The 57,671-nt window shown below is 59.2% G+C and carries 48 protein-coding genes and 1 tRNA gene (2 of these 49 cut by a window edge); 26 read left to right on the top strand and 23 right to left on the bottom strand.

Annotation, left to right across the window (positions count from 1 at the left end; translation table 11 throughout):
• Positions 1-950 carry the 3' portion of an MATE family efflux transporter gene (locus BTN45_RS09605; protein WP_207587473.1) on the top strand. Its footprint begins 448 nt before the window's first position, so only the last 950 of its 1,398 coding nucleotides appear in the window; its start codon lies off the left edge, out of view; it ends in the stop codon at positions 948-950.
• Between the two features lie 37 nt (positions 951-987).
• Here the strand turns inward: BTN45_RS09605 and carA are convergent, their stop codons facing one another.
• Complete coding sequence (gene carA / locus BTN45_RS09600; RefSeq protein WP_004442887.1) at positions 988-2,193, bottom strand: glutamine-hydrolyzing carbamoyl-phosphate synthase small subunit; 1,206 nt, start codon at positions 2,191-2,193, stop codon at positions 988-990.
• Positions 2,194-2,529: 336 nt separating this feature from the next.
• On the opposite strand from carA, the gene BTN45_RS09595 reads away from it, so the two are divergent.
• The 4 genes from BTN45_RS09595 (at position 2,530) to BTN45_RS09580 (ending at position 8,924) form a co-directional block, all read left to right on the top strand.
• Positions 2,530-2,982: a GatB/YqeY domain-containing protein gene (locus BTN45_RS09595; protein WP_207587471.1), complete on the top strand. Its 453-nt coding sequence runs from the start codon at positions 2,530-2,532 to the stop codon at positions 2,980-2,982.
• A gap of 393 nt (positions 2,983-3,375) precedes the next feature.
• Positions 3,376-5,361: a DNA primase gene (dnaG, locus tag BTN45_RS09590; RefSeq protein ID WP_006699649.1), complete on the top strand. Its 1,986-nt coding sequence runs from the start codon at positions 3,376-3,378 to the stop codon at positions 5,359-5,361.
• Positions 5,362-5,754: 393 nt separating this feature from the next.
• On the top strand, positions 5,755-7,809 hold the full coding sequence (gene rpoD, locus BTN45_RS09585) for an RNA polymerase sigma factor RpoD (RefSeq protein WP_004442883.1): 2,055 nt from the start codon (positions 5,755-5,757) through the stop codon (positions 7,807-7,809).
• Between the two features lie 194 nt (positions 7,810-8,003).
• Positions 8,004-8,924: a DUF930 domain-containing protein gene (locus BTN45_RS09580; protein ID WP_207587469.1), complete on the top strand. Its 921-nt coding sequence runs from the start codon at positions 8,004-8,006 to the stop codon at positions 8,922-8,924.
• A 94-nt stretch (positions 8,925-9,018) separates the two neighbouring features.
• On the opposite strand, the gene BTN45_RS09575 is transcribed toward BTN45_RS09580, so the two are convergent.
• Positions 9,019-11,571: an HWE histidine kinase domain-containing protein gene (locus BTN45_RS09575; RefSeq protein ID WP_207587467.1), complete on the bottom strand. Its 2,553-nt coding sequence runs from the start codon at positions 11,569-11,571 to the stop codon at positions 9,019-9,021.
• A 253-nt stretch (positions 11,572-11,824) separates the two neighbouring features.
• Here BTN45_RS09575 and BTN45_RS09570 point away from each other — a divergent pair, with 253 nt between their 5' ends.
• Positions 11,825-12,247 carry a secondary thiamine-phosphate synthase enzyme YjbQ gene (locus BTN45_RS09570; protein ID WP_207587458.1) on the top strand — a complete coding sequence of 141 codons (423 nt, stop codon included), beginning with the start codon at positions 11,825-11,827 and terminating at the stop codon, positions 12,245-12,247.
• Between the two features lie 150 nt (positions 12,248-12,397).
• A complete protein-coding gene (locus BTN45_RS09565; RefSeq protein WP_004442876.1) occupies positions 12,398-12,733 on the top strand; it encodes a hypothetical protein in 336 nt (111 codons plus the stop codon).
• Positions 12,734-12,888: 155 nt separating this feature from the next.
• Here the strand turns inward: BTN45_RS09565 and BTN45_RS09560 are convergent, their stop codons facing one another.
• A complete protein-coding gene (locus tag BTN45_RS09560) occupies positions 12,889-13,632 on the bottom strand; it encodes an SIMPL domain-containing protein (RefSeq protein WP_207587456.1) in 744 nt (247 codons plus the stop codon).
• Between the two features lie 178 nt (positions 13,633-13,810).
• On the opposite strand from BTN45_RS09560, the gene BTN45_RS09555 reads away from it, so the two are divergent.
• A tRNA-Ile gene (locus tag BTN45_RS09555) sits at positions 13,811-13,886 on the top strand.
• A gap of 177 nt (positions 13,887-14,063) precedes the next feature.
• On the opposite strand, the gene BTN45_RS09550 is transcribed toward BTN45_RS09555, so the two are convergent.
• Entirely contained in the window at positions 14,064-14,429 is a 366-nt protein-coding gene (locus tag BTN45_RS09550; RefSeq protein ID WP_004442874.1) for a hypothetical protein, read from the bottom strand.
• 211 nt (positions 14,430-14,640) lie between these two features.
• Positions 14,641-15,273, bottom strand: a complete 633-nt coding sequence (locus tag BTN45_RS09545) for an outer membrane protein (protein WP_022556638.1) — start codon at positions 15,271-15,273, stop codon at positions 14,641-14,643.
• Between the two features lie 435 nt (positions 15,274-15,708).
• Here BTN45_RS09545 and BTN45_RS09540 point away from each other — a divergent pair, with 435 nt between their 5' ends.
• Both BTN45_RS09540 and BTN45_RS09535 read left to right on the top strand, forming a co-directional pair.
• On the top strand, positions 15,709-16,161 hold the full coding sequence (locus BTN45_RS09540; RefSeq protein WP_207587454.1) for a hypothetical protein: 453 nt from the start codon (positions 15,709-15,711) through the stop codon (positions 16,159-16,161).
• A gap of 199 nt (positions 16,162-16,360) precedes the next feature.
• Positions 16,361-16,921, top strand: a complete 561-nt coding sequence (locus BTN45_RS09535) for a dual specificity protein phosphatase family protein (RefSeq protein WP_034498853.1) — start codon at positions 16,361-16,363, stop codon at positions 16,919-16,921.
• Positions 16,922-17,051: 130 nt separating this feature from the next.
• Here the strand turns inward: BTN45_RS09535 and BTN45_RS09530 are convergent, their stop codons facing one another.
• The gene (locus tag BTN45_RS09530; protein ID WP_207587452.1) at positions 17,052-18,311 is read right to left on the bottom strand and encodes an AGE family epimerase/isomerase; all 1,260 of its coding nucleotides are present in this window, start codon (positions 18,309-18,311) and stop codon (positions 17,052-17,054) included.
• 179 nt (positions 18,312-18,490) lie between these two features.
• Between BTN45_RS09530 and metH the strand changes: the two genes are divergently transcribed.
• The gene (gene metH, locus BTN45_RS09525; protein WP_207587450.1) at positions 18,491-22,264 is read left to right on the top strand and encodes a methionine synthase; all 3,774 of its coding nucleotides are present in this window, start codon (positions 18,491-18,493) and stop codon (positions 22,262-22,264) included.
• A gap of 69 nt (positions 22,265-22,333) precedes the next feature.
• Here the strand turns inward: metH and BTN45_RS09520 are convergent, their stop codons facing one another.
• Positions 22,334-23,665, bottom strand: coding sequence for an MFS transporter (locus tag BTN45_RS09520; RefSeq protein WP_207587443.1), 1,332 nt, complete (start codon positions 23,663-23,665; stop codon positions 22,334-22,336).
• 77 nt (positions 23,666-23,742) lie between these two features.
• Entirely contained in the window at positions 23,743-24,516 is a 774-nt protein-coding gene (locus BTN45_RS09515) for an AAA family ATPase (protein ID WP_207589718.1), read from the bottom strand.
• A gap of 332 nt (positions 24,517-24,848) precedes the next feature.
• On the opposite strand from BTN45_RS09515, the gene BTN45_RS09510 reads away from it, so the two are divergent.
• The gene (locus BTN45_RS09510; protein WP_207587441.1) at positions 24,849-25,493 is read left to right on the top strand and encodes a hypothetical protein; all 645 of its coding nucleotides are present in this window, start codon (positions 24,849-24,851) and stop codon (positions 25,491-25,493) included.
• Positions 25,494-25,536: 43 nt separating this feature from the next.
• Here the strand turns inward: BTN45_RS09510 and BTN45_RS09505 are convergent, their stop codons facing one another.
• The 6 genes from BTN45_RS09505 to BTN45_RS09480 all read right to left on the bottom strand — a co-directional run bounded on the left by BTN45_RS09505 (position 25,537) and on the right by BTN45_RS09480 (position 31,784).
• Positions 25,537-26,580 (bottom strand): zinc-dependent alcohol dehydrogenase family protein, encoded by a 1,044-nt coding sequence (locus tag BTN45_RS09505; protein WP_207589716.1) that lies wholly within the window; start codon positions 26,578-26,580, stop codon positions 25,537-25,539.
• A gap of 95 nt (positions 26,581-26,675) precedes the next feature.
• Positions 26,676-27,734, bottom strand: a complete 1,059-nt coding sequence (locus BTN45_RS09500; protein WP_207587438.1) for an ABC transporter ATP-binding protein — start codon at positions 27,732-27,734, stop codon at positions 26,676-26,678.
• A gap of 12 nt (positions 27,735-27,746) precedes the next feature.
• Positions 27,747-28,529: an ABC transporter permease gene (locus tag BTN45_RS09495; protein ID WP_004442862.1), complete on the bottom strand. Its 783-nt coding sequence runs from the start codon at positions 28,527-28,529 to the stop codon at positions 27,747-27,749.
• A complete protein-coding gene (locus BTN45_RS09490; RefSeq protein WP_037089843.1) occupies positions 28,526-29,410 on the bottom strand; it encodes an ABC transporter permease subunit in 885 nt (294 codons plus the stop codon). The genes BTN45_RS09495 and BTN45_RS09490 overlap by 4 nt, the downstream gene beginning before the upstream one ends.
• A 100-nt stretch (positions 29,411-29,510) precedes the next feature.
• Positions 29,511-30,617, bottom strand: coding sequence for an ABC transporter substrate-binding protein (locus tag BTN45_RS09485; RefSeq protein WP_006697730.1), 1,107 nt, complete (start codon positions 30,615-30,617; stop codon positions 29,511-29,513).
• A 288-nt stretch (positions 30,618-30,905) separates the two neighbouring features.
• Positions 30,906-31,784 (bottom strand): MurR/RpiR family transcriptional regulator, encoded by an 879-nt coding sequence (locus BTN45_RS09480; protein ID WP_207587436.1) that lies wholly within the window; start codon positions 31,782-31,784, stop codon positions 30,906-30,908.
• 174 nt (positions 31,785-31,958) lie between these two features.
• On the opposite strand from BTN45_RS09480, the gene BTN45_RS09475 reads away from it, so the two are divergent.
• The 8 genes from BTN45_RS09475 (at position 31,959) to BTN45_RS09440 (ending at position 41,496) form a co-directional block, all read left to right on the top strand.
• Entirely contained in the window at positions 31,959-32,732 is a 774-nt protein-coding gene (locus tag BTN45_RS09475) for an N-formylglutamate amidohydrolase (protein ID WP_207587434.1), read from the top strand.
• Positions 32,733-32,954: 222 nt separating this feature from the next.
• Entirely contained in the window at positions 32,955-34,469 is a 1,515-nt protein-coding gene (locus BTN45_RS09470; protein ID WP_207587425.1) for an amino acid permease, read from the top strand.
• A gap of 64 nt (positions 34,470-34,533) precedes the next feature.
• Positions 34,534-35,901: a glutamine synthetase family protein gene (locus BTN45_RS09465; RefSeq protein ID WP_207587423.1), complete on the top strand. Its 1,368-nt coding sequence runs from the start codon at positions 34,534-34,536 to the stop codon at positions 35,899-35,901.
• A gap of 18 nt (positions 35,902-35,919) precedes the next feature.
• The gene (locus BTN45_RS09460) at positions 35,920-37,308 is read left to right on the top strand and encodes an aldehyde dehydrogenase family protein (protein WP_207587421.1); all 1,389 of its coding nucleotides are present in this window, start codon (positions 35,920-35,922) and stop codon (positions 37,306-37,308) included.
• On the top strand, positions 37,305-38,450 hold the full coding sequence (locus BTN45_RS09455) for an iron-containing alcohol dehydrogenase (protein ID WP_207587419.1): 1,146 nt from the start codon (positions 37,305-37,307) through the stop codon (positions 38,448-38,450). The genes BTN45_RS09460 and BTN45_RS09455 overlap by 4 nt, the downstream gene beginning before the upstream one ends.
• A 285-nt stretch (positions 38,451-38,735) precedes the next feature.
• Positions 38,736-39,452 (top strand): ParA family protein, encoded by a 717-nt coding sequence (locus tag BTN45_RS09450; RefSeq protein WP_004442847.1) that lies wholly within the window; start codon positions 38,736-38,738, stop codon positions 39,450-39,452.
• 168 nt (positions 39,453-39,620) lie between these two features.
• Entirely contained in the window at positions 39,621-40,244 is a 624-nt protein-coding gene (locus tag BTN45_RS09445; protein ID WP_207589714.1) for a TetR/AcrR family transcriptional regulator, read from the top strand.
• A 46-nt stretch (positions 40,245-40,290) separates the two neighbouring features.
• The gene (locus BTN45_RS09440) at positions 40,291-41,496 is read left to right on the top strand and encodes an MFS transporter (protein ID WP_174150180.1); all 1,206 of its coding nucleotides are present in this window, start codon (positions 40,291-40,293) and stop codon (positions 41,494-41,496) included.
• Between the two features lie 57 nt (positions 41,497-41,553).
• Here the strand turns inward: BTN45_RS09440 and BTN45_RS09435 are convergent, their stop codons facing one another.
• Complete coding sequence (locus tag BTN45_RS09435) at positions 41,554-42,939, bottom strand: L,D-transpeptidase (protein WP_207587417.1); 1,386 nt, start codon at positions 42,937-42,939, stop codon at positions 41,554-41,556.
• A 155-nt stretch (positions 42,940-43,094) separates the two neighbouring features.
• Between BTN45_RS09435 and BTN45_RS09430 the strand changes: the two genes are divergently transcribed.
• The 3 genes from BTN45_RS09430 to BTN45_RS09420 all read left to right on the top strand — a co-directional run bounded on the left by BTN45_RS09430 (position 43,095) and on the right by BTN45_RS09420 (position 44,774).
• Positions 43,095-43,928, top strand: coding sequence for an aldose 1-epimerase family protein (locus BTN45_RS09430; RefSeq protein WP_207587409.1), 834 nt, complete (start codon positions 43,095-43,097; stop codon positions 43,926-43,928).
• 115 nt (positions 43,929-44,043) lie between these two features.
• Positions 44,044-44,382 (top strand): TIGR01244 family sulfur transferase, encoded by a 339-nt coding sequence (locus BTN45_RS09425; RefSeq protein ID WP_003522797.1) that lies wholly within the window; start codon positions 44,044-44,046, stop codon positions 44,380-44,382.
• 50 nt (positions 44,383-44,432) lie between these two features.
• Entirely contained in the window at positions 44,433-44,774 is a 342-nt protein-coding gene (locus tag BTN45_RS09420; RefSeq protein WP_004442838.1) for a RidA family protein, read from the top strand.
• 268 nt (positions 44,775-45,042) lie between these two features.
• Here the strand turns inward: BTN45_RS09420 and BTN45_RS09415 are convergent, their stop codons facing one another.
• From BTN45_RS09415 to BTN45_RS09400, 4 genes are all read right to left on the bottom strand, one after another.
• Positions 45,043-45,807: a HugZ family protein gene (locus BTN45_RS09415; protein ID WP_207587407.1), complete on the bottom strand. Its 765-nt coding sequence runs from the start codon at positions 45,805-45,807 to the stop codon at positions 45,043-45,045.
• Positions 45,808-45,874: 67 nt separating this feature from the next.
• Entirely contained in the window at positions 45,875-47,542 is a 1,668-nt protein-coding gene (locus BTN45_RS09410) for a thiamine pyrophosphate-binding protein (RefSeq protein ID WP_207587404.1), read from the bottom strand.
• Complete coding sequence (locus BTN45_RS09405; RefSeq protein WP_004442833.1) at positions 47,539-48,741, bottom strand: CaiB/BaiF CoA-transferase family protein; 1,203 nt, start codon at positions 48,739-48,741, stop codon at positions 47,539-47,541. The genes BTN45_RS09410 and BTN45_RS09405 overlap by 4 nt, the downstream gene beginning before the upstream one ends.
• Before the next feature lie 250 nt (positions 48,742-48,991).
• Positions 48,992-49,972, bottom strand: a complete 981-nt coding sequence (locus tag BTN45_RS09400) for an alpha/beta hydrolase (protein WP_207587403.1) — start codon at positions 49,970-49,972, stop codon at positions 48,992-48,994.
• Positions 49,973-50,119: 147 nt separating this feature from the next.
• Here BTN45_RS09400 and ettA point away from each other — a divergent pair, with 147 nt between their 5' ends.
• The 3 genes from ettA (at position 50,120) to metF (ending at position 53,837) form a co-directional block, all read left to right on the top strand.
• Entirely contained in the window at positions 50,120-51,769 is a 1,650-nt protein-coding gene (gene ettA, locus BTN45_RS09395; RefSeq protein WP_022556616.1) for an energy-dependent translational throttle protein EttA, read from the top strand.
• Between the two features lie 159 nt (positions 51,770-51,928).
• Entirely contained in the window at positions 51,929-52,942 is a 1,014-nt protein-coding gene (locus BTN45_RS09390) for a metalloregulator ArsR/SmtB family transcription factor (protein ID WP_207587400.1), read from the top strand.
• Position 52,943: 1 nt separating this feature from the next.
• Positions 52,944-53,837: a methylenetetrahydrofolate reductase [NAD(P)H] gene (gene metF / locus BTN45_RS09385; RefSeq protein WP_006697742.1), complete on the top strand. Its 894-nt coding sequence runs from the start codon at positions 52,944-52,946 to the stop codon at positions 53,835-53,837.
• A 465-nt stretch (positions 53,838-54,302) separates the two neighbouring features.
• Here the strand turns inward: metF and BTN45_RS09380 are convergent, their stop codons facing one another.
• From BTN45_RS09380 to BTN45_RS09365, 4 genes are all read right to left on the bottom strand, one after another.
• Positions 54,303-55,529 carry a lytic murein transglycosylase gene (locus BTN45_RS09380; protein WP_207587391.1) on the bottom strand — a complete coding sequence of 409 codons (1,227 nt, stop codon included), beginning with the start codon at positions 55,527-55,529 and terminating at the stop codon, positions 54,303-54,305.
• 122 nt (positions 55,530-55,651) lie between these two features.
• Positions 55,652-56,431, bottom strand: a complete 780-nt coding sequence (locus BTN45_RS09375; protein WP_004442823.1) for a GH25 family lysozyme — start codon at positions 56,429-56,431, stop codon at positions 55,652-55,654.
• 233 nt (positions 56,432-56,664) lie between these two features.
• Positions 56,665-57,384: a class I SAM-dependent methyltransferase gene (locus BTN45_RS09370; RefSeq protein WP_022556612.1), complete on the bottom strand. Its 720-nt coding sequence runs from the start codon at positions 57,382-57,384 to the stop codon at positions 56,665-56,667.
• On the bottom strand, positions 57,381-57,671 hold the 3' portion of the coding sequence (locus tag BTN45_RS09365; protein WP_142184881.1) for a DUF3419 family protein. Its footprint extends 960 nt past the window's final position; only the last 291 of its 1,251 coding nucleotides appear in the window; its start codon lies beyond the right edge, outside the window — the gene reads right to left on this strand; its stop codon occupies positions 57,381-57,383. The genes BTN45_RS09370 and BTN45_RS09365 overlap by 4 nt, the downstream gene beginning before the upstream one ends.

Raw genomic sequence — 57,671 nt, 5'->3', positions numbered from 1 at the left:
TTCTGCCGGCGCTGCTGTTTTATGTGCTGCGCGGCCTTGTCAGCGCCATCGGCCGCGCAGGCATCATTCTTTATGTCACCATCATCATGCTGGTGATGAATGGTACACTCGCCTATGCTCTTGTGTTCGGGCATTTCGGGCTGCCGGCCATGGGCATGAATGGCGCGGCCGTGGTTGCGGTCATCGTCAACGCTTTCAGCTTCATCTTCATCGTGGCTTATGTGCAGACGCGCGAGGAAACGAAGAAATACGAGCTGTTCGTGCGCTTCTGGCGGCCTGATTGGCACGCGCTTTTCGAAGTGCTGCGTCTTGGCCTGCCGATCAGCATCACCATTCTTGCCGAGGTGACCCTGTTTGCTGCCGCCTCGATCCTGATGGGGCAGATCGGCACGGTGCAGCTTGCGGCGCACGGCATTGCCCTGCAGCTCGCTTCCATCGCCTTCATGATCCCGCTCGGCCTTTCGCAGGCCGCGACCGTTCGCGTCGGCGTGGCGCGGGGCCAGGGGGACTTCAAGAACCTCATCCGCGCTTCGATCATGATTTACGCCATCGCCTGTGGCATCGCCCTGTGCGGCGGCATCCTGTTTGCGGCGGTGCCGGAATTTTTGGCGAAGTGGTTCCTTGATCCCAAACTTCCGGAAGCTGCGGAAGTGCTCGCTTATGCGAGCAGCCTGGTGGTGATTGCCGGCATCTTCCAGCTTGTCGATGGCATTCAGGCGGTCACGGCAGGCCTGCTGCGCGGGTTGAAGGACGCCCGTATACCGGCGATGCTGGCACTGATCTCCTATTGGCCGATTGGGCTGGCGCTTGCCTGGACCATGGCCTTTCCGCTCGGTTTCGGCGGGCGCGGTGTCTGGTTCGGCTTTGTGATCGGTCTTTCGACAGCCGCCGTTCTTCTCACCATCCGCTTCGTGCTGCTGGTGAAGCGGGAAATGAAAACGGCCCGCTGAGAAGCGGGCCGCATGTAACGTCCGGATTGGAAAAGTATCAGCGCTCGGCGAGCGCTGCCTCGCCCTTCTTTTCACGCAGCAGATTGACGAAGCGGCGGAAGAGATAGTGGCTGTCCTGCGGGCCCGGCGATGCTTCCGGGTGGTGCTGGACGGAGAACACCGGCTTGCCGGTGATGCGCAGGCCGCAATTGGTACCGTCGAACAGCGAGATATGGGTCTCTTCGACGCCCTCGGGCAGCGACTTGGTATCCACCGCAAAGCCGTGGTTCATCGAGACGATTTCCACCTTGCCGGTCGTGAAGTCCTTGACCGGATGGTTCGCGCCATGGTGGCCCTGATGCATCTTTTCAGTCTTTGCGCCAACGGCAAGGCCGAGCATCTGGTGGCCGAGGCAGATGCCGAAGATCGGCAGGTCGGTCTTGATGAGGTTCTGGATGACAGGAACGGCATATTCGCCCGTCGCGGCCGGGTCTCCGGGGCCGTTGGACAGGAACACGCCATCCGGCTTCAGCGCCAGGATGTCTTCAGCCGAAGTCTGGGCCGGAACGACGGTGACCTTGCAATCGAGACCGGCAAACAGGCGCAGGATATTGCGCTTGACGCCAAAATCGACGCAGACGACGTGATACTTCGCATCGGCTTCGCCGAGCGTGCCGTAACCCTTGTTCCAGACCCACGGCGTTTCAGCCCAGGTGGAAGACTGGCCGGAGGTGGCTTCTATGGCGAGGTCGAGGCCGACGAGGCCGCTCCATGCCTTGGCTTCCGCCTTCAGCGCTTCGATGTCGAAGACGCCGTTCGGATCATGGGCGATAACCGCGTTCGGGGCACCGTTTTCGCGGATCCATGCCGTCAGGGCGCGGGTGTCTATGCCGCAGAGGCCGATGACGCCGCGGGCCTTCAGCCAGGCATCCAGATGCTTGACGGCGCGGAAGTTCGAAGGGTCGGTGATGTCGGCCTTGAAGATGACGCCGACGGCGCCGCGCCGGGCGGCGGGCGTCAGGTCTTCGATATCTTCTTCATTGGTGCCGACATTGCCGATATGCGGGAAGGTGAAGGTAACGATCTGGCCGAGATAGGAGGGGTCGGTGAGGATTTCCTCGTAACCCGTCAGCGCCGTGTTGAAGCAGACCTCGGCCTGAACCTTGCCGGTTGCGCCTATGCCTGTTCCTTCAATCACCGTGCCATCGGCAAGAACAAGCATTGCGGTCGGTTTGCGGGTAGTCCAGGGCGCTGTCTCGGTCATCTCGTTCCGTTTCTGCCGCTTCGCACCCCGCCTCTTGAAAGGCAGGGGGTAAGGGGCCATTTTTGTCGCAGGCTTCGTGACATAAAGGGGCGCGCGATAAAGCTCGCGTTCCGACCCTTCGTTAAAATCTCGTGCAGGTGCCGGAAAATAACGAAAGCAGCCCAAGCGGTCAACCGCAGGGCCAAGATTTACGTGGAATTAAACCACCGTATTTTCAAGGTCTTATGCATTTGATTTGCTTGAGCGTGTCGGCTCGTTTATGTCGTTTCGCAAAATGAGGTGGAAAGTTTCCGTGTCGAGAAGCTGCGGAAGGCGCTTTCCCAAGGAGAAGAAGAAATGCTGCGCGACGTGTTCGCTAATAGTTTGAAAGATGCGCTGAAGGCCCGCGACGCCAGACGCACCTCGACCGTGCGTCTCATCCAGACCGCCATCAAGGATCGCGATATCGCCAATCGCGGCGTGGGCAAGGACCCCGTCAGCGATGAGGATATCATGCAGATTCTGACCAAGATGGTGAAGCAGCGGGAAGAATCCGCCAGCATCTATGAAGGTGCCGGCCGTCCCGAACTTGCCGCTCAGGAGCGAGAAGAAATCGTCATCATCAAGGAATTCATGCCGGAAGAAATTCCGGCCGAGAAGGTGCGCGAACTTTGCCAGGCCGTCATCGCCGAAACCGGTGCTTCCGGCCTGCGTGACATGGGCAAATGCATGAATGCGCTGAAGGAACGTTATCCCGGTCAGATCGACTTTGCGAAGGCCTCCGGCGTCGTGAAGGATTTGCTGAAGTAAATTCGGCAATGCCCAAAAAAGTAAAGGCAGGGCAGATGTGGGCTGCCCTGCCTTTTTTCTGTCGACGAAAACGCATTCCGGCGGATCAGAATGCTCTCCAGCGCAGGCTTTTTTCGGGGGACGTGCCTGCGGGCGTCGGCAGATTTCTGCGATTTCGTTGCTTTGACTGTGACTATGTTTTTACAACGCGCGGACGGACTGCTCAAATTACAAAAACATAATTTTTGGTGATGATGCAGCGCCACAAATTTGCCCGAAGCAGGCGCAAAGGGCTTTGCCAGCTTTTTGCGCCACCCTGTGAATATCGGGTATTGTGGCTGTGAACTGGTTCATAGGGTTGGTGCTGGCGCCATTCTGCGCTTATATGAAAGACTGGCCTCGAACAGGTAACCCATGCGCTTTTCCAACTCTTTCCTTGATGAGATACGCGACCGCGTGAACATCTCCGATGTGATCGGCAGACGCGTGTCCTGGGACAAGAAGAAGACCAATGCGCCGCGGGGGGATTATTGGGCCTGCTGCCCGTTCCATGGCGAAAAAAGCCCGAGCTTTCACTGTGAGGACCGCAAAGGGCGGTATCATTGCTTTGGTTGCGGCGTTTCCGGCGATCATTTCCGCTTTCTGACCGAGCTTGAGGGCTTAAGTTTCCCGGAAGCCGTGCAGCAGATCGCCGATATGGCCGGCATTTCCATGCCGCAGCCCGATCCGCAGGCGGAGAAGCGGGAGCGTGAGCGCACCTCTCTGCAGGACGTCATGGAAATGGCCACGCTGTTCTTTCAGGATCAGCTGCAGACGGCGCTCGGCGCTCGGGCTCGGGCTTATCTGCGCGATCGCGGGTTGACCGGGCGTACCATCGAGACCTTCCGGCTGGGTTATGCGCCTGACAGTCGCAACGCGCTGAAGGAGCATCTGGCAAGCAAGGGTGTGTCGAAGGAGCAGATGGAAGCCTGCGGGCTGGTGGTCCATGAAAACGTGCCGGTCTCCTATGACCGTTTTCGCGACCGCATCATGTTCCCGATCCTGTCCTCGCGGGAAAAGGTGATTGCCTTCGGCGGCCGCGCCATGGCTTCGGATGCGGTGGCGAAATATCTCAATTCCAACGAGACCGAACTCTTTCACAAGGGCAATGTTCTCTATAATTTCGCCCGTGCACGTCGGGCCTCACAGGCGGCGGGCGGCACGGTCATTGCAGTCGAAGGGTATATGGATGTCATCGCGCTTTATCAGGCGGGCGTCGAAAATGCCGTCGCACCGCTCGGCACTGCCTTGACCGAAAGCCAGCTCGATCTGCTCTGGAAGATGTCGCCGCAGCCGATCCTCTGTTTCGATGGCGACGGCGCCGGCATTCGCGCCGCCAACCGTGCCGCTGATCTCGCCTTGCCACATATCAAGCCGGATCGCTCCGTCAGCTTCGCGCTTCTGCCCGACGGCAAGGATCCGGATGATCTCGTGCGTCTGGAGGGTAGGGCGCCTTTCGACCGCGTTCTTTCCGAGGCAAAGCCGCTGGCCGCGATGATCTGGAGCCGCGAGACCTCAGGCGTTACTTTCGATACGCCGGAAAAGCGTGCCCAGCTCGAGAGCCGCCTGCGGCAGATCGTGGCCGTTATTGGTGACGAGACGGTGCGGCGCTTCTATCAACAGGACATGCGTGACAGGCTGAATGCCTTCTTCCAGCCGCGCTTTCAGGCAGGCGGGCAGCAGGGTGGCAATTTCCGCCGCAATGGCGCACAGGCGCCGGGGCGTGGCTTTCAGCGCAACGCACCGGGCCGGGGTGGGGCTATGGCCGCACCTGCCAGCAGTATTTCGGAACGGTTGGCGCAATCCGGCCTCGTCAGGGGTTATCAGACCAAGCCGTCGCTTCGGGAGAGCGTTCTGGCCATCACCATCGTCAACCATCCCGAACTGCTTCTCGAGGAATATGACGAGATCGCCGCGATCGACTATGAGAACCGTGACCTGCAACGCCTGTGGTCTACGGTTCTGACCTACGCGGCCGAAAATGCGGCTGCGATATCGCGGGCGGGGCTGATCGAGCGCCTGTCGCAGCAGGGCTTTGACGTGCTGCTGAAAACCATGGATCAGCAGGTGCGCAATGCCCGTCTGTGGACGGCGACCGGCGAGGCGGCGATGGAGGATGCACGGGAAGGTTACGTGCAGGCGCTTTCCCTGCACAAAAGGACAAAGTCGCTCCTCTGGCAGAAAAAGGAGCTGGAGCGCGAAATTGCCGAGGCGACGGATGATGAGCGCGGGACGCTTCTGGTGCGCGCGCTTGCCGAGGTTCAGCTGGAGATCGGCCGAATGGAAAATCAGGAGGCCATCATCGATGGTTTCGGGGTCATGTCCGGCCGGGTGAAGGGACCGGCCGTCGGCCATGGATGATCGTCGCGGCAAGAATTGAAAGGTGTGTGGGGTTGCCTTTTGCGGCAGGCGTCCTAAATAGGGGATAGTCTGGTGATAATTCGCAAAATGCGGCTCTTTTTAAGAATTTCCGTGGCTGTCTCGCCTTCAAAGGCTTGACGGGGCGGGAAATAGCGGGAATCACCAATTCAGGAAAAGTAAGGTGGAATGAGCCTTGGCGGATAGAAATTGCATGAGCAAGCATTTCCGGGTGCACTGTCCTTGCATTCTGCCTGAGGCTGCCGTGGTTAATCGGCAATTAAAGATCACTCCGTTAGGTGTCTGACAGTGATTCGCGGCAATGCGCCGGATGCTCAAGGGGCGGACGGCGATGCGGCGGAACAGGTGTTAGCGTCAGGGAAAGCGACGAGATAGATGGCAACCAAAGTCAAAGAAAACGAAGAAGCAGAAAACGAACGCGACGGTGCGACGGACGGCCCGCTTCTCGACCTTTCGGATGACGCGGTCAAGAAAATGATCAAGGCCGCCAAGAAGCGCGGCTATGTGACGATGGACGAGCTGAATTCGGTCCTGCCGTCCGAAGAGGTGACCTCCGAGCAGATCGAAGACACGATGGCGATGCTGTCCGACATGGGCATCAACGTGATCGAGGACGAGGATGCCGAGGAAGCCGCCGGTGGCGATGACGACGGCGATTCCGACGGTGACGATTCCGAGGGTGGCGAACTTGCGCCTTCCAGCGGCACCGCGCTTGCGACCGCCAAGAAGAAAGAACCAACCGACCGCACCGACGACCCCGTGCGCATGTATCTGCGCGAGATGGGTTCTGTCGAGCTTCTGTCGCGCGAGGGCGAAATCGCCATCGCCAAGCGCATCGAGGCCGGCCGCGAGACGATGATTTCGGGCCTGTGCGAAAGCCCGCTGACGTTCCAGGCGCTTATCATCTGGCGCGACGAACTCAACGAAGGCACCACGCTGCTGCGCGAGATCATCGATCTCGAAACGACCTATTCCGGCCCGGAAGCCAAGGCTGCGCCGCAGTTCCAGAGCCCGGAAAAGATCGAGGCCGACCGCAAGGCCGCCGAAGAAAAGGAAAAGACCCGCAAGCTGCGTGCTCCGACCGGTGACGAGGATGTCACCGATGTTGGTGGTGACGGCCTGCCGCCGGAAGAGGAAGAAGAGGACGACGACGAGTCCAATCTTTCCCTTGCCGCGATGGAAGCCGAACTGCGTCCGCAGGTCATGGAAACGCTCGACACCATTGCCGACACCTACAAGAAGCTGCGCAAGCTTCAGGATCAGCAGGTGGAAGCGCGTCTGGCCTGCACCGGTACGCTTTCTTCAGGCCAGGAGCGTCGTTACAAGGAATTGAAGGATCAGCTGATCACGGCCGTGAAGTCGCTTTCGCTGAACCAGAACCGCATCGACAGCCTTGTCGAGCAGCTCTACGACATTTCCAAGCGTCTGATGCAGAACGAAGGCCGGCTGCTGCGCCTTGCCGAATCCTATGGCGTCAAGCGCGACAGCTTCCTCGAGCAGTATCACGGTGCGGAACTCGATCCGAACTGGATGAAGTCGATCGCCAATCTGGCCGCCCGCGGCTGGAAGGAATTCGCGCGCGAAGAAAGCAACACGATCCGGGAAATCCGCCAGGAGATCCAGAACCTCTCCACGGAAACCGGCATTTCCATCGCCGAATTCCGTCGCATCGTTTCGATGGTGCAGAAGGGTGAGCGCGAAGCGCGCATCGCCAAGAAGGAGATGGTCGAGGCCAACCTGCGTCTCGTGATCTCGATTGCGAAGAAGTATACGAACCGTGGTCTGCAGTTCCTCGATCTCATTCAGGAAGGCAATATCGGCCTGATGAAGGCGGTGGACAAGTTTGAATATCGTCGCGGTTACAAGTTCTCGACCTATGCGACATGGTGGATCAGACAGGCGATCACCCGCTCGATTGCTGACCAGGCCCGCACGATCCGTATTCCGGTGCACATGATCGAAACGATCAACAAGATCGTTCGTACCTCGCGCCAGATGCTGCACGAGATTGGCCGCGAGCCGACCCCGGAAGAACTGGCCGAAAAGCTGGCCATGCCGCTGGAAAAGGTGCGCAAGGTTCTGAAGATCGCCAAGGAGCCGATCTCGCTCGAAACCCCCGTGGGTGACGAAGAGGATTCGCATCTCGGTGACTTCATCGAGGACAAGAACGCGCTGCTGCCGATCGACGCCGCCATTCAGGCGAACCTGCGTGAAACGACCACCCGCGTATTGGCCTCGCTGACACCGCGTGAGGAACGTGTTCTGCGCATGCGCTTCGGCATCGGCATGAACACGGACCATACGCTGGAAGAGGTCGGCCAGCAGTTCTCGGTCACGCGCGAACGTATTCGCCAGATCGAGGCGAAGGCGCTGCGCAAGCTCAAGCACCCAAGCCGCTCAAGAAAGCTCCGCAGCTTCCTCGATAGCTAAGCTTTTGCTTCCTTTAAAATTGAACCCGGTCAGTCAGCTCTGGCCGGGTTTTTTGTTTTCCGCACTGGCGAACTCTGCGACAAGCCTTATGTGTGAGGCAGGGGATCCGCTTCCGCTGGATATGTCCAGGTTCGATTTGGTTCGGTAAGATGCAACAGGTTTCGGCAGGCAGGTGGCGGTGGAAGGGATGGGCTATGCCCGTCTCCGCTCTTCTGCATCTTGTCGTCGTGGCGATTTTCCTTTTCGAATTGCCGGAGCGTGTAGCCGAGCCGCAGGAACCGGAAAGCATCAGCGTCGATCTGGTGCCACCGCCTGAGGAAAAAAAGGCAGAAGAGGCCCCGCCGCCCGGTGAGGAGAAGGCGAAAGAGGAAAAACCGCAACCTCCGCCACCACCTCCCGCGCCACCGGCTGAAGAAGCGAAACCCGTGCAGCAACCGCAGGCGACGTTGCCGGCTATCGCTATGCGACCGGAAGAAGCGCAAGCCGATCCAGAAGATAAGCTGGGCAAAGCCGAGGAAGCGGAAAAGACCGAACCCTCCGAGATGCCTGCAAGCCCACCTGAGAGCACGGCCGAGGAAAAGCCCGCGCCTGCCGCCGCCAATAGCGATCTTCAGGCTTCCGCCGAGAAGGGCGAGATTGCGGTTTCACCGCTGAAGGAGGAGGTTCCGCCGGAAGAGCCGCCTGTTCAGCAGGCAAAACCGACCGAGAAAAAGCCCGCTGAGGTGGAAGAAAAGATGCCTGCGAAACTTCCGGCGGCCAAAAATCTTCTGTCTTCATCCGTGCTGTCACCCGCCCAGAGACGCCAGATGTTCGGTGATCTGCCGCCGCGCCGCCGCATCGTTCAGCTTTGCAGCACGGAAGCTCTGGCGCAGATTCAGGAAGCGGGGTTTGCCGCCAGAGGCATGATCCCCTATTCGGACACAGGTGGGAGGATTTCCGGAAATTCTATCGATGCTTCCGGCGGCGCGTTCAACACGGCCAATGGTTGGCACGATGTGTCGTTCCAGTGCGAAGTTGATCTCGAAAACTATACCGTCACGGAGTTCCGGTTTAAAATCGGGAATGAAGTCAGCCCCGAAGATGCAAAAAAGCGCGGCTTTACACGATTCCAGTGAGGGCGCGCTTACTCATGTCTGAGCAGCCGAGGCCTCGTCGGGACAATCGGCAGGTTGCGGATGCTCGGGACAGCCCGAGGATGACGCCGCGTTCCTATGCTCGCTCCGCATCGCCCACCAAAACCCCAATCCCGGCCATCAGCGCATCCTCATCATAGGGCTTCCTGATAACCGGAACAGCGCCGAATTCATCCGGCACCATGCTGCCATCGGCGTAGCCGGTAGCGAACATGAACGGGATGCCACGGCGGTGAAGTTCCCGGGCGACGGGAATGGAGGTGTCCGAACCGAGATTGATGTCGAGAATTGCCACGTCAGGCACATAGCTTTTCAGCTTTTCAATTGCCATCGCAGACGAAGTCGCCGTTTCGATGGTTTTGATGCCGTTATCCTCGAGCATGTTTTCGACATCCATGGCGATCAGCATCTGATCTTCGACGAGTAATATTTTCAACGGCTCCTCCCGGTTATAGCGGCTGGATTGCCGCGCGGGCTCATTTTCTGTGGGTACTTCGACACTTTCGGTGGCTGACGAGACATGACGGAAGGGCAGCATAATTTCTGCCTCCAATCCATCGGGCAAATAGCGCAACGTACTGCGTCCGCCGAGATCGTAGGGAATGCTGCGGCTGATCAGCGCCGTTCCGAAGCCGGCGCGGGATGGCGTCGGCAGTTTGGTGGTCAGCACTTCCCGCCACTCGATTTCGCAATCGCGGTTTTCGGTGACCCACCAGCGCACATGCAATTGCCCACCGTTTTGCGAAAGCGCACCGTATTTGGCGGCGTTCGTCGCCAGTTCGTGCAGAACGAGAGCCATAACGGAAAAGGCGCGCGAATCAAGTGTGACGTGGGGACCTTCGAGTTTCACCGTCGTTTCCGGGGAACGATGCGGCGACAATTCCGCGTCGAGAAGATCGCGCAGCGCACCGCCGCCTTCGCCTCGGATGATCTGATCATGGGCAAAGGACAAGGCTTGAATGCGGCCTTTCAGGGCAGCCACATATTCCTGCAGGGTCTTGCCTTCCTGTGAGGGATTGCCGACCAGCGATTTGATGATGGCGAGAACATTCTTGACGCGGTGGTTGAGCTCCTCGTTCAACATGCGCTGACGCACTTCGGCGCGTTCCCTTTCGCCGGCCATAAGCTCGCTGTGATGGAAGGCGACCTCGACCAGCGCAATTCTGGCGGCTTCCGCTATCTCCCGGTCGTCCTCCGACCAGGGCTGCGCCCTCTGATGCACCGTCTCTTTCCAGATCGCGAAACTCTTGCGTGGTGTGAGACGGTCCCCCATCGGGCCGGTTTCATAAGATTTTTCCGGATTGCCGGCCCAGTTCAGATTTTGCACGATCTCTTTGCGGAAAAACAGGAGATAGTCCTGTTTCACCTGAGAAAGTGGGATGGCGAGCATTCCAGCTGCCGTGTCGGCGTAGATTTCCGCCTCAGGTATCGCCTGCGACAGCGCATGGGTCGCCCAGACCCTGCCTTCCGAAGCCGAGGCGACGAAACGCGCGAGCCTTGGAATGGCGTCATGCGGTGGCGTTGCGCCATGGCCGTGCCAGTTGTTGTCTACCCAGAGACCGACACCATCACACGGCATCAGATCGGCAAAATCCTGAAAACTGTCGATCAGCAGTTCTTCGATATTGGCGTGGTGCGCGGCTAGCCGCAGGAAGCGATCGAGCGCGGCATGGGCATGGTTGACGGTGTCCAGCCGACGTTTCTGTTTGAGGACCTGCAAATGCATGGAGAAGAATTCTCCAAACATTTCAGCGGCAATCCTCACCGGCATGGTCAGGACACGCGGGGAATAATGGTGACAGGCGATCAGACCCCAGAGGGCGCCATCGACAATCACCGAAATCGACATGGAAGCGGCGACGCCCATATTGCGAAGATACTCGCAATGGATGGGAGAGACGCTGCGCAGGTGCGCGAAAGAGAGGTCGAGCGGTTCGCCGGAGATATCGAGGGCTGGCAGCACGGGGATTCGTGTGCCGCTGGCATCAGAGATAATGCGGAGCGTGTTCTTGAGATAAAGCGTGCGGGCCTGCTGGGGTATGTCGCTGGCGGGGAAATATTGGCCGAGGAAGCTTTCCAGTTCCGGTTGCTTTGCTTCCGACACGACCTTGCCGGCTCCATCTTCCTCAAAGCGGTAAATCATTACCCGGTCGTAGCCAAGCGTCGCCTTTACCAGCCTGGTCGTTCTGGAGATGAGGCTTTCCACGCTGTCCGCCTCGCGAATGCGATCCACCATCTTGCGTGCGGTGCCCAGGGGCTGGGTTTCGCTGCGGGACGGTTCGAATTCGATGATCGTGGTGGATTTGTAGCGGTGGAGGGAAATGTCGAAGCTTCGGCCGTTGCCCATTTCCGTTGCGGGCAACATGGCCGGGCGCGTTGTCCTCCCGGTTACAGTCAGCGCGTTGCGGAGATTGTGTACGAGGTCCTTGCCCAGAACCTCTTCGGCGGTTCGGCCATTGATATCGCCTTCCACACCGAGAATGTCGCAGCAATTTGCCGAATGCCGTAGCACCATGCGCAAGGCGTTATCGCAGGCGATGAGACAGCCGTGGGGTTGAATATAGCCGGGGATATGGATGGGCTCGCGGTCGCAATTGGTCAGATCGATACGATAGTCAGTGGGTGCCATGAGAAAGTCTTTCGCACCCTGTGTCAGCCCTGCGCTGTAAATGCCGTGCTCGTCTATGGACGGGATAGCCTGGATAATTCATTATGATATTGCCAACCCTTCCCCGTTTTATGCAACTGCAGTGGCGGTTTTCCGTTCTGCTGTCATGGGCTGTTATCGCCCTGTCGTCTTATACTTATCGCCATCGGATAGAATTTGACATGGTGCAACGTTCGCAGCGCCGATTTTGTTCCCGACTATTTGAAAGAAAAACGTGCCACAGAAGAAAATAATCATCTCTACTCACGGGCAGGGCCTTTACGAACTTACCTCTGAAGCAAAAGGTTTCGTAAATCAGGCCGGCGTAACGGAAGGGCTGCTGACAGTCTTTGTCCGGCACACATCCTGTTCCCTGCTCATCCAGGAAAATGCCGATCCCGACGTCCGGACCGATCTCACGGAGTTTTTCTCCCGTCTCGTGCCGCCTTCGAGCGATCCTTCCATGCGGTGGGTTGTCCACACCCTGGAGGGCCCCGACGACATGCCCGCCCACATCAAATCGGCGCTCACGATGGTTTCCATCGGCGTTCCCATCACGGATGGCAGGCTCGTGCTTGGCACCTGGCAGGGCCTTTATCTCTTCGAACATCGCGATCAGTCGCATCGGCGCGACGTCGTGCTGCATATCTCGCCGTGATGTGCGGATCCTGATCGGGGTGTGCGCGTTAACCACCCTGAACGCCTGCTGAACATTCGGTTCTGCTGATATTCAGATGGGCGAGTCTAGGGTCTCGTCAATCGCCGGGGGATGTTCCCCCGCCGTCAAAGAAACAAACGGAGTGAGTTCATGTTCAGCACCTTCGCAAAAGCCGGCCTGGCTGCCCTCATCGCCCTTGGTGGTATTTCCGTCACCGCTCCAGCTGCTTCGGCCGGCTCGGATGTACAGTTCCGAGTTCAGGTTCAGGATGGTTATGGTCATCGTCCCGGCTGGGGCCGCCCGGATCGCCCGCGCCGTGGCTGCTCGCCCTGGCTTGCGGAAGAAAAGGCAAGCCGCATGGGTCTTCGCCGCGCGCGTGTTGTTGATGTATCTCCGCGCCGCGTCGTCGTTGCAGGTTTTGACCGCCACGGCCGTGACCGCATCGTATTCGCCAATGAGCGCGGCTGCCCGGTAATCCGCCGCTAACGGCAGCGATCCTGATCGATCTGCCGGCATCCCCGTCCCGGCAGATGGACAAAACGCCCCTCGCTCCCTGAACGGTAGCGAGGGGCGTTTCATTTTATCTGTGCTATGGCGGAGGCCGAGCCGGTGCGGGCGACCCAAAAGCCGCCCCTTGCCGATTACTGCTCGAGCGCGAAGGTGACGTTGACCACAACGCTGTAGCTGTTTTCACCAGACGCAATCGGGACACTGTCCGCTTCCTTCGCCATGGAGGCGCGCATCATGGCCTGCGGCACCGGCATCGGGCGCTGCGTGTTTTCGGTGATCTGGATAACACGGCCGAGCTTTACGCCAGCAGCTTCCGTCAGGGTCTTGGCCTTGGAAAGAGCGTCGGCCACGGCCTGTTTGCGAGCCTCGGTGACGGTGGCTTCAGGCTTATCGTTGGTGAAGCTGATGTCTCCACCCTGGTTGATGCCGAGCTTGACGGATGTATCGAGGATCGCGCCGAGTTTCTTCAGGTCCCGCACCCGCACGGTCAGGCCGTTGGACACCTGGTAACCGGTGATTTCGGGAGCGACATAGACGCCGTCCTTTGGCTCATAATGCTTGTAAAGCGGCTGCACCGAGAAGTTGCTGGTCTGCAGGTCACGATCCTCGATCGCCGCCTCCTTCAGCGCCTTCAGAACATCGGCCAGCGCCTTTGAATTTTCCGAAAGAGCGGCCGCCGCGGTCTCTGCCTGCTTGACGACGCTGAACGACAGTATTGCCATATCAGGAGCGATGGCCGCCTGGCCTTCGCCGGAAACGCTGATTGTGGCTTCACGCGGGGTGGCCTCCTGCGCGAGCAACTGGCCGGAGAGCGGCATCATGGCTGCTGCTGTCATTGCGCTAAGTGCAAAAAGGCGGGCCGATTTTGTCTTCATGGTGTTTCCTCGTTGATTGAGTCCCTTGAACGGGTATTGCCTTAGATTGTGTAGCTAATACGGCGGCACTGTTTAGCGAAAGCATCAATGGCTTGTCGGGCTGTAAAAATTGCGTTAGAGCGTGACCACCGGATTCGAACCATTGCGAAACCGGTGTTTCGGATAGCGTTTTCCGAAGGGGCCTGTAGCTCAATGGTTAGAGCCGGCGGCTCATAACCGCTTGGTTGGGAGTTCGAGTCTCTCCAGGCCCACCATTTTTCTTTTTTAATCAGATGGTTGTTGATTTTCTGTGCTGATCGCGGGGGTGCTGTCGCGCCGCACGCAGTATCGGTGAAAGCGCGTGGTGGGGATGAAAATCGTATCCCGCAATCTCATTCGCTGAAAGCAGCCCGGCTTGCCATTTGAAGCAAACGGGGCCGCAGGATCGGACATTAGTTGCAGACCCGCATGCTTTCGGTGTGCCAGCCGCCGTCATAGGAATTCGGAACCCGCCGGTCTTCAAACCAGCAGCGCGGCGGCGGCGGTGGCGGTTCGTAATAACGGGGGCCGCTATTATTGGCGATGGCGCCACCGATCAGGCCACCGATGACGCCTGCGGCGAGGCCTCCGGCAATCGCTGCGCCATCATTGTGGCGACGGTGTTCGCGATAGGGCGGTGGCGGCGGGCCGCCACGGTCGTAACCCCGATCGTAACGCGGACGGTAGGGATAGTCCTGCGCGCTGGCGCTGCCATAGGATGCGAAAATGCTGCCAGTGGCAACAAGCGCGGCAATCGTGGAAAGAATTATCTTTTTCATCGGGCTACTCCATAAGCCTGCTTCGGGAGATAGAGGCTCATTATGCCCGCATGATGGCACGGAAGTGCTGAACGGCTTGTGAATGCTTCATTTTTACGGAGTTCATATTGTTCCGTTTTTTCGCAGAGCGGATCGTAGCCTGCGCTGATCCTCTGCAACGAAAAAAGCCCGGCGGATGGCCGGGCTTCGGGTCTACAAAACTCGATTGTGATCAGAACTTCACGCCGAGGCCCACCTTGACGGTGTGCTGGTCAAGGTCGGTATTGATGCCAAATATGTCCTTGTCGCCGTAATCGTTGTAACGATATTCCAACCTGCCGAAGACATTGTCGGTGAAGGCGTAATCCAGACCTGCGCCAACCGTGTAGCCGTTGAAGGTGGCGCTGTCCTTGCCGGCGCCGGGGGTGTCGATGAAGCCGCGTGTGGCGGTCCAGCCGGCCGTGCCATAAAGGAGAGCGCGATCGAAGGCATAACCAACGCGGCCACGAACGGACCCTTGCCAGTCGGTGCCAATGTTCACTCCCGCATAATCATTGTCATTCCAGTTATAGTCGACGTCACCCTCGATGCCGAGAACGAAATTATTGTCGAACTGGTAATTGTAACCGGCGAAGGCGCCGAGAATGCCGCCATCGAAATTATCCGAGCCTATGGGGGCACCGGCCGAAAAATCACCATTTGCCCAGCCCGCGCCACCTTGAATACCAAGATAAGGACCAGACCAGGTGAAGACCGGTAACGTTTCCTGTGCGACCGGAGGCGCCGGTGTTTCGTAGACGGCATCCGCGGCCATTGCGGTGCTGGCCGAAAGGGCCAGGAGCGACGTTACGATCAGCGTTTTCATCGTTTTCTCCCTGAGCTGACTGATATGTAGCATATTTTAGTAACTTTTAATATGGTGTGGCTTTCGGCGGTGCCAAGGGGCGGCTTGTCGTCCCTGCCGGCTGGCCTACTTACCTCCATGCCGCGGCGTTTCGTTATGTCCCGCCATGCTGTTCTGATGCTGCGAACGTCTTCGGCGGCGTTTGGTTCCCTTCGCCGTTCTTTCTGAGGACGGCAATGCCGGCGCTATCTGTCACGCTTGGTTGTCTTGACACCGGGGGAGCACCCATAGAGTTGTGGCTGACGGCTGCGATGCCGGTGCTTCGCGCCATATGCTAGAGGCTTGAGCCGCCGTCGAGATAATACCCCAACGACCGCCTCGCGCGGCCGTTTGTGGCTGGAAGGGCAGGGGAGGGCAGAAACGTATGGAGCTTTATTTTAGCGGAGGAGGGGCGACGTGATTGTCGGAGCCGTTCTCAGCGCCATTCTTCTCCTCACCCTTATTGCATTTCCGCGGCATCTCAAACCAGTGGTCATCTGCCTGCTCCTGATATGGGCCGGCACGGCTGCCTTTGTCATTTATGACTGGCGTCGCAGCAGCCAGCGGCTGGAGCATATCGTCGCGACTGCCGGGTTCGAGGCCGCCTGTCCGGATCCTGCACTGCCCATTCGCGTCAGCTTCCGCAATGATAACAATGTCGGGGTGCAGCGTCTGACCTACACGCTGGAGGGCTTCGAACCGGCCTTTCGAGCTTCCGTATCGTTCGATCCCTATCAGGTGAGCGAAAGGCGGATCGAAGCTGGCGAAACCTTCACCGCCTGCCGGACATTTCGCCTGCGCAACAACGAGCGGGTGGAACCGCAAAGGCTGGAGTGGCGGGTTACTGTCATTTCCGCCGAATTTGATTGAAGAGATCACACCGGTGCCGGCAATCACGGTATTTTGAGAATTTATGCTTGGGTCCAAAGGCCCTGCATTGCAACCGCTCCATGGGCCTGCCGTGCCCCGGCTGCTTGCGAAGCGCACGGGCCGCGATGGGGCGTGACTTGTTTTCGCCAGTTTGCGGTGCCATCTGCCACACATTGGATTGATGTCGCGGGTTGATGTTTTGCGTATTTTTCTGAAGTTTTTGAAGATCACGGCCATTGGCCTCGTTGCCCTCCCGGTTTTGGCCGGCGCACATATGGGCATCGGCCAGCTGACGGGGAATTTTCACGAAGTCATTCCCGGCGAGCTTTATCGTTCGGCTCAGCCGAGTGGCAAGGACATCGCCGCTTACGCCAAGGCCTATGGCATCAAGACCATCATCAACCTGCGCGATGAAAAGCGTGAAGCCTGGTATGATACCGAAAGCAAGGCCGCGAAAAACAACGGCATCCGGCTGGTCGACTATCCGCTGAGCTCAAGCGAGAAAGTCTCGGTGGAAGATTCAGAAACGCTGGCGGCGGTGCTGCGCAACGCGGAAAAGCCTGTTCTCATCCATTGCGAACATGGGGCGAACCGCACCGGGCTTGCCTCTGCGATCTATGTTGCCGCCGTGGCAGGCAAGAGCGAGGCGGCCGCCGAGTTTCAACTTTCGCCCTATTACGGCCATGTGCCGATCCCTGGCATCGGGCGTTATGAAATGTATCAGTCCTGGGATGACTTCGAGGAAACAATCGGGTTTTGACTGTTGCTTTATCCTCGGCCCTATGCCGGGGATTTAACCGCGTTGCGTCCGGCCGATAGGCTGCAGATGCCCGGGACAAGCCCGAGCATGACAGTGGAGAAGTCTTCGAACGCCGTTGCGAACAACGCGCTTAATAAACCCCGGCGCTTTCCCCGATCACCCTTGTCAGGCTGCCCGTAGCCGGGAAAAGCGGGATGAGGCAGGCCTGGAGGGCGTGGTATATATCACCCTTGCCTGGGAACAGCGTGTGAGCGGGAACCAGATTTTCCGTCAGTTCCTCATGCCAGCCGCCATTTTCATGGTCGATGAAGCTGTTGGCGATGGTGCTCCAGATGCGGCGGTAGCTGTCTTCATAGAAAGGGTCCGCCGGCAGGTTTTCGTTGAGAAAATGGGCCGCACCCGCCGCTTCGCACATGGGCCACCAGAGCTTTGCCCGCTTGTCGGGATTGTCGTTCCAGTCGAGAGTATAAAAGAAGCCGCCCTTTTCCCGATCCCAGCCAAGCGCCATGGACTGCACGAACAGCGATTTGGCGGCCACCGGCATCCAGTCGTGGCGGCGATCACCCAACACCCAAAGCTGGAGGAGGAGGCGCGCCCATTCCAGCCAATGGCCGGGGGTGGAGCCGGAGGGACGGAACATCTCGTTGCCGCGATAGTCCTTGTCGAGTGTCCAGTTGTCGTCGAAATGCTCCGGAACCCGGAAATCCAGTTCACCGGCGCGACGGCGGATGAGAAGATCGGCGATGCGTTCGGCCTTGCCGAGGTAGTTTTTGTCGCCGGTCACCTCATAGGCGGCCATCAACGCTTCGGTCAGATGCATATTGGAATTCTGGCCGCGATAATTATCGATGGGCGACCAGTCACGGTTGAATTCCTCGGCGATCGCGCCGTGTTTTTCTTCCCAGAAACGGGTTTCCAGCACTTCGGTAATATCGGCCAGCATCTGGTCGGCGAGCGGGTGCCCGACGGTCTTGGCGGAGGAGGCGGCCAGAAGCACGAAGGCATGGCCGTAACCCTGCTTGGTGGCGTCCACGGGGCCGGCATCGTTAACCTGCCAGAAATAGCCGCCATGCTCGCTGTCGCGATGCCTGTTCCAGAGATAGGTCATGCCGTGGTCGACAATATCGCCGCAGCCCGGACGGCCAAGCAGGTGGCCGATGGAGAAGCAATGCACCATGCGCGCGGAGGCATGGATGCCGCGCACGGGATCGTTTGCCTGCAGCGGCGCGCCCTTGCCGTCCAGATCGAAGAAGCCGCCGGCAGGATTGAGCGCCCGGTACTGGAAGAAGTCGAAAAGCCCCTCGGCCTGTTTTACCAGCCACTGGCGGTGCCAGGGCAGGGTATTCCAGTTTCGGCTGTTGTGATCGTCCTCAGACATCGCGTCCTCCATGCGGTTTGCTGCTTCGGCTTATATCCTTGCCGTATAAGCCTGTCATCTGTCAGCGATATTTCGTAACGTGACGCAACGACGCAAAGCCATGCCTGTCCCTTGAAGATATATTGACATAAACATATCTTTATGTGACTTGACGACTTGCGATCTTGCAAATCGAAATGAGGAGTGTGCCCGTGTTTGACGATCTGTTTGGCCCTGAGGGGGCAAAGCGCGACGGCGCGGAAATTTTCAAGGCGCTGCGCGAAGCCGCCAGCGAGCGCATCCTCATTCTCGACGGCGCCATGGGCACGCAGATTCAGGGTCTCGGTTTTGACGAAGACCATTTTCGTGGTGACCGCTTCATCGGCTGCGCCTGTCACCAGAAAGGCAATAACGACCTTCTGATTCTGACCCAGCCGGACGCTATCGAAGACATCCACTATCGCTACGCCATGGCGGGTGCGGATATTCTCGAAACCAACACGTTTTCCTCGACCCGTATCGCGCAGGCCGATTACGAGATGGAAAATGCCGTCTACGACCTCAACCGCGAGGGTGCGCAGATCGTCCGCCGCGCCGCCCAGCGCGCCGAGCGGGAGGATGGCCGCCGCCGTTTCGTGGCCGGCGCCATCGGCCCCACCAACCGCACGGCTTCCATTTCGCCTGATGTCAACAATCCGGGTTACCGCGCCGTCAGCTTTGACGATCTGCGTATCGCCTATGGCGAGCAGATCGACGGCCTGATCGACGGCGGCGCCGATATCATCCTCATCGAGACGATCTTCGATACGCTGAACGCCAAGGCGGCGATCTTCGCCTGCGAGGAGCGTTTCGAGGCCAAGGGCATCCGCCTGCCGGTCATGATCTCGGGCACGATCACAGATCTATCCGGCCGCACGCTTTCCGGCCAGACGCCGTCTGCCTTCTGGAATTCGGTGCGCCACGCCAACCCCTTTACCATCGGCCTTAACTGCGCACTCGGTGCGGATGCCATGCGTCCGCACCTGCAGGAGCTTTCAGACGTCGCCGACACCTTCGTTTGCGCCTATCCGAATGCAGGCCTGCCGAACGAGTTCGGACAGTATGACGAAACGCCTGAGATGATGGCGCGTCAGGTGCAGGGTTTCGCCCGCGACGGCCTCGTGAACATCGTTGGCGGTTGCTGCGGCTCGACGCCGGAGCATATCCGGGCGATTGCCGAGGCGGTCAAGGATTACAAGCCGCGCCCGATCCCCGAGCACAAGCCCTTCATGTCGCTTTCGGGCCTTGAGCCCTTCGTGCTGACCAAGGACATTCCCTTCGTCAATGTCGGCGAGCGCACCAACGTCACCGGCTCGGCCAAGTTCCGCAAGCTCATCACCGCCGGTGATTACACGGCGGCGCTGGCCGTTGCCCGCGATCAGGTGGAAAACGGCGCGCAGATCATCGACATCAACATGGATGAAGGCCTGATCGATTCCGAAAAGGCGATGGTGGAGTTTTTGAACCTCATCGCTGCCGAGCCCGACATCGCCCGCGTGCCTGTCATGATCGACTCTTCGAAGTTCGAGATCATCGAGGCCGGTCTGAAATGCGTTCAGGGCAAGTCGATCGTCAATTCCATTTCGCTGAAGGAAGGCGAGGAGAAGTTTCTCCAGCAGGCGCGGCTCGTCCACAATTACGGCGCGGCAGTCGTTGTCATGGCCTTTGACGAGGTGGGGCAGGCGGATACCTATCAGCGCAAGGTGGAAATCTGCGCGCGGGCCTACAAGCTGCTGACTGAAAAGGCCGGGCTGGCGCCTGAGGACATCATCTTCGATCCGAACGTCTTTGCTGTCGCGACCGGTATCGAGGAGCACAATAATTACGGCGTTGATTTCATCGAGGCCACCAAGACCATCCGCGAAACCATGCCGCTTACGCATATTTCCGGTGGCGTTTCCAACCTTTCCTTCTCCTTCCGCGGCAATGAACCGGTGCGCGAGGCGATGCATGCCGTGTTCCTGTATCACGCCATCCAGGTTGGCATGGATATGGGCATCGTCAACGCCGGTCAGCTTGCGGTTTATGACAATATCGACCCGGAGCTTCGCGAGGCCTGCGAGGACGTGGTGCTAAACCGCCGCGATGACGCGACCGAACGCCTGCTGGAGGTCGCGGAGCGTTTCCGGGGCACGGGCGCCAAGGATACCAAGGTTCAGGATCTTTCCTGGCGCGAACTGCCCGTCGAGAAAAGGCTGGAGCACGCGCTGGTCAACGGCATCACCGAATATATCGAGGCCGATACGGAAGAGGCGCGCCAGAAGGCGGAGCGTCCGCTGCACGTCATCGAAGGGCCGCTGATGGCCGGCATGAACGTGGTGGGCGACCTCTTCGGTTCGGGCAAGATGTTCCTGCCGCAGGTGGTGAAATCCGCTCGCGTGATGAAGCAGGCCGTGGCGGTGCTTCTTCCTTACATGGAAGAAGAAAAGCGCCTGAACGGCGGCGAAGAGAAGAAGGCGGCCGGCAAGGTGCTGATGGCGACCGTCAAGGGCGATGTGCACGATATCGGCAAGAACATCGTCGGTGTCGTTCTCGCCTGCAACAATTACGAGATCATCGATCTCGGCGTCATGGTGCCGACGACGAAAATCCTCGAAACGGCAATCGCCGAAAAGGTGGATGTGATCGGCCTTTCCGGCCTCATTACCCCGTCGCTGGACGAGATGGTGCATGTGGCCGCAGAAATGGAACGGCAGGGTTTCGACATCCCGCTGCTAATCGGTGGTGCGACGACGAGCCGTGTGCATACGGCGGTAAAAATTCATCCGCGGTATGAGCAGGGGCAGGCGATCTATGTGACCGACGCCTCGCGCGCCGTGGGCGTCGTGTCGGCGCTTCTCTCCGCCGAGCAGAAGCCGGCTTATATCGACGGTATTCGCAGCGAATATGCCAAGGTGGCAGAGGCTCACGCCCGCAACGAGCGTGAGAAGCAGCGCCTGCCGCTTTCCCGCGCCCGCGAGAATGCGCACAAGATTGAATGGTCGAGCTATAGCGCCGTCAAGCCACAATTCTTCGGCACAAAGGTATTCGAGACCTATGATCTGGAAGAGCTTTCCCGTTACATCGACTGGACGCCGTTTTTCCAGACCTGGGAATTGAAGGGCCGCTTCCCCGCGATTCTCGATGACGAAAAGCAGGGCGAGGCGGCGCGTCAGCTCTATAGCGATGCGCAGGCGATGCTGAAGAAGATCATTGAGGAGAACTGGTTCCGGCCGCGCGCGGTGATCGGCTTCTGGCCGGCTAATGCGGTGGGCGACGATATCAGGCTGTTTACCGATGAGAGCCGCAATGAAGAGCTGGCGACCTTCTTCACGCTGCGCCAGCAGCTTTCCAAGCGAGACGGACGCCCCAACGTGGCGCTGTCCGATTTCGTCGCGCCTGTCGATAGCGGTGTTGCCGATTATGTCGGCGGCTTCGTGGTAACGGCGGGTATCGAGGAGGTGGCGATTGCCGAGCGTTTCGAGCGGGCGAATGACGATTATTCGTCCATCCTCGTCAAGGCGCTGGCCGACCGTTTCGCGGAGGCCTTCGCCGAGCGCATGCATGAGCGGGTGCGTAAGGAGTTCTGGGGTTATGCACCGGATGAGGCTTTTGCCGGTGATGAGCTGATTGGCGAGGCCTATGCCGGTATCCGCCCGGCACCTGGCTATCCGGCCCAGCCCGACCACACCGAAAAGAAGACGCTGTTTGCCCTGCTCGACGCCACCAATGCGGCGGGTGTGGAATTGACGGAAAGTTACGCCATGTGGCCGGGCTCTTCCGTGTCGGGCATCTATATCGGCCACCCCGAAAGCTATTATTTCGGCGTTGCCAAGGTGGAGCGTGATCAGGTGCTGGATTATGCGCGCCGCAAGGATATGCCGGTTGAGGAAGTGGAGCGCTGGCTCGGTCCGGTGCTCAACTACGTGCCGACGAACGGCGAGGAGAAAATCGATAGCGCGGCCTGATGGTTCACGCATTGCCGGGACAAATAAAAAGCGCGGGTCTTGCCCGCGCTTTTTTGTTTACTGTGGAACCTACGACCGCAATGCCGCCAGTTCCTCAATACCGACATGGCTCTCTATCTCGCTGCCGCGCAGATAGAGGTAGAGACCGATCGCGAAGGCGAGGACGGCGATGAAGACCAGATACCAGGCGTGGGCCATGGGGTTGATGGCAAGCGCCGTCGTCACGCCGATCGGCGTCAGCCCGCCGAAGACGGCATAAGAGACGTTGTAGGCGAAGGAGAGGCCGGAGAAACGGACGGATGCCGGGAACGCCCGCACCATGACGTAGGGCACCGCACCGGCCATGCCGACCGAAAGGCCCATGACGCCGTAAAGCAAGAACATGGTCTGAAGCGAGGTGCCGGCGTAGCTGTAGAAGGTGAAGGTGGCGATACCGAAGAAAATGCTGGCGCCCATGAAGAAGAGGCCGGAGCCGATACGGTCGATCAGCGCGCCGGCAATGATGACGCCGAAGATCAGGAACAGCGTGCCGAAGCTGGTGCCGGCGAGCGCCTGCGTTGGCGTATAGCCGTAGAGCTTTTGCAGGAAGGTCGCCGTCATCAGCGTGGTGACGACGATTGCCGCTGACAGAACCCAGGTCAGCAGGGCGGAGATGATCACGCCGCGCATATGGTGCTTCAGCACCAGCCCGAGCGGCAGCTTGTCCGTCAGTGACTTCGACTTTTTCATTTCCATGAAGATCGGCGTCTCTTCCAGCCAGCGGCGCAGATAAACGGCGATGAGGCCGAAAATGCCGCCGAGCAGGAAGGGGATGCGCCAGGCGTAACCGGCGACGTCTTCCGGCGTGAAAAGCGAATTGATGGCAAAGGCGATCAACGAGCCCAGCATGATGCCAAAGGAAAGACCGGAGGTGAGGAAACCACAGGCAAGCCCGACGCGGCGGAAGGGCACGTGTTCGGCAACGAAGGTCCAGGCGCCGGGCACTTCACCGCCGATGGCGGCACCCTGCAGCATGCGCAGGATGATGAGCAGGATGGGAGCGGCCACGCCAATGGTCGCGTAGGTCGGCATCAGTGCCATGCCCAGCGTGGAAAGAGCCATCAAAAGGATCGAGAAAGCGAAGACACGCTTGCGGCCGTAACGGTCGCCATAATGCGCCAATACGATACCGCCCAGCGGCCGCACCAGATAACCGGCGGCAAAGATGCCGAAGGTCTGGATCATCACCAGCCAATCCGGCATCTCAGGCGGGAAGAACAGATGGCCGATCACGGTCGCGAAAAATACGAAAATGATGAAGTCGTAAAATTCGAGCGCACCGCCCAGGGCCGAAAGGCCGAGCGTTTTGTAATCCTGGCTATTGAGGGGCCGGGCTGCCGCCGGTGTGGTGATGGGAGACATGAGGCTGCTTCTTTTCTAAATTTCGTATTACTTATGGGAATGCGGCAAGCGCAGCGCGATTTCAAGCCTTATGCTGTTCAATCACTCAGGTATTTCGATGGGCTGTCGAGAAAGCGCCGGAGGAAGGCGATGGTCTCCAACTCGTCATAAAGACGTTCGGTGATACCATCCTCGTCGAAATGATAAATCGTTGCCTCTGGAATGGCCAGAAGGACGGGCGAATGGGTGGCGATGATCAATTGCCCGCCTTGATCGGCCGCGTGGCGGATGAGTGCGGCGAGTTCGAGCTGTTTCTGCATTGAAAGCGGGCTTTCCGGTTCGTCCAGAAAATAAAGACCGGCACCGTGCAATCTCTGCTGCATGATGTCCATAAACCCTTCGCCGTGGGAACGGCGCTCGAGGATATTGTTCCTGACGATCCTGCGAAATGTCTCGGGCGTTTCCTCCGGAAAATTCTCGCCTTTTTTCAGTGCCTTTTCCCGCTCCCAGCGAAAATCATCCAGCGCTTCCTCATTCTGGCGGCGGATATAACCGAGCACGTCTTCGGCGCGCAGAAACATGCGGATTTTCGGATATTTCTTGCGGGCGAAATAGAACGACCTCGCCACAGTCTCGGCGTGCTGAAGGTAAAGGTCGCCGGTTACCTGACCGTGATTGCCGATGGCATAGGCAGTCATTCCCGCCGCCAGCCCTTCCAGCAGCGTCGATTTGCCGGAGCCGTTATTGCCGGCAAAAAAGGTGATCGGCGTCTTGAACTCGAGGCGTTCCAGATGGCGCAGCGCCGGAACCGAGAAAGGATATTCATCCCCGCCCGGGGTTTCTTTCTTGGTTACGCTATCGAGAAACAGCATGTCGCGTTCCTTGTATCTCATGCGTCATGTTTGCCGACGTTGCGCTCTGTCGCATCATCGCGGCGCTATGCTCAAAGCAATTGCGTGTGATTGCGGCTTAACGTGGGGCGCTGTTCGCACCAATGGTTTATAGCGTTGGCGGAGATATGTCATGTCACATCGTTAGAAGTCCATTTTATTATAATTTAGTGGGTCAATTCTAAGTAATAAATCGATCGACATTAGATATATACAATATACATCTTAAATTTAAGATGTTATCGCAAGTATATACTTCAAATTAATTCGGTAATGCCAGTTGTCATCATTCTCGTTGTTTTTGGAGAGAGTGAATGAAGCATATTGCGCTTTTTTCGGTCGCGTTTCTATTTTCCGCGATATTCGTGAGCGAAGCTGAGGCGCGGAAGTCCCGGTTTTTTGTCATCCCCGGATTCGGCGGCGGCGAGACCATCGATCTTGTTTATGATCTGCCGGACAGAGAGCCTTTTCTTCGCAACGGGGAAGCATTCGACATTGGTTATCTCAACAGCGGGGATAGGAGCGGTTATGTGCTGTATCGTGGCGAGCGTTACAGCAGGCTCAGCGATGCGGACATCGCTAGGCTGAAGGCGACGCTTGGTTTTGATCCGACGACAAAAGACCGCATGGAGCGGGCGGCGAGGGCCAGCGACGCGCCCTGGAACCTCGTGATTATCATAGCGGTCGCAATTGTTGGTATCTTCGTGCTTGTTCACAAGGGCATGCAGCTAGTGCGGTGGATTTCGCGACTGGCGACGATCTCCGCAGCTGCGGGAAGTAAGCGGCAGGAGGAGGAGGACACTCCCGACCCGCTGGAGGTCCGCAAGAAACAGCTGGTAAACCGTCAGTGGAGCGATAGCCAGACGGATCACGCGGCGCGTGGACCGACAGCATCGTCGGTCCATGCGTCTGCCCCGGGAGCCGCTCCGGTCCGGACATTCGGACGCAGGAGCGCCTGATCGGTGCGAATCCTTAAACCTCAGACGGTCTCAGGAGCCTGCACTATTCGAAACGGTCGATGATGCTGATGCCGCTTTCCCTGAAGCTGTCCATGGCGGGCAAGGCAGCTGCGGCCTCGGTCAGGGAGATGTGGCGGCCGATCAGCTTTTCCGGCGCGAGCCTGCCGCTTTCGATCATAGCCAGCATATCGTCGTAACGCCACGCCTGCATGCCGTGACTGCCGTAGATTTCCAGCTCGTGGGCGATCACCCGGGCCATGGGGATGGCGGGCATGGCGTGGTCTGCCAGCATGAGGCCCACCTGCACATGACGGCCGCGCCGACGCAGATTGCTGATGGAGTTGCAGCAGGTTTGCGGGTGACCCAGCGCATCGACCGAAACATGTGCACCACCGCCAGTGATCTCGCGCACCGCTTCGGAGACGTCGGCCACGGACCGGCTGTTGATGGTGGCCGTTGCGCCGAGCTGACGGGCCATTTCGAGCTTGTCTTCGGCGATGTCGATGGCGACGACCTGCGCACCGAGGCCGGTGCCGATCATAATGGCAGACAGGCCGACGCCGCCGCAGCCATGCACCGCCAGCCATTCACCGCCCTTCAGGCGTCCCTGATCGGTCACTGCCCGGAAGGAGGTGGCAAACCGGCAGCCGAGGCCGGCCGCCGTCGCGTAGCTCATCGCATCGGGCAGATGCACGAGGTTCTGATCGGCGTAATCGATCGCGACATACTCGGCGAAGGAGCCCCCATGGGTGAAGCCGGGCTGGAACTGCGCCTCGCAGACCTGCTGGTTGCCGGAGCGGCATTCATGGCAATGACCGCAGCCGGAGACGAAGGGCACGGTGACGCGGTCGCCGGTCTTGAAGCGGGTGACGTTTTTGCCGACAGCGGCAATCACCCCGGCGAATTCGTGGCCGGGAACATGCGGCAGGCGAATATCCGGGTCATGTCCCATCCAACCGTGCCAATCGCTTCGGCAAAGGCCGGTGGCCTTTACCTCGATGACCACACCGCCATCTGTCGGTTCCGGATCCGGCAGGGACGCGACAACGGGGGTCTCACCGAATCGTTCGTAATAAAGCGCGCGCATCATGGCCTCACATCGTTGGTATGCAGGTTCGAAGTCATACCTGCTCTACCATCTCCCGCAAATGGGCGAAGCGGTTTTGCGTCTGGAAAAGCGTTTTAGTCCTTGATGAGCATCAGGTCGCCGGCTGCGAATTTCAGCGTGACCTGCTCACCGACGGCGGGCGGCGCTGTGCCGGGATCGTTGAACATGTCGAATGACAGCGTGGATCCGCCGAGATCGAGGCGGGTGCGGATGACCGAGCCGAGGAACTGGCTGGAGGTGACCGTGCCGGAAATGGCGACATCGCCTTTCGCGTCGCTGCCGAGCGAACCCGCTTCAGGGCGCAGGGCAAGGGTGATTTTTTCGCCGTTTGCCGCATTGACCGGCTTTTGCAGGGTGATCTGCTGCTCCCCGACCTGGATGGTGTTGGATGAGGAGTCCGCCACAATCGCGTCGATGAGGTTCAGCGTGCCCACGAAGGAAGCGACGAAGCGGGTCGCGGGCGTGTTGTAGATATCGAAGGGCGAGCCGATCTGGTCGGCGCGGCCGCCATTCATGACAACGATGCGGTCGGAAATCGACAGGGCCTCTTCCTGATCGTGGGTCACGAAAATGGTGGTGATGCCGAGTTTCTGCTGAATCTGACGGATTTCCTCGCGCAGCGAAACGCGAATCTTGGCGTCCAGTGCCGAGAGCGGTTCGTCCAGCAAAAGCACTTCCGGCTTCGGCGCGAGCGCACGGGCCAACGCCACGCGTTGCTGTTGGCCGCCCGACATCTGGTAGGGATAACGGTCAGCCAGATGCTCCAGGTGGATGAGCTGGAGCATTTCTTTCACGCGCGCGTCGATTTCGGCTTTCGGTTTGCCAGCGACTTTCAGGCCGAAGGCGACGTTTTCATAGACGTTCATGTTCGGGAACAGCGCATAAGCCTGGAACACCATGCCAATATTGCGCTGGTTGGGCCGGAGCGTTGTCTGGTCCCTGCCATTGATGACGATCGAGCCTCCGGTCGGGATTTCGAACCCGGCGATCATGCGCAGTACCGTGGTCTTGCCGCAGCCCGATGGCCCGAGGAAGGAGACGAACTCGCCCTTTTCGATGGCCATGTTGAAATCATGTACGACCTGGACGGAGCCGAAGGATTTCTTGATGTTGCTAAGTGTCAAAAAGCTCATGAAATATTGTCCTCAGGCCTTGGGAGGCGCGCCCTTCTGGTAGCGTGAAACGAGTTGGATCAGACCGAGGCAACCCCATGTGATGCCGAAGGAAATCACGGCAAGCGCTGCCGGCTCATAGGCGCGGTTGGCGCCAAGCAGCTGCATATAGGGCCCGAAGGCCGGGCGGTTCAAAAGGGCCGCCATGGTGAATTCACCGATGACGATGGCGAAGGTCAGGAAGGCGCCCGAGAGCACAGCGACCAGAACATTGGGCAGGATGATGCGCGAGAGAATGGTCGTCCAGCCCGCACCCAGGCTCTGCGCCGCTTCCGTCAGTGTGGCCACATCGATGGTGCGAAGACCGGTGTCTACGGCGCGGTACATATAGGGCAGGGCGAGCGTGGCATAACCGAACATCAACAGCAGGTTGGTGCCGAAGCTCGTGCCGGTCAGCGGCAGCCAGCTGGAGGTGTTGTAAAGCCTGATATAACCGAAGACGATGACGATGGCCGGGATGACCAGCGGCAGAAGCGTGATGAATTCGATATAGGGGCGCAGGCCCGGCAGTTTCAGCCGCACCCAATAGGCTGTCGGTACCACCAGCAGGACGCCAAAAATGATGGTGAACAGCGCCATGACGACGGAATAGCTGAAGGTCTCCTGGAAGCGCGGGTCGCCCAGCACCTTGGCATAGGCGTCGAAAGAATATTCGCCGCGCCGCATTTTCAGCGAGAAATTGGTCATGCCGATCAGCGGCAGGGCGAAATAGAGCAGGCCGAAAATCAGCGCGCCCCAGGCGAAGAAACGCTTCATTTCAGCCACCTTTCGCTGCGGGCGCGCAGCCAGATATAAAGTGCATTGGCAATGCCTGTCACGACGATCATGCCGAAGGCGAGCGCGTAACCGAGATGCGGATTGCCGAGAACGTCGCCGCGAATTTGCGCGAAGAGCAGGATCGGTACGATGTTGAGCGAGGAGCCGGTGAGCGCAATTGCGGTGGCCACTGCGCCGAAGGCATTGGCAAACAGCAGCGACATGGTGCCGAGCAGCGACGGCAGCAAGATCGGAAAGGCCACCATGCGCCAATATTGAAAGCCGGTGGCTCCGAGAATTTCCGCCGCTTCGCGCCATTCGCGCTTCAGGCCGTCAAGCGCGGGCGTGATGATGAGGATCATCAGCGGAATCTGGAAGAACAGATAGGTGACGGTGAGACCCCAGAAGGACAGGATGTTGAAGCCGAGCATCCTGAGATCGATGCCGACCTGCGTCTTCAGGAAGACGGTCAGGAGGCCGACCGGGCCAAGCGTGGCGATGAAGGCGAAGGCAAGCGGTACCCCGGCGAATTGCGAGGCGACGCCTGAAAAGGTGAGAAGCGGTCCGCGGATACGCTGCGGCAGACCACCGAGCACTACGGCCGCGGCGACGGCAAAGCCGATCAGGCAGCCGAGCGCTGCAGAAGCGAGGCTGATCTTTATCGAGATCCAGTAGGCCGAAAGGATGGATGCGGTAAAAAGCCCTGCAATGTTTTCAAGCGTGAAAGTTCCGTCTGTCCGCTGGAACGCGCCAACGACGATCTTCATCGTCGGCATAATCAGAAACAGCAGCACAAAAACGGCAAAAGGTACGACGCCTATCCAATGCAGCGGCAGCTTTCTGCGCGCGTCGGATGGTCCGCCGGTGTTGGTTGATGGCATCCTTGTCCCCAAACGCCGTTTTCAAACGGTCTGTCTATAAAGGTCTATATTATAAAAGAAGCACCCCGGCTTTGATCGGCCGGGGTGCGTTTTCAACAATTTACTTCACGTTCGCGCCGACAACGCTATCCCAGCCGCCAGTGACGGCCGCCTTGTTGGCATCGACTTCCTCGAGCGTCGGGAAGATCGCCTTTTCATAGGCTGCTGCCGGCGGCAGGCTGTCGATCAGGTCCTGCGGAACCTTGCCGGCCTTGACCATGGCGTTGAAGCGGATCGGGTGGCAATAACCCTTCAGCCAGCCGAGCTGACCGTCGTCGGAGTAGAGGTGCTCCATCCACAGCTTGGCAGCATTCGGATGCGGGGCGTAAGCGGAAATGCCCTGCACGTAAACACCGGCGAGAACGCCCTTCTCGGGAACGACGACTTCCGTCGGCGGGTTGTCGTTCAGCGTTTTCTTCCAGGACAGCGCATTATAGTCCCAGGCAACGATAATCGGCGTGGCACCCTGTGCAAGTGTACCAGCCTTGCCAATAGTCGGCAGGAAGTTGCCAGCCTTGTTGAGGTCGGCGAAATATTTCAGGCCGGCTTCACCGGCTTCCTTGCCGGATTTTGCTCCGGTTGAAAGACCGGCGGCGAGAACACCGAGGATCGCCTGGTTGGAGGCGCGCGGGTCACCCGCAAGCGCGACCTGACCGGAATAGTCAGCCTTCAGAAGGTCTGCCCAGTCCTTCGGCGTTTCCTTGACAAGATCCTTGTTCACGAAGAAGGACATCACGCCGTAATAGTCGCCATACCAGTAACCTTCGGGATCCTTGACGTTGTCAGGAATTTCGTCCCAGGTGGAGACCTTGTAGGGCTGCAGCAGGCCTTCGGCCTTCATCTGCGGGCCGAAAGCAAGACCGACGTCAATGACGTCAGGCGCCTGCGGGCCCTTATTGTCCTTGTTTGCCTTGACTGCTTCGACTTCGTCGGCGGAGCCGGCGTCGGGGTTCAGTTCATTGACGGTGATCTCAGGATATTTCGCCTTGAAGGCGGCGATCACGTCGCCGTAACCACACCAGTCGTGCGGCAGGGCGATGGTGGTCAGCATGCCTTCCTTCTTGGCGGCGGCGATCAGTTCGGCGCTCGGCTCAGCGGCGGCAATAGCGGTGGAGGCGATGACCAGTGCGGTGGTTGTAGCAAGCAGTCGGCGGCAGTGAGAGATCACTTTTTTCTCCTCTTCGTGTTCTCATATTGCGGACGCTGATACGGAGTCTCGATGAAGCTAATGTGACGGCTGGATGGCAATTCATTTATCCGGATTCCGCCACTTTAAACCCATTTTCCGCCATTATCGGGCTTTTTGCCAGCAATTGCGCGAGTTGACCGTTTTTGTCCGTTGGATCAGATGCGTTCCCCAGCTTGGTTTTTCCCCTGCTTTATCGTGCTGGTAGCGATCGCAGGTATCCAATCAGCGTGCGGCATCGGCGTCAAGTCGTATGCCGGCTACGCATATTCACGTTCTATCAGGGCGTCGGAACAGGCGTGTCTGTTCAAACAGGCCCTCCAGCGCGTTCATGCGTTCCTTGGTTTCGTCCCACGTGCCGCTCTGCACCGCTTCGATCAGCGCCTCGACGACAAAAAGCGTAACGACAGACGAATCCCACGCGGACGGGGCCTCGATTTTGACCCGGAAAATATGCAGCGCATGACGCGCCACCGGCGATGTCCACTGGTCGGTAAAGAGGATGATCTGCACCCCATTTGCCTTGGCCACCTCGGCGAGCGTCGTCATATCGTGCTCGTAACGTCGGATGTCGAAAATGACGAGCACGTCGCCAGCGCTCATGTTCAGCATATATTGCGGCCAGGCGCTGGAATTGGACGACATCAGCGTTGTCTTCGGCCGTATCACCTGCATGTGGGTGAAGAAATATTCGGCAATCGCACCGGTGATGCGCCCGCCAACGAAATAGATGCTGCGCTTGCGGTCTGACAAAAGCGCTGCGGCGTTGTCGAAGACGGCGGTGTCGAGATCACCAAGCGTATCGCGCAGATTACCGGTAATGGCGTCGGCAAAGCGGTTGAGAATGTGCAGGCCCGGCGCATTGGTCGCCCAGCGGTCATGCTTGGCGACCGGGCCGGAAATCGTCGCCTCCAGTTCCTGGTGCAGATGCGCCTGAAACTCCGGATACCCCTTGTAGCCCAGCTTCTGAACCATGCGCGCCACCGTCGGCGTGGAAACGCCGGCATTGTCAGCGATGGTGGTGATGCTGCCGAGACCGGATACGGGGTAGTTGCCAAGCAGGCTTTCCGCCAGCCGTTTTTCCGAACGGGTCAACGCGTCGTAATGGGCATGGATGACATCCGAGACGGTCGCCGTCGTGCTGCGCAAACTTTTCCCCTTCCGGTCTTCTGCCGGTACATGGTCAAAATAAACATCTGCGCGCGCCGCCGAGTCAATGGAAAAATGAAGAGAAAATTTCAAAAATCCATTTGACACTCGCAATAATGTGAAGAATTCTTTTCGGCGTTGACGGAACGCGGGGGTTCCGGGTGGGGTTCGTGCATGACGCTGCGGTCACGGTTTTTCACAGAAGCGGAAGGGCATGCCGTCGGCGTCGAGAACGCCGAGGGTAAGGGCGATATCCTTCTCGTCTGCGAACATGCGTCTTCGACCATTCCGCAGAAACTGGGTAATCTAGGGCTTGCGGCTGATGTGCTTTCCAGCCATGCCGCCTGGGATCCGGGTGCTCTCGCCGTTGCCCGGCTGCTGTCAGAGAAATTCGACGCGACACTGGTTTATCAACGCTTTTCGCGCCTCGTATACGATTGTAACCGCCCGCCCGAATCACCTTCCGCCATGCCGGTGAAAAGCGAGATTTACGACATTCCCGGCAATTTCGATCTCGGTGAAGCGGAGCGTTTTGCCCGCACCTCGGCGCTCTATGTGCCATTTCATGACCGGGTGAGCGGGATTATCGCAGAGCGTCAGGCCGCCGGCCGCAAGGTGGTGGTGGCGACGATCCATAGTTTCACGCCGGTTTATCATGGCCAGTTCCGCGAGGTGGAAATCGGCATCCTGCACGATAACGACAGCCGGCTTGCGGACGCGATGCTCGCCGGTTCCGAGGGGTCATCGCTCACCGTCAATCGCAACGATCCATACGGACCGGAAGACGGTGTGACCCATACCCTGCGGCTGCATGCGCTGCCGGATGGGCTGTTGAACGTCATGATCGAAATCCGCAACGATCTTATCACCAATGAAGGAGAGCAGGCGCAGATCGCCGCTTTTCTCTACGAGCTTATGGGGAAAGCACTCGCATCGATAGACGAGTGAGGGAGCAGGGGAGGCCGACGGTGAACACACCGGGGCCTGCCATTAAAAGAGAGACTGCCGCCATCCGATCAAGCCGGTCAAAGAAGCCGGGGCAAGAAGCGGCACGGGAACAGCAGATGCGTGCGGCGCGATCCGGGAATTCCCCGACGGCGCCGAAGACTGGGGCACAATCGGCCAATCCTGGCTGACTGGCTTGTTTTTTTCTTATCAGGAGAGAAGGGCATGGACAGTTCATCATCAGGCGTCAGCTACAAAAAGGCTGATGCATCCTATTTCGAAAAACGCGGACTATCCCGTTATGCGGGCGTTTGGTCGCTCTGGGCGCTCGGCGTCGGGGCGGTCATCTCAGGGCATTTTTCCGGATGGAATTTCGGATTTTCCACCGGCGGCTGGGGCGGCATGCTGGTGGCGGGCATCATCATCGCCGCCATGTATCTCGGGCTGACATTTTCGATCGCGGAAATGAGCCCGGCACTGCCGCATACGGGTGCGGCCTATTCTTTTGCCCGCACGGCCATGGGTCCGTGGGGCGGGTTCATCACCGGACTTTGCGAGAATGTTGAATATGTGTTGACGCCGGCGGTCGTCGTCACCTTCATCACCGCCTATGTGAACTCCATTCTCGGCCTCGATCCGGCCTATTCACCCCTCGTGTGGATCGTGTTTTATGCGATTTTCCTGGGACTCAACGTCTTCGGGCTTGAGCTTTCGTTCAAGGTGACGCTCGTTATCACACTGATTTCGCTCGCCGTTCTGGTGTTCTTCTGGATCAGCGCAATCCCCAACATCGATTTTTCGCGTTTTGCGCTCAATATCGGTGTCGGACCTGACGGCAAGGCGGTGGAACTGCCGGAGGGCGGCGGCTCCTTCTTCCCCTTCGGTTTCTCTGGCGTTCTCGCCACGCTGCCTTTCGCGGTCTGGCTGTTCCTGGCCATCGAGCAGTTGCCGCTGGCGGCCGAGGAATCCGTCGATCCGAAACGCGACATGCCGAAGGGGATCATCCTTGGCATGGTGACGCTGATGGTTTCGGCCTTCATGATCGTATTGCTCAACCCATCCCTGCCGGGCGTCGGCGCCTTCCATCTCAGCTCCTCGCTTGAGCCGCTGCTCGATGGTTTCAAGGCGATCTATGGCGATGGCGGCGTGGTGCTGCTCGGTCTCGTTGCCTTGACCGGCCTGATCGCCAGCTTCCATACGATCCTCTACGCGCAGGGCCGGCAGATCTATTCGCTGTCGCGTGCGGGTTACTTCCCGACCGTGCTGTCCATTACCCACTCGAAATATCGTACGCCGTACGTGGCCAACATCACCGGCGCGATCGTCGGGCTCGCGGTCATGCTGGTCATCTGGTTCTCGCTGGGTGCGGAAGCGGGCGGCAGCATCATCGGCAGCGTGCTTCTGAACATGGCCGTTTTCGGTGCGATGTTCTCCTACATCATGCAGGCGATTTCCTTCATCCTGCTCCGCAAGAACCTGCCGCATATCGAGCGGCCGTTCCGTTCGCCCTTCGGTATTCCCGGTGCGGTGCTGACAATCATCATCGCCATCGTCACGCTGCTTTACCAGATCCAGGATCCGAACTTCACGAAGGGCGTGCTCTGGGTTGCCGTCTGGTTTGCCGTTGCGATCGCCTACTTCGCCTTCATCGGCCGCCATCGTCTCATCCTCTCGCCGGAAGAGGAATTCGCGCTGGAGCACAAGCAGGCTGCCATGGCAGCGGCGGCTGCAAAGGCCTGATGCTTAAACAAACGGGTGGCCGCATCCCGGCCGCCCGGTCACGACAATAAAGGGAACGGATAAAATGACGAGCTACACATTTGACGCGCTTAAAATGGATGTTGCCGAAGGGCGCATCGACACGGTTCTGGCCTGCCTTGTGGACATGCAGGGGCGTCTGATGGGCAAGCGGTTTCAGGCCGAGTTCTTTGTTGAAAGCGCCTATGAGGAAACCCATAGCTGCAATTACGTACTCGCTACCGACATGGAAATGGAAACCGTTCCCGGTTACAAATCGTCCAGTTGGGAAAAGGGCTATGGCGACTACGTTCTGAAGCCAGACCTTTCGACGCTGCGGCGGGTGCCGTGGCTGGAAGGCACGGCGCTGGTGCTGTGCGACGTGCTCGATCATCACACCCACGAAGAGGTGCCGCATTCGCCTCGCGCGCTTCTCAAGAAGCAGGTGGCGCGGCTGGAGGCCATGGGGCTGAAAGCCTATATGGCGACCGAGCTAGAATTCTTCCTGTTCGACCAGACCTTCGATGCGGCGCGCGCCAGCGGTTACAGGGACTTGAACCTCGCCAGCGGCTATAACGAGGATTACCACATCTTCCAGACGACCAAGGAAGAGGACGTCATGCGGGCGCTGCGCAAGGGGCTGCAGGGCGCCGGCATTCCGGTTGAAAATTCCAAGGGCGAGGCGTCTCCCGGTCAGGCGGAAATCAACGTTCGTTATGCCGAGGCGCTGACCATGGCCGACCGGCACGCCATCATCAAGAACGCCACCAAGGAGATCGCCTGGTCCAAGGGAAAGGCGGTAACGTTCCTCGCCAAGTGGAACTACAATGCTGCCGGCAGTTCTTCGCATATTCACCAGTCGCTGTGGAGCCTCGACGGCAAGACCCCGGCGTTTCTGGACAAGGACGCCGAGCATGGCATGTCGCAGCTGATGCGGCATTATGTTGCCGGGCTTCTGGCCCATGCCAGCGAGATCACCTATTTTCTGGCGCCCTACATCAATTCGTACAAGCGGTTCATGGCCGGCACGTTTGCGCCCACCAAGGCGATCTGGAGCCTCGATAACCGCACGGCGGGATATCGCCTCTGTGGCGCTGATACCAAGGGCATCCGCATCGAATGCCGCGTCGGCGGCTCCGATCTCAATCCCTATCTCGCCATGGCTGCCTTGCTTGCAGCAGGCATTGACGGCATCGAAAATAAACTCGAACTTGAGCCCGCTTTTGTCGGTGATGCCTATGGCGGCAAGGACGTGCGCGAGATACCAAAGACGCTGCGTGACGCCACCGCGTTTCTGGACGGATCGAAAATGCTGCGCAGCGCCTTCGGCGACGATGTGATCGATCATTACGTCCATGCCGGACGGTGGGAACAGGAAGAATACGACCGCCGCGTGACCGACTGGGAAGTGGCGCGCGGTTTCGAACGGGCCTAATCATTACGGGAAAACATCATGACCATGATCCAGAATATCTCGCCCATCGACGGTTCGGTTTATGCCGAGCGGGAGGCGATGTCGCTGGAGGCGGCGCGCGCCGCCGTTTCGAAAGCGCGCAAGGCGCAGAAGGACTGGGCGCGACGTCCGCTTGAGGACCGCGTTCAGCTTGTTCTGAAAGGTGTCGCACGCCTCAATGAAATGGTGGATGAGGTCGTGCCGGAACTTGCCCATATGATGGGCCGTCCGGTTCGTTATGGCGGCGAGTTCAAGGGCTTCAACGAGCGCTCGAACTATGTCGCGTCCATCGCCGCCGATGCGCTGGCGCCGCTCGTCATCGAGGAAAGCGGCAATTTCGAACGCCGTATCGAGCGTGAGGCGCATGGCGTGGTCTTTGTCATCGCGCCCTGGAACTATCCTTACATGACGGCGATCAACACCGTCGCGCCGGCTTTGATGGCCGGCAATACGGTCGTCATCAAACATGCGGCGCAGACGCTGTTGGTCGGCGAGCGCATGGTGCGGGCTTTTGTCGAGGCCGGTGTGCCTGACGATGTCTTCATCAATGTCTTCCTCGACCATGGCACGACCTCGGCGCTGATTTCCGAGGGCCTGTTCAATTTCGTCAACTTCACCGGTTCGGTGGAAGGTGGCCGTGCCATCGAGCGCGCCGCTGCCGGTACCTTCACCGGTCTCGGGCTTGAACTCGGCGGCAAGGACCCCGGTTACGTCATGGAAGATGCCGATCTGGATGCCGCCGTCGATACTCTGATGGATGGCGCCACCTATAATTCCGGGCAATGCTGCTGCGGTATCGAGCGTATCTACGTCAACGAAAACCTCTATGACGCCTTTGTCGAGAAGTCGGTCGCGTGGGTATCCAACTACAAGCTCGGCAATCCGCTGGAACAGGAAACGACGCTCGGGCCGATGGCCAACAAGCGTTTTGCCAAGGTGGTGCGCGCGCAGGTGGCCGATGCCGTCTCGAAGGGGGCCAAAGCACTTGTCGATCCAAAGCTGTTCCCTGCCGATGATGGCGAAAGCGCCTATGTCGCGCCGCAAGTCCTCGTCAATGTCGATCATTCGATGGAGTTCATGACCGAAGAAACCTTCGGCCCTGCGGTGGGCATCATGAAGGTGAAGAACGACGACGAAGCCATCGCGCTGATGAATGACAGCAAATACGGGCTGACCGCCTCGCTCTGGACACAGGATGCCGCCCGCGCCGGGCGCATCGGCCGCGAGATCGAAACCGGAACCGTGTTCATGAACCGCGCTGATTATCTCGACCCGGCGCTTTGCTGGACCGGTGTGAAGGAAACGGGCCGTGGCGGTTCGCTCTCCGTCCTCGGTTTCCAGAACCTGACCCGTCCGAAATCCTACCATCTGAAGAAAGTCACGAAATGAATATCGTCGCCAACTGGAGCTACCCCACCGCCGTCAAGCTTGGCCGTGGCCGGATCAAGGAACTGGCGGAAGCCTGCAAGACGCTCGGCATCAAAAAGCCGTTGCTCGTCACCGATCGCGGTCTTGCCAATATGGCGATCACCGCGCATGCGCTTGACGTGCTGGAAGAGGCGGGTCTCGGCCGGGCGATCTTCGCCGAGGTCGATCCGAACCCGAACGAAATCAACATGGAAGCGGGTTTGAAAGCTTATCGCGATGGCGGCCATGACGGCGTCGTCGCTTTCGGCGGCGGCTCGGGCCTCGATCTTGGCAAGACCATCGCCTTCATGGCCGGGCAGACCCGCCCGGTCTGGGATTTCGAGGATATTGGCGACTGGTGGACCCGCGCGGACGCCTCAAAGATCGCGCCCATTGTCGCGGTTCCAACGACGGCCGGCACCGGTTCGGAAGTCGGTCGCGCCAGCGTCATCACCAATTCGCAGACGCATGTGAAAAAGATCATCTTCCATCCGAAGCTCTTGCCCGGCGTCGTCATCTGCGATCCGGAGCTGACGGTTGGTATGCCGAAAGTCATCACGGCCGGCACGGGCATGGATGCTTTTGCCCATTGCCTGGAGGCCTATTCGTCGCCCTTCTATCATCCGATGAGTGCCGGTGTGGCGCTGGAGGGTCTGCGTCTCGTCAAGGAATTCCTGCCGCGCGCCTATAAGGATGGCACGGATATCGAAGCGCGCACCAACATGATGGCGGCGGCGGCCATGGGGGCGGTTGCCTTCCAGAAGGGCCTCGGCGCCATCCATTCGCTCTCGCATCCGATCGGCGCTGTCTACAACACCCATCACGGCATGACCAATGCCGTCGTCATGCCGGCGGTGCTGCGTTTCAACCGCCCGGCGATCGAGGAAAAGATTGCCCGCGCCGCTGCCTATCTTGGCATTTCCGGCGGTTTCGACGGCTTTTATGACTATGTGCTGGAGCTTCGCAAGGAACTCGGCGTGCCTGAGAACCTCACCGCCATGGGCATCAAGCCGGATCGTATCGACGAACTGGCGGCGGAAGCGATCAAGGATCCGAGCTGCGGTGGAAATCCGGTGCCGATGACGCTTGAGAATACCAAGGCGCTTTTTGAGGCTTGCTTTTAAGGAGTACCTTTGATCGCCAGGTTTGTGAGAGGCTGAGAGGGTGCCGCTTGTTTCTTCTCCCCGGCGGGGAGAAGAAACCTGCGGCGACGCTGTACCCCGCATCGGTGCCGAGCGACCATACGACCTCTAATCCATGAAGCCCGCGACGCCATCGCGGGCTTTTTGTTCCGCGGCGTAATCGTTATTAGCGTTTTATTAACCCTGTTCGTTAAGATTATGGAAAGCACCATGAAGTGCGTCGGTGCGTGAATGAGCATGAAACGGCTCTGACAAACAGGGGGTATCATGTCAGTCATCACTTTCGCCAATACCAAGGGCGGCGCCGGAAAAACCACGGCTGTGCTGCTTCTGGCGACCGAACTCGCCCGTAGCGGCCATCGGGTGACGGTTCTGGATGCCGATCCGCAATTGTGGATTTCCCGCTGGTACGAACTCTCGGGCATGGTAGAAAACCTGTCAGTGATTTCGCATGTGACGATGGCTTCGCTTGAAGGCCACATTCGCGAAAACCGGGCCAATACAGACTGTTTCATCATTGACCTGCCCGGCGCAAAAACGCCGCTTCTGACCATGGCGCTCGGTATTTCCGATCATGTTCTGATCCCGGTCCAGGGATCGGCCATGGATGCGCGTGGCGCTGCCGAAGTTCTCGATCACATCGAATTCCTGAACCGCAAGATGGGTAAGGCGATCGCCCATTCCATCGTGCTGACACGGGTCAACGCCATGGTGGCAACGCGTTCGCTGTTGCTCGTCAAGATGCTGCTGGCGGAAAAGAACGTCTCCGTGCTCAACACGGCGATTGTCGAGCGGGCGGCCTATCGCGATATTTTCGACTATGGCGGCACGCTTCTCTGTCTGGATGGCAAGAAGGTTAGCAATATCGACAAGGCGGTAGAAAATGCGGCGGCCTTTGCCGAGGAAGTCATCAACCTCCTGCCGAAAAGACTTCCGAGGCGCGTTGCGCACTTGGCACGTCTCGTGACACGCAGGGCTGCCTGACCTCGCGTTGCCAATCCGGCCCGGTTGCGGCGACGGTGCGACGGTTTGGTGAAATGGGTTCCCCACAAAAATGCGGAGAAGAGGCGCCTTTACGAGGCGCTCCCGCGACCTCTTCATGGCGCGAAATTTTTGCTTGATTTGGAAACGATCGTTTCCTATATTCGGCTCATGAGCAATTTCAGCCAGCCCCATTCCCCGGAACAGCGCCATCGCGGCAGACCGCGCGAGTTCGATCTTGAACGCGCGCTCGATGGCGCGATCAAGGTATTCTCGCGGCGTGGTTATCACGCCACCTCGGTAGGCGATCTTACCGATGCGATGGAGCTGGCCCAGGGTAGCCTCTACAAGGCCTTCAAGGATAAGAAAGCCGTCTTCATCGCGACGATGGAGCGCTACAGGATCATGCAGACCGAGCGTTTCGAGGCAGCTGTGGCCGGTTTCGACACCGGTTATGAGCGGCTGAGAGCGGGGCTGATGTTTTACGCCGAACGATCCCACGGCGGTGTCGGCTCCGACGGATGTCTGGTGGTTGGTGCTGCTGCCGATCTGGCGGCACTGGACGACGACATCGCCGTCGTTGTCGAGAGGGCCGTGAAGGCGAGGGAGCGGATCGTCGCCCGCCTCGTTGCCGAAGGGCAGAAGGATGGTTCCGTGCGGTCCAAGGCTGATCCCGATGATCTTGCCCGGGCGATGCTGTGCATGATGTACGGTATGCGCGTGGTGGGAAAGACAGGGCGGAGCCTTAAAGACATGGTGGCCGTGGTGGATATTGCCATGCGGCTTGCCGATTAATTTTGTGAATATTTAGGAAACGATTGTTTCCATATTGGAGAAAATGATGACGACGCGTGTAATTGATGGGGATGATATTCAGGCACCATCCATTTCCCCGGCTTTGACTTTCCTGCTGGCGACAGCCTGCGGATTGATCGCGGCCAATCTTTATTATGGTCAGCCGCTTGCCGGCATCATCGGTGCGGAGCTTGGCCTTTCCGCTGGCGCGACGGGGCTGATCGTGACCCTGACACAGATTGGTTACGGTATCGGTCTGCTGTTTGTCGTGCCGCTCGGCGATCTCGTGGAAAACCGCAAGCTGGTCGTCGGTTCCGTCTCCATGGCGGTGCTTTCCCTTGCGGCCGCAGCATTCGCGCCTCATGCGACGCCGTTTCTGATCGCAGCCTTCCTGGTAGGGGTCAGTTCGGTGGCGGTGCAGGTCATCGTTCCCTATGCGGCCCATATGGCGCCGCATGCCATTCGCGGACGGGTGGTCGGCAATGTCATGAGCGGGTTGATGGCTGGCATCATGTTGGCGCGGCCGGTTTCCAGCCTTCTGTCGGAAGTTGTCTCCTGGCGCGGTGTGTTTCTGACGTCTGCGGCCGTCATGGCGCTTCTTGCCGTGGTGCTTTTCCGGCTCCTGCCGACCCGTGTGCCTGAAGCGCGGCTGAGCTATGGCGCCTTGATGGCGTCGATGGGCCGGCTGGCGCTTCACACGCCGGTCCTGCGGCGGCGGGCGATCTATCACGCCTTTCTCTTCGCGGCCTTCAGCCTGTTCTGGACCACGACGCCTCTTTATCTGAGTGGACCACATTTCAATCTCAGCCAGGGTGAGATCGCACTCTTCGCACTGGCTGGTGCGGCCGGCACCGTCGCCGCCCCGATTGCCGGGCGGATGGCCGATCGCGGATGGACGCGGGCGGCGACATTCTTTGCACTGCTGGCGGTAGCACTCTCTTTCGCCGTCACGCATCTAGCGCCCGAGGGATCGCATCTGGCGCTCGCCATTCTTGTCATTGCCGCAATCGTTCTGGATTTCGGTGTCACTACCAATCTGGTGCTCGGGCAGCGGGCGATCTTCACGCTGGGGGCGGAATTCCGCAGCCGCCTGAACGGCATCTATATGGCGACGTTTTTCATGGGCGGTGCAATTGGTTCCGCCGTTGGCGGCTGGGCCTATGCGGTTGGCGAATGGCAAGCCGCCTCCTGGATCGGCTTTGCTCTTCCCGTAGCGGCGCTGCTATATTTCCTGACGGAAAAGCGCGACTGAAACGTCATAACTAAAAAAGCCCGGACCACCGGGCTTTTTCCTTTTCTTCCAGTCGATTTATTCCGCGAATTCGACCACTACACCGGGACGGACCATTTTCGCCAGTTCGGTGGCATCCCAGTTGGTCAGGCGAATACAGCCATGGCTGTTCGTCTTGCCGATCTTCGAGGGTTCCGGCGTGCCGTGAATGCCGTAGGTCGGCTTCGACAGGGCGATCCAGACCGTGCCGACAGGACCGTTCGGGCCCGGCGGGATCTGCAGGATCTTGTCGTTCTGACCCTGCTTGAAGTTGATCTTGGGATTATAGGTGTAGCCCGGATTGAGCGCGATACGCTCTACCGTATGGGTGCCGCTTGGCGAGGGGGTGTCCGTGGAGCCGATCGTGGCGGGATAGGCGGCAATCAGATTGCCGTCCTGGCCATAGGCGAAGACCTGCTTGATACCCTTGTGCGCAACGATGCGGGCGACCTGCCCCTTCTTTGCCTCGCCGGGATTGACGACCTTGATGATGGTGCCGGGCACGGAGAAATCGACGCCGGGGTTCAGCTCTTTCAGATAGTTCTCATCCATGTGGAAGCGTTCGGCCAGCGCTTCCGAGGTCGACGTGAAGGAGAGGGCAGGCAGCTGCGATTTCTCGGCATAGTCGTCCGGGATGGAGGCCACGTAGGGGCCGGCGGCATCGGCGGCGGTGATCGTGTAATCCACAATCGGCATGCCGCCTGAGGCGCGCAGGCGCTCCAGAATGTCTTCTGAATTGTTCGGGTCGAGCTTTTCGCCCGTCATGTCCTGCCAGGCGGCTATCGCCTTGTTGACATTGTCGCCCATCTTCCCGTCGATCACGCCGGGGGAGATGCCCTCGCGGTCGAGGAAGGTCTGGAGCGCGACGATTTCCTGGCGGGAACGGTTGACCGGCGTTGTCACCGGCGTATGCCGCTCGATCAGGTGATCCGGCTGCGGAACGGCGGCCGTGGTGCTTTCTTCCGGCATCGGCTGGCCGAGGGGGCCGCTTTCCACCGCGCCGGGGGCTGGCACGGAACCTGTGTAGAGATTCTCATCGGAGCCGTCACCGCGATATTCGCGGTAATCGCGCACGCTGCCGTTGTCCTGATAACCGTAGTCGCGCGGCGGCTCACGATACTGGCCGCCGGGGGCGGGTGGATAATAGGTGGTGTCGCGCTGGCGTACCTGCTGCCGCTGCTGGTAGCCAGAGGGCATTTCGGTGGCCAGCAGGTTGCCGTACTGGTCATAGAACACGGTACGACCCATCGCGTCACGGCTGATGACGATGTCGCCACGTTCCGGCATGAAATCGAGAACGCGGCCATCAGGCGTAACCAGCATGGTCTGTTCGCCATAACGCTGCTGCGCACCAGCCTGTAGCGGAGCGAAAATCGACGCCACGGCAATCGTCAGGCCCAGAGCTGCGTTAAGAAACTGTTTCACGATTCTGCTATCCCTTGCTTCGTCACCGATAAACACACCGTAATCTTGACCCTATTGTGAAAAAGGTGAATTCGCGGTTAATGCAATCTTAATTTCCGTCACGGTTAGTAGCGTTTCCGTGAACCATGCGTTTTTACTGCCACAGGGAGGTTGTCTTGCGTTCGTTTCGGGCTGGCAGATCGCCACGCATTTTCCTCGATGAGACGTCCGTTTTCGATATCGGCGCCTGCGTCGTCGACGGCATAGACATCGCGCCCGGCCGCGCCATTCCCGATGATGGCGATGCGCGTATCGACCACTCGCTTGAAGGCTTTCTTTTTACCTGTGGTCCCGATCATATCCGTCATCCCGAACCGATTGATGGTGACCGCGAGGGGCGTCGATATCCTTTGCATGGCTCCTTCTCCTCGCATCCCGCAACGATCACCGCGTTCGATGTTCTCGAGTCCAATGCGCTGGCGCGCGTCGAGGTTCCCGTGAAGCTTGCCGATGGCGGCACGGCGCTGCTGGAACGGACATGGAAGATCGACGGCGAAAGCGGCGAGGTCAGCCTCGATGACAGGATCGTGAATACGTCCGGGCGTCCGATTCCAGTGTTCCTGATGTACCATATGAATGTCGGCGCCCGCCTGTTTGACGATGCGGTGCGGCTTGAAGGCGCAATGCTGGATGGCGGCGGTCATGGCTGGCGTTTTGGCGAGGAGCCAGGCAGTGTTTTCTGTGTCTCGGCTGGTAAGGATGAATGGGCGGAATTGAAACTCGGCCCGATTGTGGCCATTGGCGGGAAGACGCTCACCGTGCGTTTTCGCACGGAGACGCTGCCCTATCTGCAGATGTGGCGCAACCAGCAGGCACCGGCGAACGTGCTCGGCATCGAGCCGGTTTCGCATCGCTGGGTGGGGCGTAGCGAGCTCGAGGCAGCCGGTGAATTCAATATTCTTCAGCCGGGCGAAAGCCGTTCCTTCGGTCTGCGCTTTTCCATCCTCTGAGCCGTACCGAATGAAGACCGCGCGTCATTGACGCATGGGATTTGACCGCTTACATCGGATGCGGATTTCAAGGATGACGGCCAGCGGCGCGGACGCCGGTTTCAGGAGGCATGACATGGATATCAGGCGCATAGACGACGAATATTCGGTAACTGGACAGATCAGCGTCGCCGATCTGGATGAGATCAAGGCACTCGGCTTCAAGTCGATCGTCTGCCACCGCCCGGACGGCGAAGAAGACGGTCAGCCGCTTTTTGCCGATATTGCCGAGCGTGCAGAGCAGCTTGGCCTGACGATCATGCATGTGCCGGTCGGCCGCTATGGCGTCGACGCCGATGCCGTTGCCGGCATGGTGGATGCGCTCGATGAATTGCAGCGCCCGATGCTCGGCTATTGCCGTTCCGGCGCGCGCTCCACAGCGATCTACGAAAAGACCCATCACCTGCGCGGCTGATTTTTCGCGCGTCATTCTATTTTTCAAGTGCCAATCAACAGGAGTTTTCCATGACCATCAAGCGTATCGAGCCGGGCAAGCGCATGAGCGGCGCCGTCGTTCACGGCAACACCGTTTATCTGGCCGGCCAGGTTGGCGAAGGTACGAGCGTGACGGAACAGAGCAAGTCGGCTCTCGCTGAAGTCGACCGCCTGCTGGCCGCTGCCGGTTCCGACAAGTCGAAGATCCTGCAGACCATCATCTACCTCTCCGACATGTCCACCTTCGGCGAAATGAACGCTGTCTGGGAAGGCTGGATCGACCCGGCAAACCCGCCGGCCCGCGCCACCAGCGAAGCCGCGCTGGCAACGCCGGATTACAAGGTTGAATTCATCGTCACCGCTGCTCTCTGAGCATCAGTCTGATCTTCAAGAAAAGGCCGGGTCGCGGAATGCGGCCCGGCCTTTTTTGATGGGATGGGGTCAAAAACTCGCCCCATCATGCCGGGCTTGACCCGGCATCCAGCCAGGGCGCGTCTGCGCCGTGAAAGAGTCTTTCGCGATCAAGGACTTGATCGCGCTGGACCCCGGATCTAGTCCGGGGTGACGGCGCGGCGCGGCGACATGGCCACAAAATGCCAAGTAGAAGCAATTTTCATGTTTTTTGAAACGCTTGCGTCCGTCACCTCACCGGCGAAGCAAGCGCCTTCTCAAACTGCTTCAACGTCTCCACCCGCTCCGCAAACCATAGTCGCGCCAGATCATTTGCCGAGGCGAAATCGATACCATCCGGATCGATGGAGGTGATCGTCCAGCGGCCAGCCTTTGCGCCAGCTAGAACTGCGAGCCGAGCTGCTTCGCCCTTGATGGCGTTAAGGCGGGTCGCTTCGCTTTCCGCCGCCGCCATCAGTTCTTCTGCGCCTGACAGATCGGTGTGCAGATCGGCGGGGATGATATTGCTGGCGTTGCGGGCCGGGCCGCCATTAATCTGCACGCCTTCCGTCCGCAGCCGGTAAAGCCTTGTGTCGGGAAGGGAGAGATAAAGTTTCGCTTTGGGGTAGCGGGCAACGTAGCGCGCGATGGCGATCGGCACTTCATCCGGGCTGATTTGTTCCGCCCTGCCCACCAGTGTCAGGCGCGGCAGCGTCAGCGCGTCACCTTTGCCGAAAGGGGCGAGTGTCAGCGAGATACGCGAATCGCTTTCCATGTTGCGGGCGTGCAGCGTCAGCCCGGCCGCGAAGAAGAACGGCGTGCCATCCGGCTCGATGCCGATATTGGTCGCGGTTGTATAGGGATAACCGCTGACGGGATCGAGCGTGGCGAGTGCTGCCGTGCGGGACGCGTGCAGCACATCGCGGGCCACGCGCACTGCCTCGAAAGGCGCGCCGGCCGAGGGCTCGATCTTCGCGCCGCGTGGGGTGATGACGGGAGGGGCTGTATCCGGCATGGCGTTTCCTAAGCTGTGAGTCACAGTCAGGATTTACACCATGCCGAAGCCATGTCCATGCGCGATATCAGCTTCGGGTTCTGATCTGCGTCAGGGTACGCGTCGGCGTGATCGCTTCCGCATCCAGCTTCACCTCGATGATCGCCGGTTTGCCGCTTGCCCGTGCCCGTTCGAAGGCGGCGGCGAAGTCTTGCGTTCTTTCCACCGTTTCGCCGTGTCCGCCATAGGCTTTGGCAAAGGCGTTGAAATCCGGATTGACGAGATCGGTGCCGCTGACACGACCGGGATATTCCCGCTCCTGATGCATGCGGATCGTGCCATAGGTGCCGTTATTGACCAGCACGGTGATGATTGGCAGCCCGTAACGCACGGCGGTGATGAATTCCTGCCCGTGCATCATGAAGCAGCCGTCACCGGCAAAGCAGATCACCTCACGCTCCGGGAACAGGTGCTTTGCGGCAACCGCCGCCGGCAGGCCGTAACCCATGGAGCCTGATGTCGGGGCCGATTGCGTGTTGAAGCGGCGGAAGCGGTGGAAGCGGTGCAGCCAGGTGGCATAATTGCCGGCGCCATTGGTGAAGATCGCGTCTTCAGCAACGTTCGCCTCGATCCAGTCCATGATCGGACCCATCTGCACGGCGCCGGGGCCTGTCTGCGGCGGCGTTGACCATTTGAGATAGGCCTCATGCATTGAGGCCGTGCGATCGGCCCAGAGGGCATTGCCGGCAAGATCGATGGAGGCGAGGGCGCCAACGAAATCGTTCGGGGAGGCGCAGATAGCGAGGTCCGGCCGATAGACGCGGCCGAGCTCTTCCGCCTCTGGATAGATATGGATGAGCTTCTGCGACGGGTAGGGAATATCGAGCAGCGTGTAGCCGGAGGAGGGCATTTCGGAGAGGCGGCCACCGAGCAGCACCACGAGGTCGGCTTCCCTGATTTCCTTGGCCAGTGCCGGGTTGATGCCGATGCCGACATCGCCTGCGTAGGAGGGGCTCAGATGATCAAACAGCATCTGGCGGCGGAATGAACAGCCCACGGGAAGTTTGTGCTTTTCCGCAAAAGCCTTGAAGCCTGTCACGCTTTCCTCGGACCAGCGGGTGCCGCCGGCGATGAAGACCGGGCGTTTTGCCTCGCCCAGCATTTTTGCGAAGGCGGCCATTTGCGACGGGCCTGGATGTGCCTCGACGGGCGTATAGGGCTTTGCCTCGGGAGCTTCGACCTCTTCCACCAGCATGTCTTCGGGCAGCGTCAGCACCACGGGGCCAGGGCGGCCGGAAGTGGCGACGGCAAAAGCGCGGGTAACGAATTCGGGAATGCGGCGGGCATCATCGATCTCGCCCACCCATTTTGCGAATTCGGTAAAGGCGCGGCGATATTCCACTTCCTGAAAGGCCTCGCGCTCGCGGGCATCCCGCTGCACCTGACCGATGAACAGGATCATCGGAATGGAATCCTGCCTTGCAATGTGCAGGCCGGCCGAGGCATTTGTGGCACCGGGGCCACGGGTCACCATGCAGATGCCAGGCTCGCCCGTCAGCCGGCCCCAGGTATCGGCCATCATGGCGGCGCCGCCTTCCTGACGGCAGACCACGGTTTCGATGCCGCTTTCATAAAGCGCATCCAGAACGGCCAGATAGCTTTCGCCCGGAACGCAGGAAACGCGGGAGACACCATTGGCCTTCAGCGCTTCGACGATCAATTGCCCGCCTGTTCTTTTCATTCCGGCTGCAGTCATGGCGTCGTGGTCCTTTCGATGTTTTCCAGTTCGGCCAGCACCTGCGCCTGATGTTCGCCGAGCTTAGGGCTCGGGCGTTCATAACGCAGCGGCGTCTGAGACATGATAATGGGTGTGCGGACACCGGGGATGACAGTGCCGTCTTCCGCCTCCAGATCGATACGGAGGCCGCGTGCCTTCACCTGCGGATCCGCGAACATTTCCTCGATGGAATTGATCGGTCCGGCGGGAACGGCGTTCTTCTCGCAGGCGGTCAGAAGATCGCGCTTCTGCCATTTCAGCGTCTCCGTGGAAACGATCTGCCGCACCTCGACCTTATGCGCCACGCGGGCCTTGTTTGTCGCGTATCGCTCGTCATCGGCGATCGCGCCGATGCCGAGGATATTGCAGAGGCGGCGGAACTGACCGTCATTGCCGACCGCGAGGATCAGGAAGCCGTCGGCCGTTGGCACCACCTCATAGGGGGAGATATTTGGGTGGGCGTTGCCGAGCCGGACGGGAGGCCTGCCGGAGATCAGGTAATTCATGTTCTGGTTGGCGAGAACGGCCGATTGCACATCGAGAAGCGCCATGTCGATATGCTGGCCTTCGCCAGATCGAATGGCGTGGATCAGTGCCGCCTGAATGGCCGATACGGAATAGATGCCGGTGAAGATATCGGCAACCGCCACGCCCGCCTTCATCGGCTGTCCATCGGCTTCGCCCGTAATCGACATGAAGCCGGACATGCCCTGCACGATATAATCGTATCCGGCGAGATCGGCATAGGGCCCGGTCTGGCCGAAGCCGGTGATGGAGCAATAGATCAGCTTTGGATTGAGCGCCCTCAGGCTTTCGTAATCGAGGCCGTATTTGGCAAGCCCGCCGCGCTTGAAATTCTCGATGACGACATCGGCGGTGCGCACCAGCCGGCGCACCAGTTCGCAGCCCTCGGGCGTTTTGAGATCGGCGACGATGGAGCGTTTGCCGCGATTGGTGGCGTGGTAATAGGCGGCGGAGAGGTTTTCTCCGTCATTGCTCTCAACGAAGGGCGGTCCCCATGCGCGTGTATCATCGCCGCCTTCGGGGTTTTCGACCTTGATAACGTCTGCGCCCATATCGGCCAGCATCTGCCCCGCCCAGGGACCGGCGAGAACACGCGCCAATTCGATGACGCGGATGCCCGATAGCGGCGGTTTCCTGTTCGGCTTGTCGGTCATCTATCCCCCGGTACTTGGTGTCTGCCGGTTTATAGACCGCTGCTTGCCGCGTCGCATGTGATTTTATCTCATGGACTTATTCCGTTTTGGAACGGCACTAACTGGGGCTGACACGGCAGCTTCGACATTCGGTATTTTGAGAGTCCCCTAATTCCGTCATTCCGGCCTTGAGCCGGAATCCACTCAGCCTAAGCCATTGGGCTGAAAAGACTCTTCTCGCCGCGCAGACGCGCGTCGGCTGGATCCCGGCTCAAGGCCGGAATGACGGGGAGGGCGTTTTACTGTCATCCACGACGCGGCCGCACCAGGCGGCAAAATCCGCTACGACGGACTGCCAGCCGATTTCGTTCAGGGTTTCGTGCCGCATGCCCTTGTAAATCGTGTGCTCGACATGGCTGAAGCCCGCCTCCCGGAAACGTTCGGCAAGCCACACGATCTCCCTGCCGTCATTGGTGGCGGCGTCCTCATCACCGCTCACCAGCAAAAGCGGCAAAGCCTTCGGCAGACGCTCGATAAGTTTCGGGCCGCGATAGGAGAGTGCAAAGACATCCTGCCAGAGGGAAACGCTTGCCTCGAACTGGCAGAGCGGGTCTTCCACATAGGCGTCCACCGCCGCCTTGTCGTGGCTCAGCCAGTCCGCATGGGTGCGCTTTTCCGGCATTTTCGCGTTCCAGGCGCGGAAGGTGGCTTTCGGCAAGATGGCGCTTGGCACATCCGAGCCTTTCAGCATTTTTTCCAGCCGCAACACAATCTGCACGAAACGGCCCATAAGACCGGGATTGAGATTGGAATTCCAGATCGACAGACCATCGAAGGCGTCGGGGTAACTGACAGCAGTATTGAGCGCCACGAGGCCCCCCATGGAGTGGCCGAACAGGATCACCGGCAGGCCGGGATGCCGCTCGCCGGCCAGCCGGCGCATCGCCATGACGTCGGCCACGACCTTGTCCGCGCCATCCTTCCAGGCAAAGCGGCCGAGAGGCGCGTCTGTCGCTTTCGTGCGACCGTGGCCACGGTGGTCATGGGCATAGACCTCGAAACCCTGCTGCGACATGACATCGGCAAAACGGCGGTAGCGGCCGGCATGTTCAACGAGGCCGTGGCAGATCATCAGCACGCCGCGGGCGGGAGCAAGGGTGGAAGGTTGATGACGGAAGGCGATGGATGCGCCGGAAGGGGCTTCCAGCCTCCCAATCCGGCTGAATGCGAAGCTGTCGATCGTTTCATTCATCGTCGTATCCGTCGTCTCATCGCGCAGCCTGTCATAATCATGGGGTCATAATCGTGCCAGAGGTTGCCCCAAGGTCCTATTTACCCTACATAGCGGCAAATTTCCCGATACGTACTCTTAAAAATCCGATGTGGAGCATTCGCTACAATGGCACGTCAATTCATCTATCACATGGCCGGGCTGAACAAGTCCTATGGCGCGAAGAAGGTTCTGGAGAACGTTCATCTCTCCTTCTACCCTGACGCCAAGATTGGTATCCTCGGCCCGAACGGCGCGGGTAAGTCGACTGTTCTCAAGATCATGGCCGGCCTTGATAAGGAGTACACCGGTGAGGCGTGGCTCGCCGAAGGTGCGACGCTCGGTTATCTCGAGCAGGAGCCGAAGCTCGACGAAAACAAGACCGTGATGCAAAACGTCATGGAAGGCGTGGCGAGCAAGACGGCGATCGTTGACCGCTACAACGAGCTGATGATGAACTATTCCGACGAAACGGCGGAAGAGGGCGCGAAGCTTCAGGACATCATCGACAGCCAGAACCTGTGGGACCTCGAAAATCAGGTCGAAATGGCCATGGACGCCCTGCGCTGCCCGCCCGGCGATTCGCCCGTAACCGGTCTTTCCGGTGGTGAGCGCCGCCGCGTGGCGCTTTGCCGCCTGCTTCTGTCACAGCCGGACCTGCTGCTGCTCGACGAACCGACCAACCATCTGGATGCCGAAACCATCGCCTGGCTCGAAAAGCACCTGCGCGATTATCCCGGCGCCGTGATGATGATTACGCACGACCGCTACTTCCTCGACAACGTCACGGGCTGGATTCTCGAGCTCGACCGTGGCCGCGGCATTCCTTACGAAGGCAACTACTCCGCTTACCTGCAGGCGAAAGCCAAGCGCATGCAGCAGGAAGCCCGTGAAGATGCCTCGCGCCAGAAGGCCATCAGCCGCGAACAGGAATGGATCGCCTCCAGCCCTAAGGCCCGCCAGACAAAGTCCAAGGCACGTATCAAGGCCTATGACGAGCTGGTGGAAGCAGCGGAAAACCGTCGTCCCGGCGATGCGCAGATCGTTATCCCGGTCGCCGAGCGTCTGGGCCGCGTCGTCATCGAGGCTGAGAACCTCACCAAATCCTATGGCGACCGCGTGCTGATCGAGAACCTGTCCTTCAAACTGCCTCCGGGCGGTATTGTCGGCGTCATCGGCCCGAACGGCGCCGGCAAGACCACGCTGTTCAAGATGATCACGGGTCAGGAGCAGCCGGATAGCGGCTCGATCACGGTCGGTGATACCGTCCAGCTCGGTTACGTCGACCAGAGCCGCGACGCGCTGGCGGGTGACAAGACCGTGTGGGAAGAAATTTCCGGCGGTAACGACATCATCAAGCTCGGCAAGTTCGAAGTGAACTCGCGCGCCTATTGCGGCGCCTTCAACTTCAAGGGTGGCGATCAGCAACAGAAGGTCGGCAACCTCTCGGGTGGTCAGCGCAACCGCGTGCACCTTGCCAAGATGCTGAAGGCCGGCGGCAACGTGCTGCTACTCGACGAACCGACCAACGACCTTGATACGGAAACGCTGGCGGCGCTCGAAGAAGCGCTGGAAGCCTTCGCGGGCTGCGCCGTTATCATCAGCCACGACCGCATGTTCCTGGACCGCCTCGCGACCCACATTCTCGCTTTCGAGGGTGACAGCCACGTGGAATGGTTCGAAGGCAACTTCGAAGACTACGAAAAGGACAAGGTCCGTCGCCTCGGTCCGGAAAGCATCAAGCCCGGCCGCGTGAGCTACAAGCGCCTGACACGCTGATCCGTTTGTCATCACTTCAAAAAGGCCCGCCGCAAAGCGGGCCTTTTTCCGTGTAATAAGTCGAGATGATCGTCTCGCGCGGCACTTTGCGCTTGCATCTCGCGCCACATCGACATAAAGATATCTTTATATCTTGATTAGCTTGCGAGGCGCGGCAGAGTGGCGTTCGGTCTGGACAAATTGGTGGATCTCCTGAAGGCGGCGGGTGAGCCGACGCGCTTCCGGTTGCTGGCGCTTTTGGCGGCCGGCGATCTGACTGTCACCGATCTTACCGAAATTCTCGGCCAGTCTCAGCCGCGTATTTCCCGTCACCTCAAGCTTTTGACGGAAGAGGGGCTGATCGAGCGTTATCAGGAAGGTGCGTGGGCCTATTTTCGCTTGCGTCAGGATGGCGAGCCTGCGGGTGTCGTTCGGCAGTTGCTTGCAGCGGCCTCGCCTTCCGACGCGGTTCTTCAGCGTGACAGTGAGCGACTGGCCGCCGTCAAGCGGGTGAGGGCGGAGCGTGCGCAGGATTATTTCAGCCGTAATGCGTCTGCCTGGGACGAACTGCGTCGCCTGCATGTCAGCGACGAAGCCGTGGAAGGCGCGCTGCTGAAGCTAGTGGGCACCACGCCCGTCGATTCGCTGCTCGATCTCGGCACGGGCACCGGCCGTATCCTGCAGCTTCTGAGCGGCATTTATCGCCGTGCCATCGGCGTGGATGCGAGCCGCGACATGCTTTCGGTGGCACGCGCCAATCTGGACAAGGCGGGCGTGGTGAACGCCTCCGTGCGCCATGGCGATATTCTCAATCTGCCGCTCGAGGGACAGGATTTCGATCTGATCGTTATCCATCAGGTGCTGCATTTTCTCGACCAGCCGGAGATCGCCCTTTCGGAAGCCGCGCGTATGCTGCGTCCGGGCGGTCGGTTGATCGTCATCGATCTTGCGCCGCATTCCTTTGAATATTTGCGCGACGAACACGCGCATGTGCGGCTGGGCTTTTCGCATCCATTGATGGAGGAATGGCTGAAGAAGGCCGGGCTTTCACTGGAACGCGCCGTCGATCTGCATTCTGAAAAAGCGTCTGACGAAGCTCTTGACGTCACGATCTGGGTTGCCCGCGACCAGCGGCTGCTGATGGCAGACGATGTGGCGCAAGAGGCGGTTTTACTTCGCTCCGGGAGGGCATGATATGTTGAGGTCGGAAACCGCACGCCGTGATGGCGACATCCGGTTGTCTTTCGAATTTTTCCCGCCCAAGAACGCCGAGATGGAAACCCAGCTATGGGAAACGGTTGCCGAGCTTAAAAAGTGGAACCCGGACTTCGTGTCCGTCACCTACGGTGCCGGTGGTTCCACCAAGGCGCCGACGCTGGACGCGGTGCGCCGGATGATCGGCGACAGCCATCTGGCGACGGCCGCACATCTGACCTGCGTGGACGCGAGCCGCGATGAGGTGCACCAGGTCGTCGACGAGTTCCGTAATGCGGGCGTTCGTCATTTCGTGGCGCTGCGCGGTGATCCCTCCACCGGTATCGGCACGGCTTACCAGCCGCATCCGCAGGGTTACGAGAACGCCGCAGCGCTGGTAAAGGGCCTCAAGGAGCTGGGCGACTTTGAGATTTCCGTCTCCGCCTATCCTGAAAAGCATCCGGAAAGCGCAAGTGAAGCTGTTGATATCGACATGCTGAAGCGCAAGGCGGATAATGGCGCTACCCGGGCGCTGACGCAGTTCTTCTTCGATAATGACGTGTTCGAACGTTACATGGAACGGGTTACGGCGGCGGGGATCACCATTCCGGTGGTTCCGGGCATCATGCCGATCCAGAATCTCACCCAGCTCAAGCGTTTCGCCGGACGCTGCGGCACAAGCATTCCTGCGTTTCTGGATGAGCGTTTTGAAGGCTATGACGAGGATCTGGAGGGCCGCGCCCGCGTGGCTGCAGAGGTTGCGGCCGAGCAGATCGCCGATCTCCAGCGGCGCGGCGTCAATGAGTTCCACCTCTATACCATGAACCGCGCGCCGCTGGTTGATGCCGTGCTTGAAAATCTGGGTCTGGAGCGTCTGCGCCGCAGCGCCGCGTGATTTCAGCCAGGCTATTTTCGGACAGAAAAAAGCGCAGGTCCCTCGGGGCCTGCGCTTTTTAAATTCGTGTCATCTACGGTTCTTCACTGCGTTTGGTCTTCACGTCTCGTCAGATGAAAAGCATCATCGCTACGAACAAAAACGCCAAACCGACTGCCAAGGCATTGAGAGATTTTGTAAGTCCCATGGGTGCCTCCTCTTGTTGACAGCTTCGATAATATGACCGTTTTGTGGCAGTTGAAAAGCGGTTTTTGTGATGCGGTGCAGCACGTCTTTCAGGGCCTCAGAAAAGGAATTTCCGTAATTATCTGAAAATGAATGGTTATTTTCTTATCACGCAGTGCTTCATGTGTTTAAAAAAAGTAAATGACCGGGGTTTTATCCCCAGTCATCCGGTCGAGATTAACGATTTCCGCCTTGATTCCGGCCGACAGATTAAGGGCCGGAGAGCAGCGTTAAGACAGGTTAAAGCGCCTGCAGAAGAGCTGCCGTAGGCCAGCCGTCCGCAGGCATGCCGAGGCGCTGCTGTTCCTTCTGGATGGCGACGCGGGTGCCAGAACCGAGAATGCCATCCACCTTGCCGACATTGTGGCCGCGTGCTTCGAGCTTGGTCTGAAGCTGCTTCATGGTGGCGTCATCAAAGCCGGGATCTGGGTTGCCCTTGTCATAGACCGGGCCGCCCATCAGGCGGGTAGCGAAATAGGCAGCCGAGGTCGTGTAGATGAACGACTGGTTCCATTCCAGATAGATGTTGAAGTTCGGATAGGTGAGGAAAGTCGGACCCTTGCGGCCCTGCGGCATGATGAGTGCGGCGGGAAGGGAGGCGAAGTTCTTGTTGCCATCGCGCGGGGTGACGCCAAGCGCAAACCATTCGCCGGCGGTCAGCGGGCCGCCAAGGCCGGATTTTTCCCAGGGCAGGTCCTCGGGCAGAGAAACTTCCTGAATCCAGGGTTCGCCCTTTTTGAAGCCGAGGTGCTGGATGAATTTCGCCGCCGTCAGAATGGCATCGGGCGCACTGCTCTTGACGTTGATGTGGCCGTCACCATCACCATCGACGCCGAAGGCGATGATATCCTTCGGCAGCATCTGCACCTGGCCGATTTCGCCGGCCCATGCGCCCGTATTGGTGGCAGGATCGAGATCGCCATGCTGAACCATTTCGATCAGCGCGAGCAGCTGCGGACGGAAGAGCTCCGGGCGGCGGCAATCATGCGACAGGGTTACCAGCGCGTTGCGGGTATTGAAATCGCCCTGAACGGCGCCAAAATCGGTCTCCATGGCCCAGAAGGCGGCAATGACGCCAGCGGGCACGCCAAACTCATTTTCGGCGCGGGCGAAGGTGGAGGAGAGCTCCTGCAGCTTCTTGCGGCCGATATCAAGGCGGGCCTGGCTGACGGTGCGCTGCGAGAATTCGAGGAAGGTCTGGCGGAAAACGCCCTGCGCGCGGTCACGCGATAGCACCTTCTGGTCGATCTGCGCGCCCGCCAATGCCTTCTGGATCGCATCTGCCGGAATGCCCTTGGCAAGCGCATCGGCCTTGACGCCTTCAAGAAACGTACCGAGATCACCACCGCAGGCGACCTGCTTGGGATCGTCAGGCGATGCAACCGGTGGCGTGGCGAGGGCTGCGCTGGAAGACAAAAGAGACAGAGCGGCGGCAAAGATGATGCTGCGCGACCGGAACGTGGGCATGGGAATTTCCTCGATAGGTTGTTAGCCCGCTTTACCCATATGTTTGCGACAAAAAAACGGATCGGGCGATCTGACGTGGTTGAACAACGCCGAATTTTGGAAAGTGTTGCTTCTTGGCCGTCCTATTTGGCCGAAGCGATCCATTTCCGCCAGTTTTTCTCGCTTCCGGCAAAGACATTGATGTCGGTCGGGCCATTTACGCCGGGTACGACGCCTGTTGCGGTGTATTGCCAGAAGGCCCATTGCCGGTCTTCATAGATCTTGGTCGGATGCGCGGCGACGGACCGCACCCAGAAATGATAGTCCTTGAACTGGCCGACGAGATTGTCGCGGTGGAAATCAACCGAGGTATAGATAATCGGACGTTTGCCGTAATGGGCTTCGATGCGGTCGAGGAAGCGCTGCATTTCGGCGCGTACGATGCCGGGAGCCGGGCGCGTCTTGCAGGTGGGTGAGGCAGGGTTCCACTCCACGTCGAGAACCGGTGGCAAAGTAACGGCGTCCTTCGGCACGTTGCGAATGAACCAGTCGGCCTGCGCGTCTGCCGTCGAGCAGAAATAATAGAAGTGGTAAGGCGCATGCAGAATATTCGCGGCTGCGGCGCTGCGCCAATGGTCGCCGAATTTCGGATCGATTCGATCCGACCCCTCCGTTGCCTTGATGAAGACGAATGACACGCCCGACTTGCGCACGGTCTGCCAGTCGACATCGCCATTCCATTTGGACACGTCGATGCCGTGCACCTCATGGCGGTGCGGGTTGTTGACGCCGAAATCCTGCGGGTCGGTATCGGAAAATTTTGGCTTGGATACGGACGCGGTTTCGAGCAGATCGTAACTCGTGGAGGTGCAGCCGCCGATCAATAGCAAAGCCGACAATAGTGCCGATAAACGCAGCCGCATTGGAACCCTGATGAAAATATTGCCCCTATACGGCCGCCAAAACGGCGCGCCGTATCTCCCGATTTACGCATAACATGGTAAACAAACTGATATGGCAAGTGGCAACGTGCTTTTTGCACCCGACAGTCGCTGGATTTGAAGCGATTTGCGCATTCATCGCCGAATAAGGCGCTGCAGGAGCCGTGACGGTGACGCCCTTCGGCGCTGCGCGGGGTCCGTTCTACCTTCTGCAATCAGGCGTCGGCCAGGATGCGGTGGATTTTCGGTTGCTGCGCTTCAGTGACCGGAAGGGTAATGACAGCCCGCCAGGCATAACCACGGGCGATTTCCTCAAATTCGAGGTTGCCATCAAAACGGCCTGCCATATTTGCCAGAACATAGCGAAGATTGGCGCGGGGCGTAACATGGAAGCGCGTGAGCCAGCCGTGCAGGAGCGTGCGGAACCACTTCGGCAGCTGTTCCTGCTGGCCGAAATCGACAATATGCAGCGCGCCACCGGGTTTCAGCGCCTTGAGCGCCTGTTCCACTGCCTTTTCCCAGTCCGGTATCATCGACAGCGCATACGGAATCATGACCCGGTCGAACCCGTCGGGCTGACCGAACTCGGAGGGGCGGAAAGCGGTGGCGTCGGCCACGCGCAAAATCGGGCGTTCCGCCCTGCCGGCGAAATTCTCGGCTGCGGTCAGCAGCATTTCGGCGGAGATGTCGAGGCCGAATAGTTTGGCGTCAGGAAACCTGCGGCCGGCCAGCAGCAGGTTGCGACCGGTGCCGCAGCCGACTTCCAGGAGCGTGCCGCCCTTTGGTACGTTCAGGCCGGAAATGGTCCGGTCGCGGCCAAGAAGGTAATATTTGCGGGTGATATCGTAGATATGTCGCTGGTGGCGATACATGCGGTCCATCAGGCTCGCATGTGCACTATCTGCAAGACTTACATTCTCACCGACGGTTTTCATGCCATAGCCCTCTGGTAAATATGGAAACCGCCATAAATGGCCGAGCGGTCCAAGGCGTTGAGCTCGCTGGAGCGCTCTTCCAGATAGACCCACTGATTGCGGATATCGGGGGAAAGCCGGCCTTCGATCACGCTCTTTTCGGCTGCGGTGCGGAAGATGACGCGGGCGCCCGATGCGGCGGTGCGGCTGATCTGCGACCACAATTCGTTGAGCTGCACATCCGTCATCCAGTCCTGCGCGTCCAGGAGGATATAGCGGTCGACGGCGCTTGCCGGCTTTTTGGAGAG

Source organism: Rhizobium sp. ZX09, from assembly GCF_017357485.1.
Taxonomy (GTDB): Bacteria; Pseudomonadota; Alphaproteobacteria; order Rhizobiales; family Rhizobiaceae; genus Agrobacterium; species Agrobacterium pusense.
The sequence above is the reverse complement of the archived record's forward strand: the minus strand, read 5'-3'. Positions and strand labels throughout refer to the sequence as shown.

Bases quoted from the DNA above. Each gene is read 5' to 3' on its own strand.
- carA (WP_004442887.1), bottom strand. From the start codon at position 2,193: ATGACCGAGACAGCGCCCTGGACTACCCGCAAACCGACCGCAATGCTT.
- BTN45_RS09595 (WP_207587471.1), top strand. From the start codon at position 2,530: ATGCTGCGCGACGTGTTCGCTAATAGTTTGAAAGATGCGCTGAAGGCC.
- dnaG (WP_006699649.1), top strand. From the start codon at position 3,376: ATGCGCTTTTCCAACTCTTTCCTTGATGAGATACGCGACCGCGTGAAC.
- rpoD (WP_004442883.1), top strand. From the start codon at position 5,755: ATGGCAACCAAAGTCAAAGAAAACGAAGAAGCAGAAAACGAACGCGAC.
- BTN45_RS09580 (WP_207587469.1), top strand. From the start codon at position 8,004: ATGCCCGTCTCCGCTCTTCTGCATCTTGTCGTCGTGGCGATTTTCCTT.
- BTN45_RS09575 (WP_207587467.1), bottom strand. From the start codon at position 11,571: ATGGCACCCACTGACTATCGTATCGATCTGACCAATTGCGACCGCGAG.
- BTN45_RS09565 (WP_004442876.1), top strand. From the start codon at position 12,398: ATGTTCAGCACCTTCGCAAAAGCCGGCCTGGCTGCCCTCATCGCCCTT.
- BTN45_RS09560 (WP_207587456.1), bottom strand. From the start codon at position 13,632: ATGAAGACAAAATCGGCCCGCCTTTTTGCACTTAGCGCAATGACAGCA.
- BTN45_RS09550 (WP_004442874.1), bottom strand. From the start codon at position 14,429: ATGAAAAAGATAATTCTTTCCACGATTGCCGCGCTTGTTGCCACTGGC.
- BTN45_RS09545 (WP_022556638.1), bottom strand. From the start codon at position 15,273: ATGAAAACGCTGATCGTAACGTCGCTCCTGGCCCTTTCGGCCAGCACC.
- BTN45_RS09530 (WP_207587452.1), bottom strand. From the start codon at position 18,311: ATGGAGGACGCGATGTCTGAGGACGATCACAACAGCCGAAACTGGAAT.
- BTN45_RS09520 (WP_207587443.1), bottom strand. From the start codon at position 23,665: ATGTCTCCCATCACCACACCGGCGGCAGCCCGGCCCCTCAATAGCCAG.
- BTN45_RS09515 (WP_207589718.1), bottom strand. From the start codon at position 24,516: ATGCTGTTTCTCGATAGCGTAACCAAGAAAGAAACCCCGGGCGGGGAT.
- BTN45_RS09510 (WP_207587441.1), top strand. From the start codon at position 24,849: ATGAAGCATATTGCGCTTTTTTCGGTCGCGTTTCTATTTTCCGCGATA.
- BTN45_RS09505 (WP_207589716.1), bottom strand. From the start codon at position 26,580: ATGCGCGCGCTTTATTACGAACGATTCGGTGAGACCCCCGTTGTCGCG.
- BTN45_RS09500 (WP_207587438.1), bottom strand. From the start codon at position 27,734: ATGAGCTTTTTGACACTTAGCAACATCAAGAAATCCTTCGGCTCCGTC.
- BTN45_RS09495 (WP_004442862.1), bottom strand. From the start codon at position 28,529: ATGAAGCGTTTCTTCGCCTGGGGCGCGCTGATTTTCGGCCTGCTCTAT.
- BTN45_RS09490 (WP_037089843.1), bottom strand. From the start codon at position 29,410: ATGCCATCAACCAACACCGGCGGACCATCCGACGCGCGCAGAAAGCTG.
- BTN45_RS09475 (WP_207587434.1), top strand. From the start codon at position 31,959: ATGACGCTGCGGTCACGGTTTTTCACAGAAGCGGAAGGGCATGCCGTC.
- BTN45_RS09470 (WP_207587425.1), top strand. From the start codon at position 32,955: ATGGACAGTTCATCATCAGGCGTCAGCTACAAAAAGGCTGATGCATCC.
- BTN45_RS09465 (WP_207587423.1), top strand. From the start codon at position 34,534: ATGACGAGCTACACATTTGACGCGCTTAAAATGGATGTTGCCGAAGGG.
- BTN45_RS09460 (WP_207587421.1), top strand. From the start codon at position 35,920: ATGACCATGATCCAGAATATCTCGCCCATCGACGGTTCGGTTTATGCC.
- BTN45_RS09455 (WP_207587419.1), top strand. From the start codon at position 37,305: ATGAATATCGTCGCCAACTGGAGCTACCCCACCGCCGTCAAGCTTGGC.
- BTN45_RS09450 (WP_004442847.1), top strand. From the start codon at position 38,736: ATGTCAGTCATCACTTTCGCCAATACCAAGGGCGGCGCCGGAAAAACC.
- BTN45_RS09445 (WP_207589714.1), top strand. From the start codon at position 39,621: ATGAGCAATTTCAGCCAGCCCCATTCCCCGGAACAGCGCCATCGCGGC.
- BTN45_RS09440 (WP_174150180.1), top strand. From the start codon at position 40,291: ATGACGACGCGTGTAATTGATGGGGATGATATTCAGGCACCATCCATT.
- BTN45_RS09425 (WP_003522797.1), top strand. From the start codon at position 44,044: ATGGATATCAGGCGCATAGACGACGAATATTCGGTAACTGGACAGATC.
- BTN45_RS09420 (WP_004442838.1), top strand. From the start codon at position 44,433: ATGACCATCAAGCGTATCGAGCCGGGCAAGCGCATGAGCGGCGCCGTC.
- BTN45_RS09415 (WP_207587407.1), bottom strand. From the start codon at position 45,807: ATGCCGGATACAGCCCCTCCCGTCATCACCCCACGCGGCGCGAAGATC.
- BTN45_RS09410 (WP_207587404.1), bottom strand. From the start codon at position 47,542: ATGACTGCAGCCGGAATGAAAAGAACAGGCGGGCAATTGATCGTCGAA.
- BTN45_RS09405 (WP_004442833.1), bottom strand. From the start codon at position 48,741: ATGACCGACAAGCCGAACAGGAAACCGCCGCTATCGGGCATCCGCGTC.
- BTN45_RS09400 (WP_207587403.1), bottom strand. From the start codon at position 49,972: ATGAATGAAACGATCGACAGCTTCGCATTCAGCCGGATTGGGAGGCTG.
- ettA (WP_022556616.1), top strand. From the start codon at position 50,120: ATGGCACGTCAATTCATCTATCACATGGCCGGGCTGAACAAGTCCTAT.
- metF (WP_006697742.1), top strand. From the start codon at position 52,944: ATGTTGAGGTCGGAAACCGCACGCCGTGATGGCGACATCCGGTTGTCT.
- BTN45_RS09380 (WP_207587391.1), bottom strand. From the start codon at position 55,529: ATGCCCACGTTCCGGTCGCGCAGCATCATCTTTGCCGCCGCTCTGTCT.
- BTN45_RS09375 (WP_004442823.1), bottom strand. From the start codon at position 56,431: ATGCGGCTGCGTTTATCGGCACTATTGTCGGCTTTGCTATTGATCGGC.
- BTN45_RS09370 (WP_022556612.1), bottom strand. From the start codon at position 57,384: ATGAAAACCGTCGGTGAGAATGTAAGTCTTGCAGATAGTGCACATGCG.